The 57,671-nt window shown below is 37.5% G+C and carries 61 protein-coding genes, 1 pseudogene and 2 riboswitches (2 of these 64 cut by a window edge); of the genes and pseudogenes, 43 read left to right on the plus strand and 19 right to left on the minus strand.

What is annotated here, in order from left to right:
• The 7 genes from GD441_RS05180 to GD441_RS05205 all read left to right on the plus strand — a co-directional run.
• Positions 1-735 carry the end of a methyl-accepting chemotaxis protein gene (locus GD441_RS05180; RefSeq protein WP_153124426.1) on the plus strand. It extends 927 nt beyond the left edge of the window, so only the last 735 of its 1,662 coding nucleotides appear in the window; the start codon falls outside the window, past its left edge; the stop codon is at positions 733-735.
• 313 nt (positions 736-1,048) lie between these two features.
• Positions 1,049-1,855, plus strand: coding sequence for an alpha/beta fold hydrolase (locus tag GD441_RS05185; RefSeq protein ID WP_153124428.1), 807 nt, complete (start codon positions 1,049-1,051; stop codon positions 1,853-1,855).
• 28 nt (positions 1,856-1,883) lie between these two features.
• Positions 1,884-2,609 (plus strand): hypothetical protein, encoded by a 726-nt coding sequence (locus GD441_RS05190; RefSeq protein ID WP_153124430.1) that lies wholly within the window; start codon positions 1,884-1,886, stop codon positions 2,607-2,609.
• Positions 2,602-3,324, plus strand: a complete 723-nt coding sequence (locus GD441_RS05195; protein WP_153124432.1) for a hypothetical protein — start codon at positions 2,602-2,604, stop codon at positions 3,322-3,324. The genes GD441_RS05190 and GD441_RS05195 overlap by 8 nt, the downstream gene beginning before the upstream one ends.
• Before the next feature lie 116 nt (positions 3,325-3,440).
• Positions 3,441-3,713: a hypothetical protein gene (locus GD441_RS05200; protein ID WP_153124435.1), complete on the plus strand. Its 273-nt coding sequence runs from the start codon at positions 3,441-3,443 to the stop codon at positions 3,711-3,713.
• 79 nt (positions 3,714-3,792) lie between these two features.
• Complete coding sequence (locus GD441_RS17415; protein WP_263862425.1) at positions 3,793-3,918, plus strand: hypothetical protein; 126 nt, start codon at positions 3,793-3,795, stop codon at positions 3,916-3,918.
• 16 nt (positions 3,919-3,934) lie between these two features.
• A complete protein-coding gene (locus GD441_RS05205; RefSeq protein ID WP_153124437.1) occupies positions 3,935-4,873 on the plus strand; it encodes a magnesium transporter CorA family protein in 939 nt (312 codons plus the stop codon).
• A 341-nt stretch (positions 4,874-5,214) separates the two neighbouring features.
• Here the strand turns inward: GD441_RS05205 and corA are convergent, their stop codons facing one another.
• Complete coding sequence (gene corA / locus GD441_RS05210) at positions 5,215-6,165, minus strand: magnesium/cobalt transporter CorA (protein WP_153124439.1); 951 nt, start codon at positions 6,163-6,165, stop codon at positions 5,215-5,217.
• Between the two features lie 357 nt (positions 6,166-6,522).
• On the opposite strand from corA, the gene GD441_RS05215 reads away from it, so the two are divergent.
• On the plus strand, positions 6,523-6,909 hold the full coding sequence (locus GD441_RS05215; protein ID WP_153124441.1) for a sporulation protein: 387 nt from the start codon (positions 6,523-6,525) through the stop codon (positions 6,907-6,909).
• Positions 6,910-7,003: 94 nt separating this feature from the next.
• Here the strand turns inward: GD441_RS05215 and GD441_RS05220 are convergent, their stop codons facing one another.
• From GD441_RS05220 to GD441_RS05235, 4 genes are all read right to left on the minus strand, one after another.
• A complete protein-coding gene (locus tag GD441_RS05220; RefSeq protein ID WP_153124443.1) occupies positions 7,004-7,741 on the minus strand; it encodes an amino acid ABC transporter ATP-binding protein in 738 nt (245 codons plus the stop codon).
• Between the two features lie 16 nt (positions 7,742-7,757).
• Positions 7,758-8,441, minus strand: a complete 684-nt coding sequence (locus tag GD441_RS05225; RefSeq protein ID WP_153124445.1) for an amino acid ABC transporter permease — start codon at positions 8,439-8,441, stop codon at positions 7,758-7,760.
• Positions 8,442-8,568: 127 nt separating this feature from the next.
• Positions 8,569-9,417 (minus strand): transporter substrate-binding domain-containing protein, encoded by an 849-nt coding sequence (locus GD441_RS05230; RefSeq protein ID WP_225434135.1) that lies wholly within the window; start codon positions 9,415-9,417, stop codon positions 8,569-8,571.
• 129 nt (positions 9,418-9,546) lie between these two features.
• Positions 9,547-9,662, minus strand: a riboswitch (SAM riboswitch).
• A 115-nt stretch (positions 9,663-9,777) separates the two neighbouring features.
• Positions 9,778-10,650, minus strand: coding sequence for a YitT family protein (locus tag GD441_RS05235; RefSeq protein WP_420849652.1), 873 nt, complete (start codon positions 10,648-10,650; stop codon positions 9,778-9,780).
• 291 nt (positions 10,651-10,941) lie between these two features.
• Here GD441_RS05235 and GD441_RS05240 point away from each other — a divergent pair, with 291 nt between their 5' ends.
• From GD441_RS05240 to GD441_RS05250, 3 genes are read left to right on the plus strand one after another with little or no spacing between them, the layout of a single operon-like run.
• Positions 10,942-11,169, plus strand: a complete 228-nt coding sequence (locus GD441_RS05240; protein ID WP_191992101.1) for a FeoA family protein — start codon at positions 10,942-10,944, stop codon at positions 11,167-11,169.
• Positions 11,166-13,148 carry a ferrous iron transport protein B gene (feoB, locus tag GD441_RS05245; RefSeq protein ID WP_153124448.1) on the plus strand — a complete coding sequence of 661 codons (1,983 nt, stop codon included), beginning with the start codon at positions 11,166-11,168 and terminating at the stop codon, positions 13,146-13,148. Before GD441_RS05240 ends, feoB begins: the two co-directional genes overlap by 4 nt.
• A 15-nt stretch (positions 13,149-13,163) precedes the next feature.
• Positions 13,164-13,301 carry a FeoB-associated Cys-rich membrane protein gene (locus GD441_RS05250; RefSeq protein WP_153124450.1) on the plus strand — a complete coding sequence of 46 codons (138 nt, stop codon included), beginning with the start codon at positions 13,164-13,166 and terminating at the stop codon, positions 13,299-13,301.
• A gap of 171 nt (positions 13,302-13,472) precedes the next feature.
• Here the strand turns inward: GD441_RS05250 and GD441_RS05255 are convergent, their stop codons facing one another.
• From GD441_RS05255 to GD441_RS05280, 6 genes are all read right to left on the minus strand, one after another.
• Entirely contained in the window at positions 13,473-13,703 is a 231-nt protein-coding gene (locus tag GD441_RS05255) for a hypothetical protein (RefSeq protein WP_153124452.1), read from the minus strand.
• Between the two features lie 67 nt (positions 13,704-13,770).
• Positions 13,771-15,033 (minus strand): MFS transporter, encoded by a 1,263-nt coding sequence (locus GD441_RS05260; RefSeq protein WP_153124454.1) that lies wholly within the window; start codon positions 15,031-15,033, stop codon positions 13,771-13,773.
• Positions 15,034-15,360: 327 nt separating this feature from the next.
• The gene (locus GD441_RS05265; RefSeq protein ID WP_153124456.1) at positions 15,361-16,323 is read right to left on the minus strand and encodes a magnesium transporter CorA family protein; all 963 of its coding nucleotides are present in this window, start codon (positions 16,321-16,323) and stop codon (positions 15,361-15,363) included.
• 412 nt (positions 16,324-16,735) lie between these two features.
• Positions 16,736-18,067: a hemolysin family protein gene (locus GD441_RS05270; RefSeq protein WP_153124458.1), complete on the minus strand. Its 1,332-nt coding sequence runs from the start codon at positions 18,065-18,067 to the stop codon at positions 16,736-16,738.
• A 58-nt stretch (positions 18,068-18,125) separates the two neighbouring features.
• Positions 18,126-18,812, minus strand: coding sequence for a zinc metallopeptidase (locus GD441_RS05275; protein WP_153124460.1), 687 nt, complete (start codon positions 18,810-18,812; stop codon positions 18,126-18,128).
• Between the two features lie 17 nt (positions 18,813-18,829).
• Positions 18,830-19,207: a MerR family transcriptional regulator gene (locus GD441_RS05280; protein ID WP_153124462.1), complete on the minus strand. Its 378-nt coding sequence runs from the start codon at positions 19,205-19,207 to the stop codon at positions 18,830-18,832.
• A gap of 185 nt (positions 19,208-19,392) precedes the next feature.
• Between GD441_RS05280 and modA the strand changes: the two genes are divergently transcribed.
• The 8 genes and pseudogenes from modA (at position 19,393) to ytvI (ending at position 26,080) form a co-directional block, all read left to right on the plus strand.
• Positions 19,393-20,214, plus strand: coding sequence for a molybdate ABC transporter substrate-binding protein (modA, locus tag GD441_RS05285; protein WP_153124464.1), 822 nt, complete (start codon positions 19,393-19,395; stop codon positions 20,212-20,214).
• Positions 20,211-20,870 (plus strand): molybdate ABC transporter permease subunit, encoded by a 660-nt coding sequence (gene modB, locus GD441_RS05290; protein ID WP_153124467.1) that lies wholly within the window; start codon positions 20,211-20,213, stop codon positions 20,868-20,870. Before modA ends, modB begins: the two co-directional genes overlap by 4 nt.
• A 139-nt stretch (positions 20,871-21,009) precedes the next feature.
• On the plus strand, positions 21,010-21,591 hold the full coding sequence (locus GD441_RS05295) for an SCO family protein (RefSeq protein WP_153124469.1): 582 nt from the start codon (positions 21,010-21,012) through the stop codon (positions 21,589-21,591).
• A gap of 114 nt (positions 21,592-21,705) precedes the next feature.
• The gene (locus GD441_RS05300) at positions 21,706-22,101 is read left to right on the plus strand and encodes a response regulator (RefSeq protein ID WP_153124471.1); all 396 of its coding nucleotides are present in this window, start codon (positions 21,706-21,708) and stop codon (positions 22,099-22,101) included.
• Complete coding sequence (locus GD441_RS05305) at positions 22,094-23,023, plus strand: cyclic di-GMP-binding domain-containing protein, MshE-related (RefSeq protein ID WP_153124473.1); 930 nt, start codon at positions 22,094-22,096, stop codon at positions 23,021-23,023. Before GD441_RS05300 ends, GD441_RS05305 begins: the two co-directional genes overlap by 8 nt.
• Before the next feature lie 427 nt (positions 23,024-23,450).
• Positions 23,451-23,591, plus strand: a pseudogene (locus GD441_RS17100) (Trk family potassium uptake protein); the annotation flags it as partial.
• 102 nt (positions 23,592-23,693) lie between these two features.
• Positions 23,694-25,013, plus strand: coding sequence for a TrkH family potassium uptake protein (locus tag GD441_RS05310; protein WP_153124475.1), 1,320 nt, complete (start codon positions 23,694-23,696; stop codon positions 25,011-25,013).
• A 32-nt stretch (positions 25,014-25,045) separates the two neighbouring features.
• Positions 25,046-26,080: a sporulation integral membrane protein YtvI gene (gene ytvI / locus GD441_RS05315; protein ID WP_153124477.1), complete on the plus strand. Its 1,035-nt coding sequence runs from the start codon at positions 25,046-25,048 to the stop codon at positions 26,078-26,080.
• 397 nt (positions 26,081-26,477) lie between these two features.
• Here ytvI and GD441_RS05320 read toward each other — a convergent pair whose 3' ends face one another.
• Positions 26,478-27,830 (minus strand): hemolysin family protein, encoded by a 1,353-nt coding sequence (locus GD441_RS05320; RefSeq protein ID WP_153124479.1) that lies wholly within the window; start codon positions 27,828-27,830, stop codon positions 26,478-26,480.
• 561 nt (positions 27,831-28,391) lie between these two features.
• Between GD441_RS05320 and GD441_RS05325 the strand changes: the two genes are divergently transcribed.
• From GD441_RS05325 to uptA, 3 genes are all read left to right on the plus strand, one after another.
• Positions 28,392-29,156: a FixH family protein gene (locus GD441_RS05325; protein ID WP_153124480.1), complete on the plus strand. Its 765-nt coding sequence runs from the start codon at positions 28,392-28,394 to the stop codon at positions 29,154-29,156.
• 35 nt (positions 29,157-29,191) lie between these two features.
• Positions 29,192-29,380 carry an Lmo0850 family protein gene (locus GD441_RS05330; protein ID WP_153124482.1) on the plus strand — a complete coding sequence of 63 codons (189 nt, stop codon included), beginning with the start codon at positions 29,192-29,194 and terminating at the stop codon, positions 29,378-29,380.
• A 139-nt stretch (positions 29,381-29,519) separates the two neighbouring features.
• Positions 29,520-30,140, plus strand: coding sequence for an undecaprenyl phosphate transporter UptA (gene uptA, locus GD441_RS05335; protein ID WP_153124484.1), 621 nt, complete (start codon positions 29,520-29,522; stop codon positions 30,138-30,140).
• Between the two features lie 434 nt (positions 30,141-30,574).
• On the opposite strand, the gene GD441_RS05340 is transcribed toward uptA, so the two are convergent.
• The gene (locus tag GD441_RS05340) at positions 30,575-31,456 is read right to left on the minus strand and encodes a cation diffusion facilitator family transporter (protein WP_153124486.1); all 882 of its coding nucleotides are present in this window, start codon (positions 31,454-31,456) and stop codon (positions 30,575-30,577) included.
• 232 nt (positions 31,457-31,688) lie between these two features.
• Positions 31,689-31,789: riboswitch (TPP riboswitch) on the plus strand.
• Positions 31,790-31,927: 138 nt separating this feature from the next.
• On the opposite strand from GD441_RS05340, the gene thiT reads away from it, so the two are divergent.
• The 10 genes from thiT (at position 31,928) to fumC (ending at position 41,125) form a co-directional block, all read left to right on the plus strand.
• Positions 31,928-32,518: an energy-coupled thiamine transporter ThiT gene (gene thiT / locus GD441_RS05345; RefSeq protein WP_338091695.1), complete on the plus strand. Its 591-nt coding sequence runs from the start codon at positions 31,928-31,930 to the stop codon at positions 32,516-32,518.
• 399 nt (positions 32,519-32,917) lie between these two features.
• Positions 32,918-33,478 carry an RNA polymerase sigma factor SigY gene (gene sigY, locus GD441_RS05350; RefSeq protein ID WP_153124488.1) on the plus strand — a complete coding sequence of 187 codons (561 nt, stop codon included), beginning with the start codon at positions 32,918-32,920 and terminating at the stop codon, positions 33,476-33,478.
• Positions 33,435-33,776 (plus strand): YxlC family protein, encoded by a 342-nt coding sequence (locus GD441_RS05355; RefSeq protein ID WP_153124490.1) that lies wholly within the window; start codon positions 33,435-33,437, stop codon positions 33,774-33,776. Before sigY ends, GD441_RS05355 begins: the two co-directional genes overlap by 44 nt.
• Positions 33,773-33,961, plus strand: coding sequence for a sigma-Y antisigma factor component (locus GD441_RS05360; RefSeq protein WP_153124492.1), 189 nt, complete (start codon positions 33,773-33,775; stop codon positions 33,959-33,961). Before GD441_RS05355 ends, GD441_RS05360 begins: the two co-directional genes overlap by 4 nt.
• A 20-nt stretch (positions 33,962-33,981) precedes the next feature.
• Positions 33,982-34,185: a hypothetical protein gene (locus tag GD441_RS05365; RefSeq protein ID WP_153124494.1), complete on the plus strand. Its 204-nt coding sequence runs from the start codon at positions 33,982-33,984 to the stop codon at positions 34,183-34,185.
• Positions 34,166-34,480 carry a YbjQ family protein gene (locus tag GD441_RS05370; RefSeq protein WP_153124496.1) on the plus strand — a complete coding sequence of 105 codons (315 nt, stop codon included), beginning with the start codon at positions 34,166-34,168 and terminating at the stop codon, positions 34,478-34,480. The genes GD441_RS05365 and GD441_RS05370 overlap by 20 nt, the downstream gene beginning before the upstream one ends.
• A gap of 707 nt (positions 34,481-35,187) precedes the next feature.
• Positions 35,188-36,939, plus strand: coding sequence for an ABC transporter ATP-binding protein (locus tag GD441_RS05375; RefSeq protein ID WP_153124498.1), 1,752 nt, complete (start codon positions 35,188-35,190; stop codon positions 36,937-36,939).
• Positions 36,936-38,954 carry an ABC transporter ATP-binding protein gene (locus GD441_RS05380; RefSeq protein ID WP_153124500.1) on the plus strand — a complete coding sequence of 673 codons (2,019 nt, stop codon included), beginning with the start codon at positions 36,936-36,938 and terminating at the stop codon, positions 38,952-38,954. Before GD441_RS05375 ends, GD441_RS05380 begins: the two co-directional genes overlap by 4 nt.
• 525 nt (positions 38,955-39,479) lie before the next feature.
• Positions 39,480-39,683, plus strand: coding sequence for a hypothetical protein (locus GD441_RS05385; RefSeq protein ID WP_153124502.1), 204 nt, complete (start codon positions 39,480-39,482; stop codon positions 39,681-39,683).
• Between the two features lie 47 nt (positions 39,684-39,730).
• The gene (gene fumC / locus GD441_RS05390; RefSeq protein ID WP_153124504.1) at positions 39,731-41,125 is read left to right on the plus strand and encodes a class II fumarate hydratase; all 1,395 of its coding nucleotides are present in this window, start codon (positions 39,731-39,733) and stop codon (positions 41,123-41,125) included.
• A 91-nt stretch (positions 41,126-41,216) separates the two neighbouring features.
• Here fumC and GD441_RS05395 read toward each other — a convergent pair whose 3' ends face one another.
• The 3 genes from GD441_RS05395 to GD441_RS05410 all read right to left on the minus strand — a co-directional run bounded on the left by GD441_RS05395 (position 41,217) and on the right by GD441_RS05410 (position 44,278).
• A complete protein-coding gene (locus GD441_RS05395; RefSeq protein WP_153124506.1) occupies positions 41,217-41,429 on the minus strand; it encodes an alpha/beta-type small acid-soluble spore protein in 213 nt (70 codons plus the stop codon).
• A 722-nt stretch (positions 41,430-42,151) separates the two neighbouring features.
• Positions 42,152-43,264 carry an ABC transporter ATP-binding protein gene (locus tag GD441_RS05405; RefSeq protein ID WP_153124510.1) on the minus strand — a complete coding sequence of 371 codons (1,113 nt, stop codon included), beginning with the start codon at positions 43,262-43,264 and terminating at the stop codon, positions 42,152-42,154.
• A 129-nt stretch (positions 43,265-43,393) separates the two neighbouring features.
• Positions 43,394-44,278, minus strand: coding sequence for a PucR family transcriptional regulator (locus tag GD441_RS05410; RefSeq protein ID WP_153124512.1), 885 nt, complete (start codon positions 44,276-44,278; stop codon positions 43,394-43,396).
• Between the two features lie 138 nt (positions 44,279-44,416).
• On the opposite strand from GD441_RS05410, the gene GD441_RS05415 reads away from it, so the two are divergent.
• The gene (locus tag GD441_RS05415; protein WP_153124514.1) at positions 44,417-44,677 is read left to right on the plus strand and encodes a metal-sensitive transcriptional regulator; all 261 of its coding nucleotides are present in this window, start codon (positions 44,417-44,419) and stop codon (positions 44,675-44,677) included.
• Positions 44,678-44,742: 65 nt separating this feature from the next.
• On the opposite strand, the gene GD441_RS05420 is transcribed toward GD441_RS05415, so the two are convergent.
• Positions 44,743-44,952, minus strand: a complete 210-nt coding sequence (locus GD441_RS05420) for a YheE family protein (RefSeq protein ID WP_153124516.1) — start codon at positions 44,950-44,952, stop codon at positions 44,743-44,745.
• A gap of 237 nt (positions 44,953-45,189) precedes the next feature.
• Here GD441_RS05420 and GD441_RS05425 point away from each other — a divergent pair, with 237 nt between their 5' ends.
• The 5 genes from GD441_RS05425 (at position 45,190) to GD441_RS05445 (ending at position 50,088) form a co-directional block, all read left to right on the plus strand.
• Complete coding sequence (locus GD441_RS05425) at positions 45,190-45,585, plus strand: ferritin family protein (RefSeq protein WP_153124518.1); 396 nt, start codon at positions 45,190-45,192, stop codon at positions 45,583-45,585.
• A gap of 238 nt (positions 45,586-45,823) precedes the next feature.
• Positions 45,824-46,957 carry a DUF445 domain-containing protein gene (locus tag GD441_RS05430; RefSeq protein ID WP_191992102.1) on the plus strand — a complete coding sequence of 378 codons (1,134 nt, stop codon included), beginning with the start codon at positions 45,824-45,826 and terminating at the stop codon, positions 46,955-46,957.
• Between the two features lie 60 nt (positions 46,958-47,017).
• A complete protein-coding gene (locus tag GD441_RS05435; protein WP_153124522.1) occupies positions 47,018-47,371 on the plus strand; it encodes a YlbF/YmcA family competence regulator in 354 nt (117 codons plus the stop codon).
• Positions 47,372-47,518: 147 nt separating this feature from the next.
• Positions 47,519-48,388, plus strand: a complete 870-nt coding sequence (locus GD441_RS05440) for an HAD family hydrolase (RefSeq protein WP_153124524.1) — start codon at positions 47,519-47,521, stop codon at positions 48,386-48,388.
• Between the two features lie 188 nt (positions 48,389-48,576).
• Entirely contained in the window at positions 48,577-50,088 is a 1,512-nt protein-coding gene (locus tag GD441_RS05445) for a coproporphyrinogen III oxidase (protein ID WP_420849650.1), read from the plus strand.
• A 128-nt stretch (positions 50,089-50,216) separates the two neighbouring features.
• Here the strand turns inward: GD441_RS05445 and GD441_RS05450 are convergent, their stop codons facing one another.
• Positions 50,217-50,507 carry a sensor histidine kinase gene (locus GD441_RS05450; protein WP_225434136.1) on the minus strand — a complete coding sequence of 97 codons (291 nt, stop codon included), beginning with the start codon at positions 50,505-50,507 and terminating at the stop codon, positions 50,217-50,219.
• Between the two features lie 145 nt (positions 50,508-50,652).
• Here GD441_RS05450 and GD441_RS05455 point away from each other — a divergent pair, with 145 nt between their 5' ends.
• Positions 50,653-51,435, plus strand: coding sequence for an enoyl-CoA hydratase (locus GD441_RS05455; RefSeq protein ID WP_153124572.1), 783 nt, complete (start codon positions 50,653-50,655; stop codon positions 51,433-51,435).
• Between the two features lie 77 nt (positions 51,436-51,512).
• On the opposite strand, the gene GD441_RS05460 is transcribed toward GD441_RS05455, so the two are convergent.
• Positions 51,513-51,698, minus strand: coding sequence for a YhzD family protein (locus tag GD441_RS05460; protein ID WP_153124530.1), 186 nt, complete (start codon positions 51,696-51,698; stop codon positions 51,513-51,515).
• Positions 51,699-51,956: 258 nt separating this feature from the next.
• On the opposite strand from GD441_RS05460, the gene GD441_RS05465 reads away from it, so the two are divergent.
• The 4 genes from GD441_RS05465 to GD441_RS05480 all read left to right on the plus strand — a co-directional run.
• Positions 51,957-52,856 carry an ABC transporter ATP-binding protein gene (locus GD441_RS05465; protein WP_153124532.1) on the plus strand — a complete coding sequence of 300 codons (900 nt, stop codon included), beginning with the start codon at positions 51,957-51,959 and terminating at the stop codon, positions 52,854-52,856.
• Positions 52,849-54,096, plus strand: a complete 1,248-nt coding sequence (locus GD441_RS05470; RefSeq protein ID WP_153124534.1) for an ABC transporter permease — start codon at positions 52,849-52,851, stop codon at positions 54,094-54,096. Before GD441_RS05465 ends, GD441_RS05470 begins: the two co-directional genes overlap by 8 nt.
• A 196-nt stretch (positions 54,097-54,292) precedes the next feature.
• Positions 54,293-55,516, plus strand: a complete 1,224-nt coding sequence (locus GD441_RS05475) for a metallophosphoesterase family protein (protein WP_153124535.1) — start codon at positions 54,293-54,295, stop codon at positions 55,514-55,516.
• A protein-coding gene (locus tag GD441_RS05480; RefSeq protein WP_191992103.1) for an ATP-binding protein crosses the window boundary here: on the plus strand, positions 55,513-57,671 show its 5' portion. The gene runs 844 nt beyond the window's last position; the window shows 2,159 of its 3,003 coding nt (coding positions 1-2,159); its start codon is at positions 55,513-55,515; its stop codon lies off the right edge, out of view. The genes GD441_RS05475 and GD441_RS05480 overlap by 4 nt, the downstream gene beginning before the upstream one ends.

Consider the following 57,671-nt stretch of genomic DNA (forward strand, 5'->3'; position numbering starts at 1 on the left):
TTTAACATGGTGCAGGAGAAGAGTGAACAGTCTTCCAAAGCTAGTGTGGACGCTTTACAGTCAGTAAAAGAAGGGCGAATTTCATTAGAGAAACAAGTTGAATTTGCAAAGCAGCTATCAAGTTCATCAGAAAACATTAATCACTCTGTTGAAAAATTTGCCCAATATACAGGCCAAATTGAAGCGGCAGCCCAGTCCGTCCGTGAAATTGCAGAACAAACCAATCTCCTAGCCTTGAATGCTGCCATTGAAGCGGCGCGCGCGGGTGAAGCCGGAAAAGGTTTTGCAGTTGTAGCGGAAGAAGTAAGAAAGCTGGCAGATGATTCAACAAAAGCAACCCACTTGATCAGCTCCATGGTCACCAATATTAAAGACGGCATTGAGACCATTTTAAAAGCAACAGAGCTGGGACAAGAATTATCCAATCAGCAAATATTGTCCATGAATGAAACGGAGAATGCCTTTGAAAAAATTTCAGACAATGTTTCTGGCATCAGCAAGCAATTAGACTCACTTGTAGCCGGAATGAAAAATTCCAACGAAATGAGTAACCAAATCAGTTCGGCTATTGAAAACATATCAGCCGTAACAGAAGAGACAGCCGCTGGAACAGAGGAGATCTCAGCTACTACAGAAGCTCAGCTCCGTTCGGTCGAACAAGTGAATGAAAAAGTCCTTCAGCTTCAACAAATGACTCAGGAATTGAGTCGTGAGTTAGAGAAGTTTAGACTGTAATAAGAAGCCCGCAAGCACTCGCATTCTCTTTCGATACAATCTAAACTCCGATGCATTACCAATAATCATAACTCCGCACCTCGTGCGGGCTTGTGGCTAACTGGTTTTAATCAGTCTGAATCTAATGTCTAGAAACGGAACCCCTGCTTTGGTGAGCAGGGGTTTATTTTTGGTAAAAAAAATCTACATGACAGGAAACATTTTCTAAATTTATACTATAGGTAATACATATTTTGTAAAGAGGGAAAGTTCCTATCGTTTTGAGTTAGGAATACATTCTCTACATTACAAATTAATGCCAAGGAGAATGTATATGTACTGTTCATTAAAAAATGCTTCCATTCATTATGTGACTTATGGTGAAGGGAAACCCATTCTTATTTTACATCCGTTAGCCACGGATCACCGATCGATGAATGCCTGGCTTGAGCCGGTTTTTATGCAACGAAAAGGTTTTAAAAGGATTTATGTCGATATTCCTGCCCATGGTAAAAGCAAGAGAGAAGATTGGGTAAAAACGACAGATGATATGTTAGATCTGTTACTACAGTTTATCGATAAAATTTTACCAAATGAAGAGTTTTCTCTGTTAGGGATGTCTTTTGGAGGATATCTCGCTCAAGGGATCCTAAACAAAAGAGCCGCTCAAATAAAGGGAATTGTGTTATTATGTCCTCCTACTCGGACGCTGGAAAGGACTTTGCCAAAAAGAGTGATTCTGAAAAGGGATGATGATCTTTTCGATGGACTAGACGAGGGAATTGCACAGGCTTTTGATTTATTACTGGCAACGCAAACAAAGGAAACGCTAAATATGTTTTTGGAAGAGTTTCAGCCTGGCCGTTTATTAGCAGATCGAGAATTCCTGGCTTCTGACTGGCGGACAAAAAGATACCACTTCAGTTTTGAACCGTTTCCCGAAGGAAGTGTATATGAACAACCCGCTTTAATTTTAACTGGACGCCAAGATTATATATGCGGCTTTGAAGACCCGTTCCGGTTATTCAATCATTTTCCGAATGCCACATATTCTGTTATCAATGGAACAGGACATTTACTACATATTGAACAGCGAGAACAAGTCCAATTCTTCATTGGAGAATGGTTAAAAGAGTTGTAGAAATTACGAACATAGAAAGAGTGGTATCATGACTTACATGTTTAATGCCTCAAATGCCATCCTTACGGTTTTTAGTTATACCATTATTGGTCTATTCATCTATAAGATTTACAAAAAACAAGATGTAAAGCCAAAGATTTGGAAGGTGATCCTAGTAACGTTCATCGGTATTTTTTCCTTCACGTTTAATTTTTCGAGAGAGGAAACCATCTATAAAGTTCCGATCTTACCACTTGGAGTATGGATTTTATATTGGATTCTTCATAAAAGAGAAAATACGAACCGATGGGAAAAATATCGTTCCTATGCTTGGCTAGGCTTTGCAGCTAATTTTTTATTTTTAATCACTACTTTTTTGAACGCTCCTCTAGACAATCTGTTATATCCGAAAGATGACATTCGCACTTATATTGCGAATGATAAAAAAGCAAGAATGATTGTGACTCATTCTTCAGCTTTGCCAGTTAAAGACTTTTCGATAAAAAATATTCAGAGCATGGAAAGAGAACCGATGGATGCTATTTTATGGTATGAGGTATCAAATCCTTCTATTACATCAGAAGCAAAATTAGAAATGTTTCCGTATCAATTAATTGGTACAGAAGCAAAATGGGGAAGTGGAATCAAGCCTGTTATTTATATCGAAAGAAATGGTAAAGGATTGCTCATATCAACTGGTAGAGAACAGATTTATTTCCGTTCCACAGAGTCGTTGTTAGACTCTACTATGATGGGAAGTGAACAGAATGATTAAAAAATTTATTATTACTTTATTCATTATTCTAGTTGGAATATATACTTTTCTAATTTTCAGACCACCAACTCCACTTCCAAGTCATGAAAAGTTAATAGAAACGATGAACTCTGTTCCAATTCATTCAAAGGTTATAGAAATACTAGATATCATCCCTCTTGATGATCAGCATGTGTTCGTTCCCTTTAGGTCTGATAAAGGCAGCTATGGGAAAAGTTTTTGGAATTGGACAATGAAAGGATGGAAAATGGATTGCATTGATACTGAAGGCAACCCATATATATGGAAGTTGAAAGAAAAGGATGCTTCTAATCATTATTTTGTTTGGAACTTGAGCCCTCAAGACAAAATCGAAAAGCTAAAACTTGTTCTTAAGCGAGATCGTGGCTATCAGGTTTCTGAGAATGCACAAAACTACGATCCTGCTATTCTTATGGAGCATACCATTTCTTTAAAAAGTAAAGGCTACGGCATAAGTCCTATGCCAAAAGAATTTGCTGACGTTCTTAATGGAGACATCTACTTGCAAAACAAAACGGATTCCGATCCGCTTTTTGGGTTTATGCAACCATCCAATATAATCATTGGAATGATTCCATATGATAAAAGTGGAAATCAGAAGTTTCCTCAGAATTCAGTTAATGGGGAGAGGCATAGTAATGGTGATGAGCTTATAGACTATGTTCTATTCATTGATGAATCTGAAACCAAATAAAAAACGAAGTTGTTAGAATGTATGAAAACTAGAAAAAGTGATAAAACTGACGATATCCTTTTATAATAGGTATATAAAGTTATAATGACATTGAACACTCACAATGGAGGATCACAATGGAATTTGACCTGGAGTTACAAGAAAAAGATTTGTTAAAGGAATTGATTTGGGATGGAGAGGTTGAACAAATTGCGATTTGGATGGACGGTGAATGGTCCATTGTTTCTTCATCTCATTTTCAAATGAGAAATAGAGAGGAAAAACCTGTCTACATTCTGAATCTGCGTGAAGTGTTCTCTGAAATTGACTTTTCCCAGGACACGGTAGAGCGTCACATTATGGAAATAGAGCAAATATTAAATGGTCGAAAAATACAGGAGGATGAATAACAAGAAGGGATTGCACCTCCTGTATTCAAGTTATAAGATATGATAGTGGTTAATTTTTAAAAAAAAGGAGTTGATATTCTTGAGTAGCAAAGAACCCGATCCAAGTCAGTTCAATGAGGAAGTTGGTCATATCTTTTGGCTAAATGGGAATGATGTATTCAATAATATCAATCCTTTGAAAGGTATTATGACTTCCTCATCATAAAGAGGAGGTTGAGAAGATGATAGAGTTCTATGAAACAAACGCTGAAAATAAACTACAAAAGATTGAAGGAATAACAAAAGGCTGCTGGATCAATATGATTTCTCCTAATGAGGAAGAAATCCATTATATTTCAAAAGAATTGAATGTACCCATTGAGTTTTTTAAAGATGCTCTCGATGATGAAGAAAGATCGAGGATTGATCGAGAAGATAATAATGTGCTGATTATTGTGGACTTTCCTTATATAACGCATGACGATGCTGGTTTCCCTATTTATGAAACAATTCCAATCGGAATGATCATTACAGAGGACTGTTTTATTACCGTTTCTCTTAAGGAAACGCCTATTCTTCAGGACTTTCAAAATAATAAAATCAAAGGGTTTAATACGAAGAAAAAAACGAGATTTGCCTTGCAAATTCTTTTTGTGATCTCATCCTATTACTTAAGGTATCTAAAACAAATTAATAAGAAAACAGATGAGATCGAAAGAGAATTACACCAATCCATGAAAAACAAGGAATTATACGCATTTTTATCATTAGAGAAAAGTTTAGTTTATTTCACTACATCTTTAAAGTCTAATAAGATTGTATTAGAAAAACTATTACGTCTAAACCACTTGAAGATGTACGAAGAAGATAAAGACTTATTAGAAGATGTGATGGTTGAAAATACACAGGCCATTGAAATGGCGGAGACATATAGCTCCATTTTAAGTGGTATGATGGACGCCTTTGCATCGATCATTTCTAATAACTTAAATATTGTGATGAAGTTTCTAACATCCATAACCATCATTTTAGCTTTACCAACAATGGTGGCTAGCTTTTATGGAATGAATGTTGATTTACCATTCCAGCATAGCCCACACGCTTTTTTCATCACACTGGGAATTGCTGTTTTTTTATCAACCATTACAACGATCATTTTCTGGAAAAAAAGGTTTTTTTAGAAAAGACAAGGGCTGTCCCATAAGTCAGAATAACCGACTTATGGAACAGCCTTTTTTGAATTAGGCACTTTTCGCATAGATTGTTGTTTTTAGATTATAAAGTTTGTCCGTTGATTGCAGCGAGAGGCACTTGCTTTCCGCGGGGAGGGATGTCACTCCTCGGTGTTACCGCCTTTGGGGTCTCCACTTCCCTTTTTTTCCCGCAGGACATTGAATAAGCTTCCTCGAATAAACACCGCACGAAGGAAATGCGAATGCATTTTCAAGGAGCCAAGTGCCCTCCGCTACAATCAACTCAGATCGTTAAAGTTAAAGAGAGGCAAGCGCTTTCCGCTTTTCTACTAATCAAACCAGCCTTTCCATTTAAACCAAGCAAACATACCAAAACCAATCAACAGCATAATGAATAGTGTGAGAAAGTATCCAAAACTCCATGTTAATTCAGGCATGTACTCAAAGTTCATTCCATAGATTCCAGCAATAAGTGTTAATGGCATAAAAATGGTTGTGATCACGGTTAAAACTTTCGTTACTTTGTTTGTTTGATGAGAGTTGATCGATAAGTAGCTGTCTCTAATATCGGTTGTAATCTCTCGGTTTGCTTCAATCATTTCAGTAAGTTTTAATAAATGATCATGGATATCGGAAAAATATTCTTTCCGTTCTAGGAGACTATCTAGACGATGTGAGTTTAGAATACGGTATAACAAGTCCCTCATAGGGATTACTGTTTGTCTTAATTTCAAAAGAGAGTGTCTAATTTCAAAAAGTCGCTCTAATAATTTTTCCATCGATTGTTCATGTGTGATATTTTCAAGGTTGTTTAACGAATCTTCCAGTTCATAAAGAGTAGGGAAGTAATTATCAACTACTTTATCTAAAATGTGATAGAGGACAAGATTTTGATTCCAAACATGTGCTTCACTAGTTTGAATGAGTCGATTCCATACTTCTTGGGTTTCTTTTGATTCATTATGATGGAACGTAACGATATAGTTGAAGCCAACAAAAAAATTAATTTCTTCCTTTTCTTCATTCGCTGAATAGAGACTGTGTGCTACAAAAAAAGTGTGGTCATCATAATAATCTAATTTTGGACGTTGTAGCTTATGGATACAATCTTCAATTGCTAAAGGATGAAAATGAAATACATGCTCTAAAGCATCCATTTCCTCTGAGGTTGGTCGGTCAAAGTCTACCCAAAACCAACGAATTTCCTGTGAATGAAGTTGATGGACTGACAATTCTGTCATCATTTCATTATTTATTGAAACTGCGACTACCTTTATCATAAAACGTTCTCCTTGTGCATCGTAAATGCTACTTTACTTGATAGAAATGGTTCTTTTAAATAACCTCTAAAATATATATTTTAAACTTCCGCTATGATTAGTTATTACCATTCTTACCAAACAGTAGTTTAATTAAAAGGAGAAAATGACTGATCTTTATCATAATAAATAACAAAATTTTCCTTATATGTATCAGGAATGATAAAGTGAAATTCCTTAATAATTCCACTAATAGTGGAAAATGGTTCTTCTAGATTCCGATCCTTTGAAAAAATGAACCTAATTAAAAAAAGTTGAAACCTTCCCAGACTCTTGAGCGTATGAATATGTATCAAAGCTAAGGAGAGGTTATAGAAATTGTTACTTAGAAAAATCATGTCTAAAATGGGTGTCGGTTCTGCGAAGATCGATCTTGTTTTAAATGGTGATACATTCAAGCCGGGAGATACGATTCAAGGAGAATTCAGGATTGCCGGCGGAATTATTGAGCAAAAATTGAAGAGGATCGAAACGGATCTCATTCGAATGACAAACGAAGGGGAAACGATTGTTTCAGAGCATTCGATTTTAACATCTGGATTGGTAATGGCAGATGAAGAAAAAGTGGTAACTTTTATCTGTCAGCTCCCGAATGATTTGCCTCCAACAGGAAAGAACAATCACTATAAGTTTGTCACCAAGCTTGTTTTTACAGACGGTGTAGACAGCTTGGATCATGATGAAATAAAGATTCTGCCTGCCTAATGATAAGGTGGATAAAGAGGCTGACTCAGGAAGTTCGTTAACTAACGACACTGATGAGTCAGCTTTTCTTATTTATTACCAGGAGTATTGACAATTACAGTAACTTCGCCAAAAATTGTTTCGTTCTATTATGCTGTGGGTTTGTGAAGATGCTTTCTGAAGGACCCTCTTCAACAATATAGCCATCGTCCATAAAAACAACACGATCGGCAACATCTCGTGCAAAGCCCATTTCGTGTGTAACAATCAGCATCGTTTGACCTTCATTGGCTAACTCCTTCATGACGGTTAATACTTCATCGACAAGCTCAGGGTCCAAAGCGGAGGTAGGTTCATCGAATAATAAGATCTCTGGTTTTAACGCTAAAACTCTTGCGATGGCTGCACGCTGCTTTTGACCTCCAGATAGCTGTTCAGGATACTTATGTTTGTGATCAAGCAGCCCGACCTTTTCTAATAGAGCCTCAGCTTCCTTTATCACTTCTTGCTTGTTGCGCTTTTGGACAATGAGAGGAGCTTCTATTACATTTTCTAATAGAGTTTTATGAGGGAATAAATGAAAGTGCTGAAAAACCATGCCTGAATACTGTCTAATCGTTTGCTTCTGTTTTTTATCTGCCTCTTTACCGGAAAATTCAAAGCTTGAATTTCCAATCTTTAGCTTTCCCGAAGTAGGTGTTTCCAGTAAATTTAAACAGCGAAGGAGAGTGGTTTTTCCAGATCCTGAAGGACCAATTAAGCAAACGACCTCACCTTTTTTAACCTCAAAATGTATATCCTTTAAGACTTCTTGATTGCCAAAGCTTTTTGACACGCCCTCTATTTGAATCACTCTGGTTCACCACCTATCACACTAAGTATCGGTTATATCTTTTCTCTAAATAATCTTGGAAAACGGTGATTACCGTACAAATTCCCCAATAAATCAGAGCAATTAATATATACATCGTCAAGCTTTCATATGTTTGTCCAGCAACAACCTTTGCACGGTAAAACATTTCTGGAACTGTTATGACCATGGCAAGAGAGGATCCTTTAATAATATCCATAAAAATACTTGCTAAAGGTGGTAAAGCAATTCTTGTTGCTTGAGGAAGAATGATTCTTCGCATGGTTTGAGCGTAGGACATTCTTAGTGTTTCCGCTGCTTCCCATTGGCCTTTTGGTACGGAAGAGATTGCAGAACGAATAACCTCTGCTATGTATGCAGCAAAATGGATACTGATCCCGAGAATGGCTGCAGGAATCGCTTCTAATTCTATTCCTACAAGGGGCAATCCAAAAAATAGTATGAATAATAGGACAAGTAAAGGAGTTCCACGCATAAAAGATATATATATTCTTGCTGGTAGGGAAATCACCCAATGCTTATTCATCCTAAATAAAGCGATAAATAATCCCAAGATCAATCCAAACAGCATGCTGGCAGCCGTAATGAGAAGGGTATAAGAAGCTCCTTCTAATATGAACGGCAAAGAGTCGATGACTAATTCTACATTAAATACATATTCCCATTTAAAGTTTTCCACAATTAGACCTCCACCTAGAAGAATGGAAAAACTGAATCATTTTTAGTGCTAATTCCTATGAAATGAACCGTCAATAAGCTCTGAGTTCACAGAACCTATTGACGGTTAGATTCATTAGGAAAATGATGCCTTATTTCAGTCCCTCAATTTCCACTTCATGAGAAACGTCAGCTCCGTAGAACTTTTCTGAAAGCTTCTTGACAGTTCCATCATCAATTAATTCCTGAAGAGCTTGATCAATTTTTGCTTTAAGCTCAGGACTGTTTTTTTGCATAACGAAAGCACCAACATTCGGTTCAAACTTGAATTCCTCGACCAGCTTCAAACCAGGTTTATTATACTGCTTCAAAGTTTGAATGAGTACCAAGTAATCGTTTAGCATCGCATCTACACGGCCATTTATGATATCTGGAAGCACTGCGTCTGATCCAGTATATGCAATTACCTCTGCACCTTGAGATTCAGCATACTTTGTGTAATTACTTGTGAGCGATCCACCAACTTTTTTCCCTTTTAAATCTTCAGGTTTTTTAATAGAATGATCGTCTTCTCTTACAATCGCAGATCCGTATGAATATTTGTATGGAATAGAGAAATCAAATTTCTCTTTTCTTTCCTTAGTAATGGTAAAATCATTGGCTGCAAGATCAATTTTTCCAGAACGTAAGCTTGGTAATATTCCATCAAACTCCATCGTCTTAAATTCAACTTCTAAGTTCAGGCGTTTTGCCACTTCTCTAACTACTTCAACGTCAAAGCCTGTAAGCTCCTTTGTTTTTTCGTCAAAATATGTAACCGGATAATATAGACCTTCCGTACCTACAACAATTTTTCCTTTTTTCTCAATCTTTTCCCATGAATTTTGCTTGTCTTTTGCAGGTTCGGTATTTGAAGCTTTTTCCTCACCTTTACCACAAGCAGCTAAAAGTAAAATCAAACTAAGTAAAAGAACTGAAACCACTATATTTTTAGTTCTCACAAAATTTCCTCCTAATCTAATAAAAATACTTGGATTTAAAACCAAAAAAAATTCGGATCTAAACCTCCTTCCTAAAGAAAACCCTCACCTTCTAAGATAAGGTGAGGGAATAGTTACTGAACTGAACCCGTCTTATCTACCAAGCATGCTGCCTGTTGGATTTGGCACGGTGCTCTCCATTATTTAAAGAGAATCCGTTGCCGAGGCTTCACAGGGCCAAATCCCTCCACCTCTCTTGATAAGAATCATATATAAAATTAATCATAAAGAAATAGTAAATTGTTGAAATAACAATGTCAACTAATATTTCTTAAAATTTTGTCATTTGCTATCTAAAATCACAAGTAAATAATTGAAATTCTAATGAATATTCCTCTTTTTAAATCTGCCTCCACGCACCTCTGCAATGTTAGATACGGCTAGAAATGCCCCGGGATCGAGCTCTTCAATAATGGATTTTAATTTTGCTTCTTCCAATCTGGTAATCACACAGAAAATGACTTTTTTATTATCTCCAGTAAAGGCTCCTTCACCGTTCAAATACGTGACACCACGTCCAAGACGGGCTAAAATGGCATCCCCAATTTCTTTATGATACTCACTAATAATCCAGGCTGATTTTGATTCATCTAATCCGGTTATCACAATGTCGATGGTTTTAAATGCTATAAAATAGGCAAGTATAGAGTACATAGCACGATCCCAGCCAAACACAAAGCCTGCCGTTCCGAAAATAAAAACATTAATAAACATGATGATTTCTCCAACGGAAAACGGTAGCTTTTTATTAGCGAGGATGGCCATAATTTCCGTCCCGTCAAGAGATCCTCCGTAACGAATGACAATTCCGACTCCTGTACCAAGAACAATGCCGCCAAACACGGTCGCCAAAAGTAAATCTTCAGTAAAAACAGGAACATCATGCAGCAAAATAGTTGTAACGGATAACACAGCGATTCCGAGCAGAGTAGATAGAGCAAATGTTTTCCCGATTTGCTTATATCCGATATAAAAGAATGGGATATTTAACAGGAAGATAAAAACCCCCAGTTTCACCCCAGTCAAGTGAGAAAGAATGATCGAAATACCGACAATGCCTCCATCCAATATATTATTAGGTACAAGAAACTCTTCGATTCCAATTCCCATTAACATGGCTCCGATTATGATGAAAATTATTCTTTTAGCCAGTTTGGATTTTGTTAAAGCCTTGTGTTGGACATGGTTGATCATTTCTTTTTGAAATTCAGTCATGAATCCTCCTCCTTGTTTCTTTTTATGATCTTTATCTTATAAAAATATTGTACACATTCTATTAAGTATAAAACAATAAATAAGCATCTTTCACTTAGGTTCAATTCTAAAATGCTGTTGCTAATGGCAATATATTAGAAAAAATTCAATAAATTGTTCGAAACTTACGTGAAATAGTGGTTGAATCAGAAAAATGAGGGTGATACCATTTTACATGTAATGATAATCATTATCAATATCATTATAATGAATACAAAAAGGAAGATCATAATGAAGCTTCATACTGTAGATAAAGGTCAAAAAGTAAAGATTCTGGATTTAAGCTCGGTAGATCCTTTATTGAGAAAACGCTTATACTCCTTTGGAATAAAGGAAGGCTGTGAGCTTTGTATAAAACAAAAAGGATTGTTTTCCGGAGCGTGTGTCCTCGAGTGTGAAGGGCAGAATGTTGGAATTCGCCGAAAAGATTTAATGACAATTGAGGTAGAAAAGCTATGAGTCAATTTGCACTAATTGGGAATCCGAACACAGGAAAAACCTCGCTTTTTAATATATTAACAGATTCGTATGAATATGTTGGAAACTGGAGCGGAGTAACGGTTGAAAAGAAAGTAGGAAAAGTAAAGAAAGTAAATAAAGAAATTATTGACCTACCCGGAATATATGATTTTAATCCTATTTCCCGTGACGAAGCGGTCGTCACGAAATTTATGCTAGAGGAAGATGTAGAAGGAATCATCAATATTCTAGACGCTTCACAGTTTGATCGAAATATGCATTTGACACTTCAAATATTGGAATACGGTAAGCCAACTTTTATATGTCTAAACATGATGGATGTTGCTGAAAAAAAAGGAATTCAAATTGATGCTGTGAAGCTTAGTGAAGTTTTAGGTGTTAAAGTGATTCCAGTAATAGCTCGAACTGGAAAAGGGTGCGACACTATTTTTTCAGTTCTCAAAGAACCAAGTTCAGTAATGAATAAGCCGTTGAACATCTATTACGGACCAAAGATAGAAAAATGTATCAGCGCTTTGGAACAGTATCTGACAATTGAGAGTACAGCACAAAAAAGATGGATTGCAATCCAGTTTCTAAGGAGAAACGAAGCAGTTGAGGAGTATTTATCTAGAGAGTCCTATTTCGAGAAAATGGATGAGCTTAGAAAGCAGCTTGAAACTGAACTAGGAATGACTGGTGAAAGGGCGATTTATGAAGGAAGAAAACATTACATTTCCAAAGTAAAATCGCAAGTTTTTCATCAGGCTGAAAAGAAAACCGTTCTATCTGAAAAATTTGATAAGGTCCTTACTCATCCTGTGTTAGGACTGCCCATTTTCCTTGGACTGATGTTTCTTATGTTTCAGGCTACGTTTGCCTGGATTGGCACACCTTTGTCAGATCTATTAGATGGTTTCATTGCAGGGACCGTCACAGACGGAGTTAGAAATCTGTTGACAACCTTAGGAGCATCCGGTTTTATTATTGATTTAATTTGCGACGGAGTGATTGCAGGGGTAGGTGGAGTACTTGTCTTTATCCCGCAGATTTTCGTATTATTTTTCTTTATATCGTTGCTAGAAGACTCAGGATATATGGCCCGCATCGCAGTCGTGATGGATCGGTTAATGGAGTTTTTCGGATTAAACGGAAAAGCATTCATTCCTATGATTATCAGTTTTGGATGCAATGTTCCAGGAGTAATGGCTGCGAGAACGATCGAGCATCATAAAGAAAGAATGCTTACGATTTTAATAGCACCCTTTATGAGCTGTTCAGCGAGATTACCTGTATATGCCTTGTTTGCAGGAGCATTCTTTGCGAAGAATCAATCATTGGTTGTATTTTCTCTTTATATACTAGGTATTGTACTGGCATTAGTTGTGACCAAAATATTATCTATGACTATATTAAAAAACGAAAAATCCGTATTCTTTGTGGAACTTCCTGCTTATCATGTCCCACAGCTAAAAACGTTATGGCGTTCTACTTGGGAAAAAGGAAAAGGCTTTTTGCGAAAAGCAGGAACGATTATTTTTGCCGGTTCGGTTGGTATTTGGCTGCTGTCTTATTTAGGTCCGAACGGCATAGGTGCTGAGATGAATGAAAGCTTCCTGGCTAAGATTGGTGGAGTCATTGGGACACTGTTTGTGCCAATCGGATTTGGTACTTGGGAAGCTGGGGCTTCCTTAATATCCGGATTTTTGGCTAAAGAAGTAGTTGTTTCTGCGATGGCTATCATTTACGGGGTTCAGGAGTCAGCTCTTGGAGGAACGATGGTTACTGCATTTACACCATTGAGTGCCTATTCTTTCATGGCTTTCGTCCTTCTCTATATGCCTTGCCTAGCAACTGTTGGAGCAATTCAACGTGAAACACGCTCTACAAAATGGACCCTTTTTGCCACTCTTTATCCGTTTTTTGTTGCTTATTTAGTTTGTTTGACCATCTATCAAATTGGAAGCTTGTTTGTATAAGAAAGGAGCTTCGATATGCTGATTAATATTTTAATTGGAAGTGCTGTGTTCGGCTATGCAGGGTATGCTTTGTGGAAATCAGTAGCAAAACAGAAGAAAGGCAAATGTGCAGCGTGCGCGATCCAAAAAAACTGCACATCGAATAAATGTTAAAAGGTTAGGTGCCTTTCTGAATTGGTGAAGCGGTCAAGAGAGTCACCCCAGACTGATAAGCGTTTCATGCAGTCTAAATGTCTGAAATAAATATTTTGCTAAAATCTATTGGGCTGTCCCATAAGTCGGTATAACTGGCTTATGGGACAGTCTTTTTTGAATACAAAAAAATCACCTTTGGTCCCTACGACCGATATCCTGTTCCCGACGACCGATATCTGGTTCTGACGACCGATATCCTGGTCCTGACGACCGATATCTAGGTTCTGACGACCGATATCTAGGTTCTGACGACCGATATCCTGTTCCCGACGACCGATATCTTGGTCCTAACGACCAATATCCTGTACATGTAGTAAGAAAATACCAAAAAATATCAAGAGAAAAATTTATTTTCTTCATAAGGGCTATTTAGACAGCAACATTATTCTTTTTTGGAGATTGCGGGTTCAAGAAGGTTAAGTCCTTATTAACTAATCATTTTTTCATAATTTTCGGCAGGCGTTGTATTGATTTTTAAAACTAGCCCGGATCCTACAACACAAAGGGCTCCGGCAATCATGAACGCAATGGAATAGCTATCGAAAGAGGAGCGGATCAATCCACTTCCGAAAGCTGCAAGTGCGGCTCCCATTTGGTGAAAGCCCATGATCCAGCCAAACAATATACCAGCACGTTCCTTTCCGAAAAGATCAGTTGTGAGTTTCACTGTCGGCGGAACTGTAGCAACCCAATCCAACCCGTAAAAAATGATAAAGCCCCAAAGTCCAATATAGCCTGATAAAAAGGCCCACGGCAGGAATAGAAGAGATAGTCCTCTTAATGAATAGTACCAAAATAACAGCCAACGGTTATTAAAACGATCTGACAGCCAACCAGAGAGAACCGTTCCGATGATATCAAAGATTCCGATCGTTGCGAGCATCCCGGCTGCAAGCGTTGGCGTAAAGCCGAAATCAATACAAGCGGGAATGAAATGGGAACCGATTAGCCCATTGGTGGATAAACCGCAAATGAAAAAACTTATGCCTAGCAGCCAGAAATCTTTAGAACGGCTTGCATCTTTTAAGGCGATGAAAACTTGTGAAAAAGAAGAATTCGGTAGCCCCGTTGTTGGAACATCCTTTTCAAGCTCTCCACCGTAAGGCGACAATCCTTTTTCGGAAGGTGAATTTCGTAACAATATCGCTGACAAAAGAAATACGAAGAAGGCAGCAGCTGAAATAATCGAGATACTGTTTTTCCAGCCAATGCGATCAATGGTATGTGATAAAAAAGGAAGGAAGATGAGTTGACCAGTTGCCCCGCTAGCTGTCAAAATGCCTACGACTAATCCTCTGCGCTTTACGAACCATTTATTTGCAACAATTGTACTCAAAACTACTGTACATCCGCTTCCGACTCCAACAAAAACTCCCCAGAAAATATGCATTTGCCAAGGAGACGTTATAAAGGTTGTAAGGAAAATACCAATTGCCAAAAGTAAAAAAGCAGAGGATATGATTTTTCGAACCCCGTATTTGTTCATTAATGCTGCAGCGAAAGGTCCGATTAGACCGTATAATACTAAATTAATTCCAAGTGTCAGACTCATAACTGAGCGGCTCCAGCCAAATTCACCTTCAAGAGGAACCATTAGAACAGAAGGGGTGGATCTAATTCCGGCTCCAGTCAAAAGCGCGATAAAGGCAACAATCACAATAATCCAACCGTAATGTAAGCGATTTTTCATGGGTATTCTCCCTAAAGTTTGTTTCTTATTAAGATACTACTATTAAAGAAGATTGTAAATTTAGAATAGTAAAAAACTATTTTCGACTTAAATCGTACGGTTTTTGCTTATACTGCGGGTTGGGCTTCCGTATTGATCACGGCAATATTTGCAGCCATTCAGCTTGGTTTTTCAGACGTAGTTTCATATGAATTAGCGCTAAAGTCGCTTTGAAGACCATTTGGAAAAAAGAATGGGGAGATATTCCGTATAAAATAAACGATTGCCAAAAATGGCTGCAAGCTATATTTCAGAAAAGAGATTGTCCATGAGCGGTTCTGATTCCGGCTAGGAACGATCCTTTTTTGTTCCCCACCACCCCTTTATCCTGAAATACAAAGTGATGCCTCCTCCAATTCCGAACATCAAAATAAGGGCATAAAAATATCCCCACCTCCATTTTAACTCCGGCATCCACTCAAAATTCATCCCATACACTCCAGCAATAAACGTCATTGGGATAAAAATCACACTGACTAAAGTCAATGTTTTCATAATAGCATTCGTATGGTCAGATTTTAAGGATATTTGGAGATTGAAAATATTAGACAAGCTATCCTTAAAGGTATCATAGGCTGCTACAATCCTTGCATAGTTGCTTTGTAAATCCTGAAAGTAAAAGCCTGCATCCTCGTTGATATAGGGAAAATCTGCTTTTCCAATTTGTTTCAATAAGCCCTCCTGGGGTTCCACAATTTGACGAAGCTCATGCAGCATTACTTTCCACCGATATACGGATTTCCCGATTTTGTTTTCAAAAGGATCAATGAAGACGCTTTTTTCTAAAGCTTGAATCTCATCCGCGATTTTGTCGATGCTTTCTAAAAAACTGATTGAAATATTTTCAATAATACGGAACAAAATATGTCCGGGTGAAGACATAAAATGAGGATTTTCCATAAATTTTTTCGGAAGCACCTTGAGTAAATCCAAGTCAAGCTGCTCTTCATATGTGATGACCATATTCCTTGTGGCTAACATATTTAATCGAATTGGGGTGTAATCTTCCTCATCAATACTGAAAAGAGAAATGACAGCTTCGTTTTCATAAAGATTCATTTTTGGTATATCATTAAAGAGGTTAAAATTCTCTTTAGCAGCAGGATGAATAGCAATCTCTTCAAAAATTTTCTTGAGCTGATCCTTGGAATTATGGACGTCAAGATGAAACCACATGACTTCATCGTTGCTTGGAATATAAAATGAATCTAATTTTTTTATATCTTTTGACTTAATATTGTACACTAACACATCAATTCCTGCTTTCTTTAAAAGTATAACCTTTTGAATAGATGCGATGGTCGCAAAGATTATTAGGTTTTTTATTAGTATGGAGAAAAAAGAAGATAATAAACATTTGCTCGAACGATCGAAAAGTCCGAGTGAGTCATCCAAACGATTGAACAAATTCTCGTGCGAGTAGATGAAAAAGCTGTAATACAACAAAACCACACGACTAGGATGTCGTGTGGTTTTGTTGTAGAAAAATATATTTCTCACACATTCAGACTGATTGAAAACGCTTGTCAGTCGAGGAACGAACCCGTGCGAGGAGCGGAGTTACCCTAGACGGTAATGAGCACCGGAGCAGGGTTCGTGACGACGAATGCGAGCGTTTGTCAACAGTCTGACCACACGACTATGATGTCGTGTGGTATGTGTTTTACAGAACTTCTTCTGTTTCTTCTTCGATCGTAGCATTCTCTAATTTTTTCACTTCTATATATAAGATATGCTGGCCGTCGATTTCCTTAATTTTGAATACATAACCGTCTTCTTCGATTTCATCCCCTAGCTGGACATCATATTTATGAGTGAGGAACCAGCCGCCGATGGTATCGACGTCCTCTTCCATTAAGTCAATACCTAGTAAATCATTGACATCCTCAATCAGCACTTTTGCATTGAAAATGTAATGATTGTCCCCAATTTTTCTAATATCAGGCAGTTCATCAATATCAAATTCGTCGCGGATGTCGCCCACGATTTCCTCAATGATGTCCTCAACCGTCACAAGACCAGCCGTACCACCATATTCATCAAAAAGAAGTGCAAGGTGAGAATGTTCCTTTTGCAGTTTTACAAGTAAATCATGAATCGGGATTGTTTCAATTACCTGGACAACAGGATGAACGAAGTTAGAGACAGGAACATCCATATTAAAATCATTCTGAATAACGGCAGTCAACACTTCCTTGATGTTAATCATACCTACTACATTGTCCTTGTCTCCGTCCACTACAGGATAGCGTGTATATCTTTCTTTGAGTACAATATCCATGACTTCCTTAATCGTTGCACTCACAGGGACAGTGACAATTTCAGTGCGGGGCACCATGATTTCTTTTGCGATTCTTTCATCAAACTCAAAAATCTTATTGACATATTTATATTCGGATTGGTTGATTTCACCGCTTTTCAAGCTTTCCGAAAGGATGATTCGTAATTCTTCCTCTGAATGAGCTAATTCATGTTCGGATGCAGGTTTTAGACCCAATACTCCTGTCACAAGTCTGGCAGATCCGTTCAGTGCCCAAATAAAGGGATACATAATTCGATAAAATAAAATAAGTGGTTTAGAAAAAAGCAAGGTGATGGTTTCCGCTTTTTGAATCGCTAGTGTTTTCGGAGCCAACTCACCAATGACGACATGTAAAAACGTAATCGAAGAAAAAGCAATGGCGAAAGACAGGATCTCACCAAGGGATTCGTTAATCTCCCAGCTTTCAAAAATAGGATGAAGCAAGCTTTCAACTGTAGGCTCACCCAACCAACCAAGCCCTAAAGCAGTGATTGTGATACCAAGTTGACAGGCAGAAAGATATTCATCTAGCGAGGAGATCACTTTTTTTGCAGCTACAGCGTTTTTGTTGCCCTCTGAAATTAATTGGTCAATCCTCGAAGTCCGTATTTTAACGATGGCAAACTCTGCAGCGACAAAGAATGCAGTCATTGCAATCAATAATGCGACTAAAATCAGATTTATTATTTCCAATGAAGTACCTTACAAAAGTAAGGTGTACACCTCCTGTATATCAAGGTAATAGAAGATTTTATTCCTCTTCATTACCCTGTACAAAGATCATGACAAACTTAATGAGTTCAAATAATGAAATTAAAGCTGCTGCAACATAAGTGAGAGCCGCTGCATTCAATACTTTTTTTACCCCATGCTCTTCATCGTTATATAGAATACCTTGTGAGATCATCAATTCTCTCGCGCGGCTGCTGGCGTTGAATTCAACCGGCAATGTTACCAATTGAAAAAGTACGGCTGCAGAGAAAAAGATAATTCCAAGGCCAATTAAGGACAGCTGGGAGAGCAGGAGTCCTCCGATAAATAAAAATGGAGCGATACCGGATGCGATGTTAGCCACAGGTACAAGCTTGTGGCGAAGTACTAAAGCTCCATATGATTGCTGATGCTGAATGGCGTGGCCAACTTCGTGAGCTGCTACCGATATGGATGCGATCGAGCGACCGTAATAGACCGGTTCAGATAATCGGACCACTTTATTTGTTGGGTCATAGTGATCGGAAAGCATACCTGGAACGACCTCTACCGGTACATGGTGCAGTCCGTTTTCATCAAGAATTTTGCGGGCAGTTTCAGCTCCTGTCAAACCAGTTCTTGTAGGGACTTCCGCCCATTTATGAAATGTTCCTTTTACTCTAAATTGTGCCCAAATTGATATACCCAATGCAATAAAGATGAGAAAATCCATTGGATGAAAAAGCATGTAAAGTTCCCCCTTATTTATAAAAGCATCATAATTAATGATTGAATTAAAGAAAGGCTATCTGCAGAGAGCTTGGATTTAATGAGAAGTTTTTGCCGATCATCAAGATTTTCCCAATTATTTAAAATCGTTTGGATGTCCACATTAATATCTCTTAGTTTTTTTTCCAGCTCTTCTGAAATCCATTCATTCTCTTGTTCTTTGATCAATCTTTTTATTTCATCGAGTGACATGTGCTTTCTTTTACATTGTTCAATGAATTGTAATCTCTCCAAATCGGACAGATCATAATAACGATAATTAGAAGTAGAACGTTTCGGTTTTAATAAACCGAGTTGCGTATAATAGTCGATCGTTCTCTTTGTGACATTAGCTCTTTCAGCTAATTCACTGATTTTGAAAACATCAGCCCCATTTAAGTTACCTCCTAACTGTTACGTGATGGTTTTACTAACATTATATTGTTAAATTGCCAGTGTCGTCTAATATTACGCTCTTATGATTAAAAGGTTTCAAATTATGCTTAGATTTTTTGATAAAATAACATTGGCATAATTCGTTTTTGAAAGGGAAAAAGAAGATGCAATTTCAAAGGATACTTCACGGTTTTTTGATTTCGATCGATCTATGTAAAAATGGATTAAAAAACATTATCGCTATTTCGTTTCTACTCGCTTCTTCTCTTCTTTTGTTCGGCTGTCAAAAAGAAGAAAAAGTTCATCTTACGGTTTCTGCTGCTGCAAGTATGACAGATGCCATGAAAGAAATCAGCAAGGAATACCAGAAGCTGCATCCAGAAGTTTCACTATCCTTTAACTTTGGCTCGAGCGGGGTACTCAAGCAGCAAATCAAGCAGGGAGCTCCAGTTGATGTTTTTATGGCTGCAGATGAAAAGCATGTGGAGGTTCTTATTGAAGAGGGTTCTATAAAGAAAGAGGACTTTAAAAAGCTGGTGTCAAATGAGTTAATACTTGTAGCTTCACCATCTCATAAGGTTAAGAACTTACGTGAAATTCAAAGGCTCCAAAGGATCTCAATCGGAACCCCTGAAACGGTGCCAGCAGGAAGATATGCAAAAGAAGTACTTGAAAACGAACATATGTGGGAAGAACTGAAATCGAAGTTGATTTTCGCAAAGGACGTCAAGCATGTATTGTCCTTAGTAGAATCCGGCAATGTGGACGCAGGCTTTGTGTATAAGTCCGACTTGGTTTCAATTAAAAAAGAACTAGAAACAGTACCTATCGATCATCATTTATACTCTAAAATCCTTTATACAGGAGGAGTGTTTAAACATTCATTTCAATATGAAGAGGCCAAAAGATTCCTGGAATTTTTAACAACGGATGCAGCGAGACATATTTTTAGAAAACACGGTTTCACGGATGTAGGAAGAGAATGATGAATGAATTTTGGTCACCTGTTATTCTGTCTGTAAAGATAGCATGTATTTCCTCCGTCTTGGTGCTCGTTCTCGGTATTTTAGCTGCAAAGTGGATGAGGAACGATAAAGGGAAAAAAATCTTTTTGGAAATCCTTTTTTTGCTTCCGCTTGTGTTGCCACCTTCTGTCGTAGGTTTTCTTTTAATTATAATTTTTGGTCATAACAGCCCTGTGGGCAAATTATTCACATGGATCTTTAATCAGCCAATCATGTTCACAATGGGAGCTGCTGTTATAGCTTCTACAGTCGTTGCATTTCCGCTAATGTATCAATCGGCTAAAGCAGGCTTCCAATCCATAGATAAAGATATTGAAGATGCTGGTAGGGTCGATGGGGGAAATGAAGGAAAAGTATTTTTCTATATTACCTTACCATTGTCTTTGCGGTTCATCATGACCGGATTTATATTAAGCTTTGCGCGGGCGATGGGGGAATTTGGGGCAACTTTGATGTTTGCCGGTAATATTCCCGGGAAGACCCAAACGATTCCGACAGCTGTGTATATTGCTTTTGAGTCGGGACATACCCGAACTGCATGGCTATGGGTTGCGATGATGATTGCCATTTCATTTATTATGCTGTTGATTATACAAGTATTAAAGGATAAAGAGTAGAGCTTTCTACAATGATGACAATTGTGTGAAAGCTCTTTTTTATTATTAAAAATTTCCATTTTATCCATTGCAACCTAGATATGTTTTTTTTACGTTATGAATGTACACATGAGGAGAACAGAAAAAAAGGGGATTGGAAATGAAAAGAAGAATCATCATTTCGTTGTTTTGTATGGTTTTCATTTTATTTGCATCGGCGGGATGCTCTAAGGAAATCCCAAATAGACTGAATTGGGAAGTAGAGGATTTTACCTATACGGATCAAGATGGTGAGAAATTCTCTTTAGCTCATTTGAGAGGAAAGGTATGGGTAGCAGATTTTATTTTTACGAATTGCTCGACTGTTTGTCCGCCAATGACAGCAAATATGGCGAAGCTAAAAGAGCTGGTTGAAAAGGAAAAATTAGATGTTCATTTTGTTTCTTTTTCTGTAGATCCTGAAGTAGATACGCCTGACAGGTTAAAAGAATACGGAAAAAAATTCACTGATGATTTATCCAACTGGACGTTCTTAACAGGTTATTCCCAAGAAGAAATCATTCGTATGGTACGAAACAGTTTTAAAGCCATTGTAGAAAAAGAAGAGGGAAATAATCAGGTTGGTCATGCCACTTATTTTTATTTGGTGGATCAGGAAGGAAAGATCGTTCGGTACTACAAAGGAGAAAAAGATGTGCCATATGAGGAAATTGTGGAGCATATAAAAATCATTCAAGAGTAAATTGTTACAAAATTATAAAAAATAGGTCTAACGGCACATTTTTTGAAGGTGAATGAATAGGGCATATAGAATAGATTATTTTGGTACTTTATTTTAGATAGGGGCTGAATACTCTTGGAAAACAACTTGAAGGTGTTAATTTGCGATGATTCTGTCTTAATCCGCAAAAAGTTAAGAGGCACATTGGAAAAATGCAAGTGCAAAGAAATTTTTGATGCGGAAAATGGAACAGTAGCTGTCGAAATGGCTAAAGAGCATAAGCCGGATCTGGTTTTTATGGATATTGTAATGCCGGACAAGGACGGAATAGAGGCTTTAAAGGAAATTAAAGAATTTGATGAAAATATTAAGATAGTCATGGCTAGCTCTGCGGGTACCCAGGCTCATTTAAAGAAAGCTCTTGAACACGGTGCTTTTGATTTCATCCAAAAGCCTGTCACTTTAGAAGCGGTTGCTGCGATCATTGAAAAGCTTTTGCTTGAGAAGAAAGAGGGGAGCATGAATGTTTAGTCAGTTTTTCGGTCACTACCTATTAAACCGAGGTTTAATTAATGCGGATCAACTCAAGGATGCATTAGAACTTCAACAGTCCACTCACGTTAAGCTGGGTGTTTTAGCTGTGAATGAAGGATTTATGACAAGCAGTCAAGTGGAAGCTGTTCATGAGAAACAAAAGCAGGTCGATAAAAGATTCGGTGAATTAGCGGTAGAACTAGGTTACTTAACAGAAGAACAAGTGGAAAAAATGCTTTCGACGCAAAAGCACCATCATCTTCAGCTTGCCCAGGCGCTTGTTGACCGTAAATATATGACAATTGATGCTTTTTCCCAGGCCTTGGCCACATATAAAAAAGAATACGGATTATCAGATGAAAAATTTGAAGCCATCAAGAGCGGGGACATTGAAGCGTTGGTTGATAGCTTACTCACAGTTTCTTCCGAAGAGCAAAAGACATACTTTACCGATTATTTGTCTTTATTTGCGAAAAATATGATTCGTTTTATTGATGGTCAACTACACTTTGAAATCTCTCCATTAAAAGGTGTATTAGAAGCTGAGTACTATGTTTCTCAAGAAATTACCGGTGAAAAACCACTTTACACTGCGATTGCTGCAGGTGAAAAAACATTTTTAGCCATGGCTTCAGCCTACGCTGAAGAAGAACTAACAGAGATGGATGAACTGGCTGCAGCTTCTGTGAGCGAATTTTTAAATTTGCATAATGGAATCTTCCTTGTGAATATGTCCAATATCGGGATCGAATTAGAAATGAAGCCACAACAATTTAAGGAAAAAGTTGAGATTACTGGATCTGATACAAGCTATGTCGTTACGGTCTACACTTCAAAAGGCAGCTTTAAGCTGATGCTTTGTGATACCCCTGAGAAATTCCCAAGCTTACGTGAGTTAACAAGGTCTACAGAAATGTAAGCAAAAAGCTAATCGAAGCGAGTTTTCGATTAGCTTTTTTTGATGGAACAAATTTTCTTAATGTCACCATAATTACTGTAATCTGCAGATTTCCAAATCGTGTCCGCAATTCAAAATCATTCCACCACATTCCTATTTTTTAAAAAGTCTAGAAGCTTGCAAACAAAAATAGGTCTACACTCCAATCGGTATATTCCTATTACCTTCCCGCTTCCTTTTAGAATAGAACTTTCTTTATAAGAAATACTATCAGCATGAAGCTGAACGATTTATATGACAATATTTTCTTACGGGTTTCAGTAATGATTTGTTCGATAAAAAAACATGCTGTCATCCTAAAAAGAAAATACTCAGTATAGGCTATCTGATGGTTTAAAAAAATGAAGGGGGAAAGTTTGTATGAATAGAAAAAAACGATTATTGGATCCTGAAAGAGCGGCTCCTTCTTCAAGAGTCCTTAAATTACATTTCAATACAAGGAGTTGCCCGACTGACCAAGAGAATCATAATATTCTCGGCAGTAATTGAACTATTAGGAGCCATTCTACTCTCTATAAGATTTTCCTTCTGATTGAAGAAGCTTTAATTTTTTATTTTTAGTAAAAATAGATTGCATTCTTTTGTAACAGGATTATAATTTTTACATCACATATTTAAATGAGGAGATAGTATGAGATTCAAGCAGGTGAATTTAAGCCCTCCACAAATATTGGTTTTACTATATTTATTTTTCTTGGTAATTGGGACCTTATTGCTGAAACTCCCTATTGCTACTACTAAGCCGATTGGGGTGCTTGATGCTCTTTTTACGATTACGTCTGCCATGACCGTCACCGGACTGGTTGTATTTGACACAGGGACAGTTTATACGACATTTGGTGAAGTTGTCATCATGATTTGGATTCAATTAGGTGGATTAGGTATTATGTCCTTTGCTGTTTTGGTTTTTATCATGTTAGGGAAAAAAATCGGTTTTAAAGAGAGGATTCTAATCCAGCAATCTCTGAATCAAACATCTCTTGGCGGGGTCATTCGTCTAGTTAAACAGCTTTTCATTTTTGCCTTTTTAATTGAAGGAATTGCTATGATCTGCCTGGCTACAGTATGGGTTCCTGAATTCGGATGGGGAAAGGGTTTGTATTTCAGTTTATTCCATTCCATTTCAGCCTTCAATAATGCAGGATTCGGATTACTTCCCGATAATCTTATGAGATACGTAGGTAATCCTGTAATCAATATTGTCATAACCCTTTTATTTATTATAGGTGGAATAGGCTTTACTGTATTGGTTGATTTATGGACGAAGCCAAGTTTTCGAAAGCTTTCTCTTCACTCTAAATTAATGATTATTGGAACATTTATTCTGAATGTAGTTGCCATGATCGTCATATTTCTATTAGAAAAAGATAATCCTGCCACAATTGGAGGACTTTCAGGACTGGATCAATTCTGGGCTTCTTATTTTCAGGCAGTTAGCCCGAGAACGGCAGGATTTAATACGATCGATATCACACAAATTGAAGATGCAACTGCATTTTTCATGTGTCTGTTGATGTTTATTGGGGCAGGAAGTGCTTCTACAGGCGGAGGTATTAAGCTTACAACTTTTTTAGTCATTGTCTTTTCAGTGATTACCTATTTAAAGGGTAATGAGAAGCTTGTGGTGAGAAAACGAATGATTTCCACTGAAATTGTTCATAAATCTCTTTCCATTTCAACAATGAGTTTCTTGTTTGTGTTTTTGGCAGTATTTATAATGACAATTAGCGAGAAAGCAAATTTTGTCGTCATATTGTTTGAAGTTTTATCAGCATTTGGAACGGTCGGTCTTTCTATGGGTCTGACTTATGAGTTAACATGGGTAGGAAAGGTCATTTTGATTTTTATGATGTTTCTTGGTAAGATTGGTCCGTTGACATTGGTGTTTACATTAGCTAAACCTCACAAGGAGCGAATCGGCTATCCGTCAGAGGATGTGCTAGCGGGCTAATTGAATGCATAAAGTAGAAGGGAATTAAAGATATGCTTCTGCGTTGGTTGTTAAGACTTGTTATCGTATTGTTCATATTTTGGCTGCTGCCTTATTCATGGACTTTAATTCTAGCATTTCTATCGGCTTTATTATTGGAAGGTCTCGTTGTATTTTTACAAAAGAAATTTACGATTAAAAGATCTCTGTCGGTGTTAATTAGCTTTCTTTTGTATATAGGGGGACTCTGTACCGTCCTATATTTGTTTGTTTCTGTCATAATCCAGCAAATCATCACGTTGTCTGAGACTTTACCGGGCTTTATCAAGAATATTTACTATACAGTCATTCTTCCGACGATTCGGAAATGGGAAACCTATTCCCAAAATCTTCCGAAAGATGTTATACAGTCAATCGAGGATATGATGGAGAAAGGAATTTCTTCATTAGAAATATTCTTCCGAGACTTGATTGAGCGTCTGTTGCAGCTTGTCACAGTATTACCGGGGTTTATGATTGAACTCTTGATTTACTTAATTGCGCTTTTCTTAATTAGCTTAGAGCTACCAAATATTAAGAAAAAAGTAAAAGGTTTGTTTCAAGAGAAAACCTACGAAAAACTATCTATTGTCTATAGTGATTTAATAAAGGCAGGGTTGGGTTTCATTAAAGCTCAAGTGGTTTTAAGTATCATTACTTTTATGATGGCGTATTGCGGATTATTACTATTACGTGTTCCATACACACTATTACTGTCCTTATTAATTGTTGTGGTAGATATTTTACCTATTTTGGGGACCGGCTCCGTGCTTGTTCCGTGGGCAGTAGTTGCCATTTTTCAAGGGAATCAAAATCTTGGGATTGGTTTGATTGCACTCTTCTTCGTTATTACGGTTGTCAGAAGGATTGTAGAGCCAAAGGTTTTATCAGCAAACATGGGCCTAAGCCCTCTGGCAGCTTTGGTAAGCTTGTACCTTGGATTTAAAATCCTTGGCTTTGCTGGATTATTTATAGGCCCAGCCCTTGTGATCGTTTATGAAGCGCTTAAAAAATCAGGGGTCATCAAGGTTAATCGAGTGATCATGTAAAAGCAATGAACAAACTCATCTCACTTTTGTTAAGTAAACAAAACGAAAAAAACAATCTAGTCTCACTGACAAGATTGTTTTTTTACGTTTTAAAATTTATGAGTTTGAACGTTCGAAACCTTTCTTCCTTTGCCGCTGCATTGTGGGCAAGCACGAGAAAAAAACTGTAGAAAAGAGACTTTTCCTTTCCCTTTGCATTCTTGACATATTTCTATGTATTTCAAAATCCTCACTCCTTCTGGTTGCTGCAAATAATTCAGTCTACTAATTTTTACAATTCATTATATTTCTTAGTATAAACCCGGCAATGTTTTATCATTCAGCTAAATGAAAAAATCCTAGTGGAGTTTAAATAAGGTCTAAAAAGCCCTGCTCCAAATCGAGCAGGGCTTAGTGTTTAAGAAACAATTTCTGTTTTTTCTGTTATTGGAAGTGCTTTCGTTTCTGAAAATTCTTCAGCTAATTTGGTTACTTCCACATAGCGGATATGGTGTTCTTCCATATCTTTAATTTTGAAGCAATAAGGCCCGTGGGTAATGACATCGCCTTGTTTTGCTTCATAGTTTTCTGTCAAGATCCAACCACCAATTGTATCGATATCCTCATCGTCAATTTCCGTTCCAAGAAGGTCATTGACCTGGCTAATGAGAACCTTAGCATCAATAATATAATGATTGTCTTTAATTTTCCGGATCTCTGCCACTTCATCGAGGTCAAACTCATCGCGGATTTCACCGACAATTTCCTCTAATATATCTTCAACTGTAACTAAACCTGAAGTACCACCGTACTCATCCATCAGAATGGCCATATGGATTCGTTCTTTTTGCATTTTTAAGAGCAAGTCATGGATTGGAACTGTATCAATTATTCGAATAATCGGTCGTATATAAGGCTCAATCGGCAAAGCGGCAAAGTTTTTAACCGTGAGCATATCCGTGAATAGCTCTTTAACGTTAATCATCCCGATCACATGGTCTTTATCACCGTCTATGATCGGATAGCGAGTAAATTTTTCCTCTTTAACAATTGAAAGGAACGTTTCCATCGTATCATTTTTTGATAAGGTTACAATTTCTGTACGAGGAACCATGATTTCTTTAGCAATTCGGTCATCAAATTCAAAAATCTTATTTACATATTTAAATTCGGACTGGTTTATTTCTCCACTTTTATAGCTTTCAGAGAGTATTATGCGAAGTTCTTCCTCCGAATGGGCAAGCTCATGTTCAGATGCTGGTTTTAAACCGAACATTCTAATTACCATTCTTGCTGAGTTATTAAGGACCCATATGAACGGATACAATATTTTATAAAATAAAATTAAAGGCTTAGCAGTAAGAAGAGTAACTTTTTCAGCTTTTTGTATGGCTAACGTCTTAGGTGCCAGTTCACCCACCACTACATGAATAAAAGTAATGATAGCAAAAGCAATGCCAAAACTTAGAATCTGGGAAACAGAAGAGGGAATGTTGAATTCCTCGAAAAGAGGATGAAGCAATCCTTCAACTGTCGATTCACCAAGCCAACCAAGACCTAAAGCAGTAATGGTAATACCAAGCTGACAGGCTGATAAATATTCATCGAGGTTAGTCGTTACAATTCTTGCTGATACTGCCCCACTTTTACCTTCTTCAATCAACTGATCGATTCTAGAGCTCCTTACCTTCACAATCGCAAACTCTGCGGCTACGAAAAAAGCCGTTAAAGCAATTAAAATGGCTACAATAACCAAGTTTAATATGTCCAAATAGTCTTCCTTATCCCGCCATTTCGCGAGAAAGGAGTCACCTCCCAAGGATTAAAAATCAAATTTTCATTTTCTTGCATTTTGTTATGTTCTCATTTGTTTAAATATAAACCAGAGGCAAAAGGGTCAACAGTCCATTTGAGATGGGTTATATTATGAAACTATAAAGTTAGGATTCTCGAATGGACACAGTTCATATTACCTTATTTTTACAGCCCCAATTACATCACCTCTGTACGTTGTTAAGATAAAAATAATTATAGAAAAACTTGAACTCTCAGTCAAACTCACTATGCGAGATGGATCCAAAGTTTATTACATTTATATGGGAAAATCATTCTCAATAGTCACGGTTTTTAAAGGAATTATATAACATTTTTGATTTTAAAAAAAATATTGGAAAAATACGTTCTGTTTCTTTTCGAAAAAAATGTTCTAGTTCACGATTTTTTCACAATTATAGGGTAACATGAGAAAGTGAAACTTCCATTAGTGGGGGACTTACTGCCCGTTAATGAGGGATAAATAGCATATACATATAAAGGAAGGATCGAAAAGATTATGAAAAAAATGTTTATACTGCTTACCATTATTCTGCTTTTACTTTCAGGTTGTGGGAAATCACAAGAAGAAGGGAAAAAAAGTGACGGAAATAAAGAAGAACAACCAGCTATGTTAACAGCAGAGCTGCAATTACCTAATGAAGCCAAAGTAAATGAACCTGTAAAAATAGGCGTTATGGTAAAAAAAGGGGATCAATTTGTAGACGATGCTTCAGAAGTACTTTTTGAAATGAGGGACAAAGAAGGTACATATAAGGAGAGACAGGAAGGTGTCCTAGAAAAGGACGGTTTCTATAAGGTAGAGCATACGTTTCCAAAAGGGGGTACATATGAAGTGAGTGCACACGTTACTGCTTCAAACATGCATGCAATGCCGGAAAAAAATTTAGTGGTCCATGAAGGAAAAGAAGAATCATTGGAGAATGTTGAAGAAGAACAATCAGAACAACATACTCATTCTCATCATCATTCACATATTGAAATTGAATTACTATCATCTAATAACGTGAAGGCTGGAGAAAATGAAGTGTCAGTTTTAGTGAAAAACGAAGGAAAGGCTTTAATGAATGGATCTGTTCAGTTTGAAGTTTGGACAAAAGGTGCAAAGAGGCACGAATACATCCAAGCTAAAGAAACAGATGCTGGCACGTACGTCGGTACGATTCCTTTCAAAGAAGCCAATACTTATTTTGTTCAAGTGCATGTAGTGAAGGGCGATTTGCACGACCATAAGCATCTTGAATTTTATGTTACAAATCAATAATTTCTGAATCTGAAATAAATGATGGGGTGAGAGAAATGATTACAGATCTGATTCAAAAGTTTCAAAAAAAAGGCATTAAAATCGAAAAAACAAAATCAAGACATGAAGTTTTCTTCAATGTCTTAATGGCTGATCCGTCTTTAGCTTCTTGGAGCGGTCGTAATAATCCTCTAACTCCGAAGCAAATCTATCATAATAAACCAAATGAAGTGGAATTTGATTAGATTTAAATCACCCCATTATAAATTTACCTATAATAAAAGACATACTTGTATGGTGTGTCTTTTTGTTATTTTATGATCAATTCATGTATAATAGTAAAGGATTTGTACGGTTATTAAATGATAGACAAAGGAGTTTACTATGAAGGATTTCTTTATTGAGATTTTGACTTTCTTATCCGATTTAGGTTATTTAGGAATTGCAATCGGATTGATGATTGAGGTTATACCGAGCGAAATCGTCCTCGGTTATGGAGGATTCATGATTTCATCTGGAAAAATCAGCTTTATTGGAGCTGTTATTGCAGGTGTAATCGGTGGGACCTTAGCGCAATTATTCCTTTATTGGGCAGGTTATTACGGGGGAAGACCTTTCTTAGAGCGATATGGAAAATATGTTCTGATCAAGAAGAGCCACATTGACATAGCAGAGCAATGGTTTGAAAAATATGGGGCCGGCGTCATTTTTAGTGCAAGATTCATCCCGGTAGTAAGACACGCGATTTCCATCCCGGCTGGAATTGCCAAAATGTCCGCTTGGAAATTTACATTTTATACTGTAGCTGCTGTCATACCTTGGACAATCTTCTTTCTATATCTTGGGATGGTTCTGGGTGAAAATTGGACAGGCATTAAAGATGTTGCTGCTCCATATATCATGCCGTTAATTCTTGTAGTAGTTAGTGGTGTCGTCTTATATTTTGTTTGGAAAAAGAGAAAGAACCCTCCGATTACAACGGTGAAAAAATATAACGGCAAATAAAATTCAGAAGGTGGTTGTCATTTTATCCACTTTTTTCGTTCTGAAATCGTACGAGTTTTTTTTCCGGTTCCGTGACAGACTCTACATTTTCTCTTTAAAAAGACCAAGAAAGGATGATAGCCCCTCCCTTTGCAAGCAGAGCAAATTTTGATAACCTTCACTTTGCAAATCACCTCGCTTGATGATCTCTATGTGATATATATATGAAAAACAGCTTGGCAGACATTATGAAAAATCCTTTTTTCAACACAAATAATGGAAAATAATAGAAGAGCAGGAGTAACTGAAAACTATGGTGGATGGGGCTGCAAAATTTACATGAATTGCTCAGTCATCTTATTTGGTGCTAAATACCAATAGATGACTGAGCTTTTTACATGCTTCATTTGGAGATTCCTTCATGAGAGCATTTTGAGAGATTGGTTGGAAACGATTTACTTTTGTTCTACGTTTTCAAAAGGTTCCACGTGGACAATGGCATAGTGGATATGATGCTTATTTTTTAAATTATTCTCTACTGTATCGGAAATTTCATGACTTTCTACTACATTCAAATCTTTATTAACAAGAATGGTTGTTTCAAGCAGGATTTGATTTCCGTGCATCCTTGCTTTAATGTCTGTTGTTTTAATGACCCCTTTAGTTGAATCAATCGTTTTCTTTATTTCATTTAGCTGTTCCTCATCAAATCCGTCTGTCAGGGTATGTGAAGCTTCAGAAAAGATTTCCCATGCCGTCTTACAAATGATAAATCCGACAACAAATGCAGCAGCTACGTCAAGCCACGCAAGTCCTATATAAGTTCCTATGATCCCAATAAAAGCACCGATACTGACCAATGCATCCGAGCGGTTATCCTGCGCAACAGCGAAAAGGGAAGAGTTTTTCGTTTTTTTGCTTAGTGTTAGATTGTATCGGTAAACAAGAAACATAAAGACTGCGGATAGTAACGCGACAATTGCAGTCAGTTTATTTGGTATGATCGTTTCTTTTTCAAGAAAGAAAGCTACAGAATTATAGATGACTTGAATTCCAACAGTCATCATGATAAAAGCGGCAATTAGTGAAGCAACTGTTTGGGCTCTGGAGTGCCCGTACGGATGATCGTCGTCCGGAGGTTTATTAGATATTTTTAATCCGATTAAAACCGCTACAGAAGCGATGATATCTGTCGTATTATTTAAACCGTCAGCCCAAAGACCTTCCGAGTTTCCGATGAAGCCTACTACAAGTTTGACAACGGATAATACTATATAGGCAGCGATGCTAATCCAGGCTCCTCTTTGGGCAAGAGTGGTTGAATTGTATTCTGTCATATTGGATTTTCTCCTTACAAAAATTCTTGCTTTATTAAAATAGCAGATACAATTTAAGTGGGTCTATAGAAAAATTGTGCCCTTTATCCATCTAACTTGGGTTTTTACATAGTTATTGTTAGCAGTTAAAGATTTTGTATCAAGGAAAGATTTTTATCATTGCATGAAGGAAAAAATTCTTCTACATTGAATAATATGAATGTTGTAGTATAATAGATTGTGTAAATGAATGAATTTCCACAAGGGGAGCCGTTTGGCTGAGAGTGAGCTATAAGTTCTGACCCTTTGAACCTGTTAGTTAATGCTAGCGTAGGGATGTGGTTGATGGATTAAGCAATGACGGGCTCCATTACCATGCCTGCCATTGCTTTTTTGCTTTTCATGGCAGTGCTGGTGTGGAAGGTCTTGCGACAATTTCTATGTTTGCATGATGTTCAAATCAGAACAACTTTCTCTTGTGGAGAAAGGGAGATGAAGATGAAGATGAAAAACAATACGTTATTTTTGGTTGAAGTGGCTGTATTTTCAGCATTGGCATTGCTATTGGATTTAGTATCGGGATTTATTTTTTCACGTATTTGGCCTCAGGGAGGTTCTGTTTCCATTGCGATGGTTCCAGTTTTCTTAATGGCATTTAGGTGGGGGATAAAAGGCGGAGTGGCGACTGGTTTTTTACTCGGCCTTCTACAGGTCGTTTCAGGTCAAGCGTGGATTGGACACCCTGTACAAGGGTTTATTGATTATTTCTTAGCCTTTTCTGTTGTTGGTCTGTCTGGGTTATTTGTTCACAGTATTCAGCAAAACGTAAAAGCAGGAGAAAAGAAAAAAGCGATTTGGATTGGTACAGGCGCGATGTTTATAGGCAGTTTATTAAGATTTCTTTGTCATTTTGTCTCAGGTATTGTGTTCTTTGGATCTGGAGCACCAGAGGGCCAGCCGGTTGCTGTTTTTTCTTTGATTTATAATGGAACCTACATGCTTCCTAGCTTTATCCTATCCGCAATTGTTGTTAGCCTGCTTTATACGTCTGCTGCCAATGTATTGGTAAGAAAAACGGCCTAAGATTTCTAAACAACAAAATGAAACAGCCCTGCTCGATTGGGAAGACCAGGGCTGTTTGTTATTTTTTAGGGCAAGTTTAGTCATATCCAAAGCAGGCAGATAAAGAATAACCATCCTTAATTGCTTTTCTTTTTTTATAAATAGCCCTTCAAAAAATTCTGTTTCTATAATTCCGTAATAATTGTAAGATATTAGAAAAGAGAAACGGTACAATGCCCCACCATTTGATGATTCCTCCTAAAGATCATATTCGTTTCGTTTCATACATAAGCTAAATCTGTCAAGTTCATGTAGTAGCATCTAAGCGGGATATAAAAAAATGAAAAAATAAATGAACGATTTTTATAGATCTACGTCAAATAAATGAAGCTTTCAGGGTGAGAAAGAGAGGACTTTTGGATGGAAGAAAAGGAGCTGGTTAGCAGGGCAGCAAAAGGAGATCATGTGGCATTTGCCATGTTGTTTCAGCAAAATTATCCCATGCTGGTAAAATATTTGATTAAGATAACATTTAGCCCTGAACTTGCTGAAGAATTGTCACAGGAAACGATGGCCAAATGTGTTGAAAAGATCGGATTGTATAATGGAAAAGCAAAGTTTTCTACATGGCTCATCCAAATCGCCACCAATCTGTACATTGATCAAACAAGGAAAAAGAAAAGGGAACAAAACTGGCAGATCAATGAGCAGCATATGAGAAAAATGAAATGGACTCTAGAGTCGAGGAATGAAGATTGGAATGATTGTCTAGAAGCACTAGGAAAGTTAACGAATGATGTAAGGATTCCTATTATTTTAAAACACTATTATGGTTATTCCTATGAGGAAATCGGTAAAATTCTAGGGATTCATTCCGGTACGGTCAAATCAAGAATACACAATGGCATTCAGGTGATCAGAAAGGAGTTGAAGCTAGATGAAAGAAGAGAAAACCGCCAATCGCAATATCAGTCATTATGAAGAAACGGTAACAGAAATAAACGGTAGTCTTGAGAAGATTGAACAGGCTTATGATGTTTTCACTCCTCATTTGAAATGGTTTGAAGAACAAGTACTTTTACAGCAGCGAATGGTAAAGAAAAAATATAAACGAGATTTTTACCTGTTTTCGTTTATCTCTTTATTCATTCTCTCTATTTTGATGATTACCTTGTATCAAGTTCCTGTCTTTTTCGGATTGATTCAAATGATTTTTGGAATAGGCATTTCCCTTTGCTATCTTGCACATTATTTGAAGCAGCGGGTGACTAAAACATGAGTGAAGAAGAAATTGTCTTGCTCCCCATAGTAGCTATCATTTTATTGGCACAAAGCTTCTTCTTGTTTTTTAATGCAAGGAAACATGGTCATAACCATTGGCTTTGGGGAATTCTTGGCTTGATTCAAGCACCAATGCCTCTCCTTATTTACTTATTATTTGTAAGGGATCCCAAAAAAGAATAATTTGCGTAAGGAGTTGCTGTATGCAACAGCTGAAATTAATGATTTTGATCTTGGCGATTGTCGGACAATTTGCCGGGCTCATTTTATTATTCATTGATGTAAAATGGGCGATTACGGTATACCTAGTTTATGCTGCTTTATTATTGGTACTACTGTTTTTATTTATAAAAGAAAGACGGAAAGAAAAAAAGGAGGAAGCAGAGAATGATTATAGTGACTACTGAATTTGTGCCTGGCAAGGAAATCAAAGAATTAAAAGGATTTGTTAGAGGAAACACTGTCCATTCCAAACATATTGGTAAGGACTTGCTGGCTGGTTTGAAAACAATCGTTGGCGGAGAAATAAAGGAATATACGGAAATGATGGATGAAGCACGTCAAACAGCCATCGGTCGAATGGTCGAGGATGCACGAGCAAAGGGTGCCAATGCGATTATTGGCTTGCGCCTTCAAAGCGCTGCTATCATGCAAAATACTTCTGAAATTATTGCATACGGTACTGCCGTTTATGTAGAGTAGTAATTTGTAAGAAAAGCTCCTTGTTAGGGGCTTTTTTTAGTTTTTTTAAATTATGGCAGTTTATTATTATATCTGAATAATTTGTTAAACTTTAATAAAAAGGGTATTTTGGATAATTTGACTATACAAAAGATAACGTGAGAAATAAATCTTGCCAAGGAAACAACGGTTTTCATTAAAGAGGTAATTAGTTAAATTATTTTAAAATTTTAAATTGACATAAATTTGTTGATAATAGTAAAATTATCAATAAACCATTAAAGAACAGGAGGGCTTGTTATGATTCGAAGAAAACGTGAAAAAACATCTTTAAAACTTCATATGATGCAGCCCACCTTGCCGTTTAAAAATTAAGATTTTACATGAATGATTAAACCATTAGGTGCATGCTGCTAAACAATTGTAGTATGCGCTTTTGTATTTTAACGGGATCAGTGGCTCATCCTTGTTGAAGGCACTTGCAAATTCTGCAGGTGTCTTTTTTTGGTGGAAAGGTGAGAAGGAATAACAGATCTCCGCTATCGTTAGATGGATTAGAAGACTGAATCACCGCTTTTAGGAAATCGGATTTCATATCCTTTTCTATAAAAATGACAGAAGGAGGAAGTTAGATGTATAAGAAAACGAAGTGCATGTTATTAAGCATTGCGGAGCTAGAAAGTGGCTAGTTTACATGTGGACTTCTATAAAAAGAAGGAGGAGTTAGTTTGTTTTCAATTTTTAAGAAATTAGGATGGTTTTTTAAAGAAAATTGGGTTCGTTATACTGTGGCCATAAGCTTATTAGCCGTTGTGAATGTTTTGGATATGATTCCACCTAAATTAGTAGGGATGACCATTGATGAAATTCATCATGGAAGTCTGAACAAAAAGAAAATTTTCATGTATTTACTTTATTTAGGGTTAACAGGAGTATCACTTTATATTCTATGCTACCACTGGATGTATAAGCTGTTTGGTGGAGCGTTTTTGCTAGAAAGAAAAATGCGTTCGAAATTCATGGGACATTTACTGAAAATGACGCCAACTTTTTTTGAAAAGAACCGCACAGGAGATTTGATGGCGAGAGCTACTAACGATTTAAAAGCGATTTCCACAACTGCTGGATTCGGGATTTTAACATTAGCAGATTCCATTCTATATACTTTTGCGATTTTATTTACAATGGGATTTTTTATCAGCTGGGAGTTGACAATTGTTTCGATTTTGCCGCTGCCAGTCATGGCGTTATTAATAAATATATATGGAAAGAAAATCCATAAGCAATTTACTGATGCTCAAAATGCATTCGGGGAAATGAACGACAGCGTGCTCCAATCTGTATCAGGGATAAGGGTTATCCGGGCATACGTTCAGGAAAGGCTAGATGAGAAGCGATTTGCTGATATGACCGAGGATGTGTACAAAAAAAATCTTCAAGTAGCCAAGATTGATTCTTTATTTGATCCTACTATCAAGGTGTTAGTAGGAATGAGTTATTTGATCGGTTTGGGATACGGAGCTAAGCTGGTTTTTGCACAATCCATTACGCTTGGTGAGCTTGTATCTTTTAATGTGTATTTAGGAATGCTGATTTGGCCGATGTTTGCAATAGGCGAGCTGATTAATATTATGCAGCGAGGAAACGCTTCTCTAGATCGAGTCCAAGAGACCCTGTCATATAAACCAGATGTGCAGGACGGGCGGGATGCTGCGGTCGATGTTACGCCTAGTTATATAGATTACGATAATGTCACATTTTCTTATCCTCCCTCCAAAGGTAAAAACCTACAGAATATTAAGGTTAGGATCAACAGAGGAGAGACATTAGGGATTGTTGGGAAGACTGGTAGCGGTAAGACGACCTTCATCAAGCAGTTGCTTAGGGAATATCCACTTGGTGAAGGAAAACTAATAATCGGTGACGTCCATCTTGAGAATCTTCCCCTTGAAGAGATTCGAGGTTGGATTGGTTATGTCCCTCAAGACCCATTCCTTTTCTCAAGAACGGTGAGAGAGAATATTTTATTCGGAAAGCCAGATGCGACTGAGCAAGAGCTAGAAAAAGCCATTGCTCTCGCTGATTTCAAGAAGGACTTGGAGATGCTTCCGGATCGGCTAGAAACTCTCGTTGGGGAAAAAGGCGTCGCGCTATCTGGCGGACAAAAGCAGAGAATTTCCATTGCAAGAGCATTAATAAGAGATCCTGAGATTTTAATTTTAGATGATTCATTATCAGCGGTCGATGCAAAAACGGAGAAAAACATTATTAAAAACATACAGAATGTAAGATTCGGAAAAACCACCTTGATTACGACTCATCGATTGTCAGCTGTTCAGCATGCAGACTGGATTATTGTTTTAGATGAAGGTCGTATCGTTGAGGAAGGAAAGCATGAACAGTTGCTTGAGAATAACGGCTGGTATAAAGAGCAGTTTGAAAGACAGCAAATTGAGGAAGGAAGCGGGGTGATCGCGTGAAAGCAGGAAAAAGATTATTTCACTATGCCATTCACTACAAAACGATTATTTTTGCCGCCCTTTTGATGCTCACCATTGGAGTGGCCGCTGATTTGGCTGGTCCTTTTGTTGCAAAGCGGATTATCGACTTTCATATTTTAGGAATTGAGTCAAAATGGTACCAAACGAAAAAAGGACCAGATTCCGTTTATTATGGGGGCACCTGGTACAAACGGGAGGAATATTTTGAGGAGAATGAAGAAAAAGGGGAGCAGGCAATCATCCTGCAGGTCGGTTTAGATTTTATTTTTACAACAGAAAATGTGCCCTTTGAAGGCAAAAGAAAATTGAACGGAGATCTTTTGACGGTTGAGGAAAACGGTGAAATCAGTACCTTTGATGTGATTGTCCTTGAAAATGAAGAAGTATTACGTTTTTATAAGCCGGAGATGATGAAAATTGTTCAGTTAATCATGTTATATTTCGGGCTCTTAGTGATTTCTGCACTATTCCAATATGGACAGAAATACTATTTACAGAAAGCTGCAAACCGAATTATCCAAAAAATGCGTAATGATGTATTCGGGCAGATTTCTCGCTTGCCAATTCGTTTTTTTGATAATTTACCTGCTGGGAAAGTGGTTGCGCGCATTACAAATGATACAGAAGCCATTAAGGAGCTGTATGTTACGGTACTGGCTAACTTCTTTTCAAGCATCATTTATATGGTGGGGATTTATATTGCGCTTATGATTTTGAATGTGAAGCTTGCCCTGCTGTGCTTAACACTTATCCCTATTCTGGTCATTTGGACAATTGTTTACAGGAAATATGCTTCTACCTACAATCATGTCATTCGGTCCCGAGTCAGTGACATCAATGGAATGATGAATGAGAGTATTCAAGGTATGAATATGATCCAAGCATTCGGCAGGGAAAAGGAAATGAAGGATTCTTTCGAAAAGCTGAATCAGGAGCATTTTGATTATCAAAATAAAATGCTTCGCCTGAATTCTTTAACGTCCCATAATTTGGTCGGATTCATTAGGAACATTGCCTTTGTGGCATTTATCTGGTATTTTGGAAATTTATCTTTGAACTTAGAATCTGCAGTCACGCTCGGTATGCTTTATGCAATTGTTGATTATCTAAACAGGCTCTTTCATCCGGTCCAAAATATTGTGAATCAGTTTGCCAATTTGGAACAGGCTTTGGTGGCAGGTGAAAGGGTGTTTGAACTGTTGGATAAGGAAGGATTGGATGTGAGCCGAGTGCACATCCCGCGTTATGAAGGAAATGTTGAATTCCAAAATGTGTCTTTTGGTTATAAGGAAAACGAATTCATATTGAAAGATTTGACGTTTTCGGCTAAGCACGGGGAAACAGTGGCGCTTGTAGGTCATACCGGTTCTGGAAAAAGCTCAATCATGAATCTTCTGTTTAGATTTTATGATGCAAATGAAGGAAGAATTTTGGTAGACGGAATGGATATAAAAACCATCCCCCATCAAACTCTGCGGGAACATATGGGGATTGTATTGCAGGACCCTTACTTGTTCACCGGTACGATTGCATCAAATGTGAGCTTACATGATGAAAGAATTACAAGAGAAGCTGTAGAAAAGGCTTTGAAGGATGTTGGAGCAGACCGGGTTCTAGGGCATCTTGAAAAAGGCTATGACACGGAAGTAGTTGAAAAAGGAAGCACTCTTTCCTCAGGTCAAAGGCAGCTGATTTCTTTTGCAAGGGCTTTGGCTTTCAATCCTGCTATATTAATTCTAGATGAAGCTACTTCAAGTATTGATACAGAAACAGAGGCTGTTATTCAAGAGGCAATGGATGTTCTAAAAAAAGGAAGAACAACCTTTATTATTGCTCATCGACTCTCTACTATTAAAAATGCAGACCAGATTTTAGTTTTAGAGAATGGGCGAATTGTGGAGCGTGGAAATCATGAAGAGCTCATGGCGAAGAAAGGCAAATACTATAATATGTATGAACTACAGCTTGGGATTGAGAAAAACGAGGCTGTTTAACCCCATACTTTAGTTATAAGTTAAGTGATGATTCAGTATGACACGGCGGTATTTCTGACCGCCGTGTTTTGCTGAGGACGGTATAAATATTGGTACTAAGAGTTTAAAAAAGTTCATAAAATGTTCACTGTCTTGTCATAAAAAGTTTTGTTTTTCCTTCTTTGAAGGACGTCTAATCGTGGTAATTTAAAGTGAGATACAAATCATTGGAAAATACATAGGGGGATTATGGAATGGAAGAGTATTCTGTAACATTAGCGATTGCCAGTGTTATGACACTATTATTTTATGTTGGATATACTTTGTTTAATGCCCAAGAATAGGCTGTTTCAGACATTAGTCTGAATTCACGTGAAATATATTTTATCCCAAAAAAGCTGTCTACTTTCGTAGGCAGCTTTTTTGTGAAATCATGGCTTGCGGGAGTCAAGTGCATCTAGAAACAGATTCTATTTCTTTTAAATAGAGTGGGATTATTCCTAAAAACTGAGGGATTCTTACGTAGACTGAATATATCGGTCGTCAGTGGGAATATATCGGTCGTCAGCGAGAATATATCGGTCGTTAGTGGGAATATATCGGTCGTTAGTGGGAATATATCGGTCGTTAGTGGGAATATATCGGTCGTTAAGCCGAATATATCGGTCGTCAGCGAGAATATATCGGTCGTTAGTGGGAATATATCGGTCATTAAGCCGAATATATCGGTCGTCAGAGGAAATCAGTTAATAATTCTTTTACATGGGAATAACAGTAATAGAAGGAGGATGAAATGTATGAAGACAAGAATTGAAAAAGATTCCATTGGTGAAATCGAGGTTCCTGCTGATAAGTATTGGGGAGCCCAAACGGAAAGAAGCAAAAGAAATTTTAAAATCGGTCAAGAAAAAATGCCATTGGAGCTTATTTATGCATATGCTCTTTTAAAAAAATGTGCAGCAAAAGCGAATCAGGAGTTGGGACTTTTATCAGAGGAAAAAACCGAGGCAATCGTGGAAGTTTGTGACTTAATTCTAAAAGGGGAACTGAATGACCAATTCCCTCTTTCCGTATGGCAAACGGGCAGCGGCACCCAAACGAATATGAATGTAAATGAAGTCATTGCCAATAAAGGAAACGAGCTTTTGAGAAAAAAGGGATCATCTGAAAAACTTCATCCAAATGATGACGTAAACAAAGGACAAAGCTCAAATGACACTTTCCCTACGAGCATGCACATAGCTGCATACAAGGGTGTTCATGAGAAATTAGTTCCTGCAATTAGTAGTTTCATTGAAATCCTAAAAGAAAAAGAAGCAAAATTCATGGATGTAGTGAAAATAGGAAGGACCCATTTACAGGATGCGACCCCTTTGACAGTTGGGCAAGAAATCAGCGGATGGAGAGCGATGTTAGAAAAGGATCAAAAAATGATTTTTGAAAGCTCTGACTATTTATTAGATCTTGCCATCGGTGGAACAGCAGTCGGCACAGGCATTAACGCTCATAAAGATTTTGGTGAGAAGGTTTCGTCCTTTATTGCAGAAGAAACGAAATACCCTTTCAGAAGTAGCCCTAATAAATTTCAAGCGTTGACCAGTCATGATGAAATCGTGCATAGCCATGGTACATTAAAAGCATTGGCAGCAGACTTAATGAAAATTGCAAACGATATACGCTGGCTTTCAAGCGGTCCAAGATGCGGAATTGGTGAACTGAGTATACCTGCCAATGAACCTGGGAGCTCGATCATGCCGGGGAAAGTAAATCCTACACAAAGCGAAGCGTTGACAATGGTTGTAGCTCAGATTTTCGGAAACGACATGACGATCTCATTTGCAGCTAGTCAAGGGAATTTTCAATTGAACGTGTTCAAGCCAGTTATTATTTATAATTACCTTCAGTCAGTCGAGCTCTTGTCAGATGGTATGAATTCATTTGCAGAAAAATGTTTAAGGGGTTTAGAAATTGTTAAAGGGAAAATTGAAGAAAACGTTCAACGTTCATTAATGCTTGTAACTGCATTAAATTCTTATATCGGCTATGAAAGGGCAGCTGAAATTGCAAAGCTTGCCTTTAAGAAAAATATAACATTGAAAGAGGCAGCATTGGAGTTGAACTATGTTAGTGAAGAAGAGTATGATGCCTGGATTGTACCTAAGAATATGGTGAATTTAGATAGATCTTTGTAAACCATACATAAAAATTGAAGCCCCCTCCACCTAAATGGAGGGGGCTAAGCCATGTTATTCAATTATTTGCTTAGATTAAAGGGGTTTTGCATTACTTAGAATAGCCGCCAAGCTGTTGTTCAGCCATTTGAACTAATCTCTTTGTGATTTCTCCACCAACAGATCCATTAGCGCGAGAAGTCGCATCTGGTCCCAGTGTTACGCCAAATTCAGTAGCGATTTCGTACTTCATTTGGTTGATAGCAGCCTGTGCACCAGCAGTCAATAATTGATTTGAGGAATTTCTGGATGTTTGATTGGTCATGTTTTTCATCTCCTCAGATTTTTTTATGGTTGGGTTAGCTGGAGTTACACCAGCAGAGAGGTAGACAACTTTCTCTTACTTGTCTCATCGTCTTTGTAAAGGGAATTTTGTCAAGTGATTCAGTTAGTCTACTCGCCCTAACAATTGGCTTAACCCATTTATAAGAGTGGTGGTGTAATTCTAGTATGTTTCTTAAACAAAAATATATTCTATTATTGCTTAGTAATTTTTGGATGAGCTAATGCATGATTTTATTTGTAAAACCCATCCTATAAAAGCGGAGGTGAAATAGATGTCCATGTGCCCGCTTTGCAATGGTTTTCGGGAAGTAAAAATTTTTTGTGAGAAGTGTGGAAAGAAAATGGAGGATAATGGGAAGTCTACTGATTATCTGGATGATTATAGTCCATATTTAGACATAGACATTTGTAAAATGGTGGATGGCGATCCTAACTCCTTGGAGAAGCATTATTGTATCCACTTATTTCATTGTAACGACTGTCAAACAGATAAAAACGTGGTTATACAAGAATAAATAGGCTGAATAAAATGTCAGCCCCAGACTATACATTCTTTGTCCCGAACCCCGTCTATCAACAGCGCCTAGCCAGTTTTCATCCTCGTAATAGCTTCCCTAAGCATCTTGCGCCACGCATGACGTGCAACGTGATGCGTGGCGCAGATCGAGGTCAAAAGTCAAATCCCCTCTCAAGGGAAATGTATTATTTTTCATTTGCAGGGCGAATACGTTTTTCTGTTGTCTTATCAAAGAAGTGTGCTTTGTTCATATCAAGCGCTAGATCAAGGTGATCGCCAGGCTTTACGATTGTACGTGCATCTACTCTTGCAACAAAATCTTGGTCTGCGATTGTTGAATAAAGCATAAATTCAGAACCCATTAATTCAGCAACATCAATATGAGCGGTGATCTTTGTTCCAGGTGAAGATTCAATGAACACAGGCTCATCATGGAAATCTTCAGGACGGATACCTAGGATGATTTCTTTTCCGACATACCCTTGATCACGTAGGACTTTCATTTTTCCTTCAGGAACAGCAATTTTTACATCACCAATTTTGAACACTCCATCCTCAAGTGTTCCGTGCAGAAAGTTCATAGCAGGGGAACCGATGAAACCACCAACGAAAACATTCTCAGGCTTTTCATACACTTCTTTCGGAGCTCCAACTTGCTGAATCACGCCATCTTTCATAACAACAAGACGTGTGGCCATCGTCATAGCTTCCGTTTGGTCATGCGTAACGTAAATAGTTGTAGTACCAAGACGCTTATGAAGCTTTGCAATCTCTGCGCGCATTTGCACACGCAGCTTTGCATCTAGGTTAGATAACGGTTCATCCATAAGGAATACTTTTGCATCACGAACTATTGCACGACCAAGAGCAACACGCTGACGTTGACCGCCGGAAAGAGCTTTTGGCTTTCGATCCAAATACGGTTCAAGGCCAAGAATTTTAGCAGCATCCTTTACACGACGATCAATTTCGTCTTTAGGCATTTTTCTTAGTTTAAGCCCAAATGCCATATTGTCATATACTGTCATATGTGGATAAAGAGCATAGTTCTGAAAAACCATTGCGATGTCGCGGTCTTTTGGAGGCGTATCATTCACTCTTTTTCCGTCGATATAAAAATCACCCTTTGAGATTTCTTCAAGACCTGCAATCATACGAAGCGTTGTCGATTTACCGCATCCTGATGGACCGACAAGTACGATAAATTCTTTGTCGGCAATATGTAGGTTGAAATCTTCTACAGCCGTTACTTTATTATCATAAATCTTATAAATGTGTTCTAATTTTAGTTCTGCCATTTTCCTTACCTCCACATTATTTGGAAACGTTTTCATGGTTCATAATGCAAGTTTATAAAATGATGAAGAAATTTGGTATGTTCATGGTGCACAAAAATGAAAGCGTTTTTTTTATGCACTTTGTACATGTTACATTTTTTCGTTCATTTGAATGGCAAGATAAGCAACCATGGCATCATGAAAGTTTTTAATATCGAGTGAAGTGGCTTCAATAAATTTGTCGATCCTGTATTGTAGACTGTTTCGATGTATAAAGAGCTTTTTGGCAGTTAACGTGGCATTTGAATTACATTCTATATACGTTTTAACCGTTCTAATGAGCTCCTTATCGTCACTTGTTGTTTGTAGCAGCTGTTCTGTTAACCAATTTTTATCTACGTTTGCCTTTTGAAGAAGAAGATAAGGAAAAATAGTCTTGAGCTGGAGAATATGTCGATCGTTAAGGTATTCAAGCCCAATCTGAAAGCAAGTCTTTTCATTCATAAAATGGTCAGGTAATGTGGGATCAATCGTACGCCTTTTCCCTATATACAGTCGAACTTTCGCATAAAAATCACTTTCTAATGTAGTTTTGAGCTCCTGTAAAGTAATCGGTTCAACTTCATCTTCTGATCCATCCAAAACAAATCCAGATTTTTGAGATTCCCAAATAACAATGGTATTTTCATTAAAAAAAGAGGAAATGGCTACCTCGAATTCCACCTGGGAAAATTGTACAGTTGAAACAGTAAAATAAAAAAACCTTACCCTTTTCCATGATGTTATAGGAGAGGAAGCTGTTCGTTTTGTTAAAAAATCCAACCATTTTTTTTGTTGCTCTTTTTGAATAAAGTCATTTATGTTATTAGGAAAAAGCGTTAGGAGCAGTTCTATTTCTTGAACGGTCAATTGACTTTTTGGAATGCCAAGCGTGTTTTTGTTTTCATCATGAATCCATAAATAATGTTCAGGATGATCCGTTTCTGTTTTACTTGTTAAACAGCCATGGTATTTTTTTTGGATTTTTTTTAACACTCTAAACCCCTCACAATGGTTTTTACTTTTATTATAGTGTCTGGTAAAAATGAAGGTAGGTCAAGCTTCTTAAATTTCCTTTGAAAAATACGTATAGTTTGAATACAATAGGGGGTAACGTATGTGTGAGGTGATAGTATGGATTACTCTCAAGAGATGAGGAATCGATTGCGTCGTATGGAGGGACAGATACGGGGGATCCTGAAAATGATGGACGAGGGAAAACATTGTAAAGAAGTTGTGACTCAGCTTTCCGCTGTTCGTTCTGCAGTTGATCGCGCAATAGGTTACATCGTAGCCAAAAATTTAGAAGCCTGCATCCGAGAAGCAGAAGCAAATGGCCAAAATGCAGAAGAAGCCATTCAAGAAGCAGTAAATATGATTGTAAAAAGCCGCTAAAAAATCCTCATCCCTTTAATGGGATTGAGGATTTTTGGCATTTAGAGCAGGCACTTTCCGCATTTCTAGTCATATACATGGAAAAGCATGAGCTCATGAATCTGGCTCGATAGATCTTTTTTATCCTGTTCAGACGGCATGATCCCGGTCCATTCAATTTTACCGTCTGGATGATAGATTGCTGTATAACGGGCTTTTTTGTAAAAAAAGGATAGTTTCCACCCGGGCAGGCTACGATCTACATATAGATTTTGATATTGAAAATGAGTAATCATTTGGTTTCCTCCCCTAAATAAGCTGTTTGTAGTGTAACAAATAAATTTTTTGAATAAAAGAATAAGTTCCACTTTTTTCTCATAGAGATGGAATGATCAAAAAAGTTGTCGATTGGCTTGTCTCATTGATGGGAAAGTGGAAGTTGTGGCCTTATTCTCAGACAAAGAAATGCTGACTATGTCTAAATCATGACTTGATTGCCAATTGATCCATTCATAAAAAAAGGGGAGCGAACAATGACATTTATTGAAAAGCTGCAAAAGGCGATGGATGATGAGTCAACAGCCTACCAGTTTTATGGGAAGCTTGCAACACAGACATCAAATCCACTTTATAAAGAATTTATTGAACATGCTCGAGATGATGAGAAAAAGCATTATGAATCATTTCAATATGTATACCGTCTAATAACAGGTAAATACTATGAGCCAAAAGTTCGGGAAGTTCAATATAACTCATTTGAGGAAGCTATTGTATTCGCGTTGAAAGACGAGTTAGAGGCTGCAGAATTTTACAGGGATATGCTTTTTGAAATTCCGATTCAACAAGCTTATTATCCATTGTTTGTCGCTATGACAGATGAAATGGAGCATGCAACAAGATTTTCGACCATTTTAGGATCATTACGCTAAATAAATGTTCAATGACCAAAGTACTCTTGCTTAATTGGGCAAGTTGCTTTTAGGTCTTTTTTATTTTGGGGGAAAGGAGTAGTATTTGAAAAAAATTTGGGCTTTTGTGTTATATGTGATTATCTTCTAGAACCTCCCCTCTCAAGAACCTTCATGTTGTTTGCTTAGTAGGATCACAGCTAATATAATAGGGAAATGGAATCTAATGGAGTTACAGGTGAAAAAGAGGGAGAAAAGTATGGAAATTTTACTTAAAATAGCATTCATGGTGATCATTGGAGCAATCATTGGAGGATTTACGAATTTTCTCGCCATTAAAATGCTTTTTAGACCGTATCAACCCGTTTATATTTTTGGTAAAAGGATGCCGTTTACACCAGGTTTAATTCCGAAACGTAGAAGTGAGCTAGCGGAACAGCTTGGGAATATGGTTGTAGAGCATCTTTTGACCCCTGAGAGCATTCAGCAGAAATTTTTACATGAAGCTTTTAGGAATGACATAAAGAACTGGATTCAAGCTCAGACAAGGAGTTTGTTACATTCTCATCAAACGATAGGGTCGTTATTGAAAAAAATGGGATTTACCGATGTTGATGAGAAAGCAGAAAGAAAAGTTCAAGACCTCATTGTTTTTGAGATAACGGAATGGATGAACAAGAATAAAACAAGAAAAGTGGAAGAGTTGCTTACCCCAACGACCCTCGAAAAGGCAGAACAAGCAATCACAAAAATATCCGCTTATATTTTGGAAGAAGCAAAGACTTATTTTAGTAGCAGCGAAGGGACAAGCAAGTTAGATACGATGCTCAATGACTTTTTTCGGGATAAAGGGATGCTTTGGAATATGATTCAGATGTTTGTCGGCAACATGCGTCTAGTTGATAAGATTCAGCCTGAAATCATAAAGTTTCTGAGTCAGCCGGGCACAAATCTGTTGTTATCTGAATTAATCGGCAAGGAATGGAATAAAGTGAAAGAGTGGGAGCTCGAGAAAATTCTAGAGCTGGTTGGCGAAGAAAACGTAAAAGCCTTCATTGAAACAAAAGTGAAGGAAAATGTTCATATTACACCTTATTTTCAAAAATCCGTCGTTGAATTGTTTGGTAGTTTTGAGGAAGCAATTGTGGAAAAAGGAGTACCTGCTATTCTTTCTTATCTATCCGAATATATGATCAACCACATTCATACGATTATGGAGAAGCTACATCTTCAGGAAATCGTTAGAAACCAAGTCGAATCTTTCTCGGTGAATCGTTTGGAAGAGATGGTATTATCCATTACAAGTAGCGAACTAAAAATGATTACTTATTTAGGTGCGCTACTTGGCGGAATAATAGGATTCTTTCAAGGAATCGTTGTTTTATTCGTATAAGGATGTAATTTATTCCTATGTTTGTTATAGTGGATAGGTAAATGAAAAGGAGGCAGTAAAATGAGTGTAAATGTATATGATGTTTCTTATGAAATGGAAAAGGCTATTCGCCAAAGCAACGAATATAATCAATTAAAAAAGCTTTATGATCAAGTCAATGCGGACGAATCAGCAAATCAGATGTTTCAACATTTCCGTGATTTGCAATTACAGCTACAACAAAAGCAAATGATGGGTCAGGAAATTACACAAGAAGAAGTAGAACAAGCCCAAAAAACAGTTGCACTTGTTCAGCAGCACCCAACGATTTCTAAATTAATGGAAGCCGAGCAGCGCATGAGCATGCTAATCGCGGAATTAAACAGAATCATCATGAAGCCGCTTGAGGAGCTTTACGGGCCAATGCAGCTGTAATATGAAAGCCAAGGATGTAGAAAATGCATACCTTGGCTTTAGTATGTAGACAAAGTGTATTTCACGCACATTCAGTGATCCCCTGTTCTAGGTCAGTCTTTCACCACATAAAAATAAAATAGGACACAACAGATAGGGGAGATCAGCATGGTTTATAAACTGCTAGCTGTCAATGTTGACGGTACTTTGCTGCAATCAAATGGCCGATTAAATAAAGTGACAAAGGAAGCGATCCAATACGTTCATGAAAAAGGTGTACATGTCGCACTTGTTACGTCACGCAACTATCTTTCTACCAAAAAAGTGGCAAAAGCACTGAAAATCAATCCAATGATGGTAGCCATGCAAGGCGCTTTTGTAGGGACAACCATTCAAAAGCCGCTTTTTTTCGCAAGCTTTCAGGAGGCACTAACACTAGAGCTTGTTACATTGCTGGAAAAAATGAATTGCCACATTCGTCTTATTCATGAAGATTATTTGCTTGGAAATCGGGTAGACCTTCCGGAAAATCTAATTAGTAAGTCTGTCATGAACGAGAACGAACAAAACATATATACCCATAAATTTGTGGACTCGTTATGCGAGTATATAGAAGAAAATCCAAGCACTCCTTCTAAAATAGATCTGATCTTTCAATCTGAAAAAGAGAAAAACGATGCCTTGCTCGTTTTACAAAACATGTTTCCGGAAGTACGCATTACCGAACTGAATGAGTGTAAGCTTACTATTGTACCTAACGGTGTCTCTAAATGGAAAGGGGTTCTTTATTTAGCAGATCATTATAACGTGAAGAAATCTGAGATCGTCTCGATTGGAGATGGTCTAGATGATCTCGAGATGATCGCAGGGTCTGGTCTAGGTGTCGCAATGGGAAATGCTGCTCCAGAAGTGAAAAATGCAGCAGACTGGATTACCCGCTGTAATAATGACAACGGTGTAGCTTATATGCTCAAGGAATTTTTCCGCAAACAACAGCCAATTGAGTTTTTAATAAAGATGAATGTTTTAAAGGACTAAATAAGGTACTAAAAGCTTCCTGATGGAAAGGGAAGCTTTTTTTTTTTAATTGTTTATTCAATTCAAGAGCTAAACAGGCGCTAACCGCTTTTCCAATTTCCTCTATGTTGACCTTGTAGAAGCGATTTTGTACACTAGTAGAAGCATTTTTGTTACAATGACACGGTACACTATGAATAAAATGACAGGTGATTACATTGCGCATTGACATACAAGGTTTAACTGACGAGCGTTTTCAGCGACCTCTTCAGCTAATAACCAATCTATTTTACGAAGAGTCTGAAGTGAGTCTTTCTCCTTCTGACTCAAAGGATATATCTGTACATTTTGATTTAAACATAGAAGAAAGCCTCATTCATATTTCCGCCCGTTTGATAGAAAGGGAAAGTAAAAAAGAGGTTTCTTTCTCCTATAGGAAGGAAGTAGAACCTTATCAAACGGAAAAAGAGTATTTCAAACAAATCAAAACAGCTATTTCTTTTGCGTACCTAAACGTATTGCAGGAATACACAGGGATCGTGCAAAAATGGGGCATTTTAACTGGAGTAAGACCGACAAAGCTCATGCATAAAGCCATACAGGAAGGAATGTCAAGAGAAGAAGCGCACCGCATGCTAGAAAAATCTTATATGATATCCCGTGAGAAAATCGAGCTGATGCAAAAAATCGTGGAGCGCCAGCTTGCTGTTATACCGGATTTATATGACCTTCGAAATGAAGTTAGCATTTATATAGGCATTCCTTTCTGTCCGACCAAATGTGCTTATTGTACATTTCCTGCATACGCTATTAATGGTCGCCAAGGTTCTGTAAATTCTTTCCTTGGAGGACTTCATTTTGAAATGCGCGAAATAGGCAAATGGCTGAAAGAACGTGGTATCAAAATTACATCTGTTTATTACGGTGGAGGCACGCCAACGAGCATCACTGCAGAAGAAATGGATATGCTTTATGAAGAAATGTACGAATCATTCCCGAATGTTGAAAATATTCGGGAAATAACAGTTGAGGCTGGGAGACCTGATACAATCACTCCAGAAAAATTAGAGGTTTTGAAAAAGTGGAACATTGACAGAATTAGCGTCAACCCGCAATCTTACATTCAAGAAACGTTGAAAGCGATTGGACGCCACCACACAGTGGAAGAAACCATTGAGAAATATCATTTGGCCAGGGAAATGGGTATGACCAATATCAATATGGATCTTATTATTGGACTTCCAGGTGAAGGAACGAAAGAATTCAAGCATACTTTAGATGAAACAGAAAAGCTAATGCCTGAGTCTCTAACGGTCCATACTCTTTCTTTTAAACGAGCTTCAGAAATGACAAAGAATAAAAATAAATACAAAGTAGCTTCTCGTGAAGAAGTTGAAAAAATGATGCATATGGCAGAAGAATGGACAGAGAGCCATGGATATGTTCCTTATTATTTGTACCGCCAGAAAAACATTTTAGGAAATCTTGAAAATGTCGGTTACTCCATACCGGGTCAGGAAAGCATCTATAATATTATCATTATGGAAGAAATGCAGTCCATCATTGGTTTAGGCTGCGGTGCGTCAAGCAAGTTCATCCATCCGAAAACAGGACAAATTACGCATTTTGCCAATCCAAAGGATCCTAAATCATATAATGACAGCTATCAGGAATACACAGAAAAGAAAATCAACATTTTGAATGATCTTTTTCTTCATTAAAGGCTTAAAGGTAATTTACACTAAAAAAGCAACAAACTTTATGAAAACAGCTAATAAAAAAGGGCTCGTCCAAAAGTTTATTTTACTTTTGGACGAGCCCTTTTTGTTTAAGGGACGATACATATACCTTAAATGTCCTCCGATGAACAAACGGATAGGGAAGGAAATGTAATCGTGAAAGTGGTGCCTTTTCCAACCTGGCTCTCTACCTTTACTTTTCCCTTCATGGATTCAACAATCTGAAAGGAAATGGTTAAGCCAACTCCTGTTCCTTTTTCTTTAGTTGAATAAAAAAGAGCGCTTAACTTTGAAATCTGGTTTTTAGATATTCCCTTTCCGTTATCTTTGATGATAATGATGACTTCATTATGTTGATTATAGGCTTGAATTTCAATGATTCCGCCTTTTTCTTTTTTCAACAGAAGAAAAATTTTTCCTTCTATTGACGGAGAAGTATTGTTACAAAATTCTTACTTTTTTAAAAACTTTATGACAATCATTCTCGTTACCCTTTATAATATAGATATATGAACTTGGGGAGGTAATTTTGTGGGAATTGATTCGATGTCCTTGGCTACTTCTGTTCTTGTTGAAAAGAAAGATCGAGTAGCCATTGTAGAGTTAAACAGACCGGAAAGCTTGAATGCGTTAAATACGGAAGCATTGCAGTTGTTAGCATGTAAACTAAAAGAATTGACGATTGACGATGACGTCCAAATTATTATTTTAAAAGGAAAAGGGAAAGCGTTTTCTTCTGGCGGCGATATCAAGATGATGCTTAGCATGAATGTAGAAAAAGATTTTTTTACCATCATGGATTACATTAATGAAATTGCCCTTACTTTATATTCCATTCCGAAGCTAACGATATGCGCTATTCAGGGAGCTGCAGCAGGTCTGGGACTAAGCCTTGCGCTTGCATCGGATTTTATTGTTGCGGATCATCATGCAAAGATTGCGATGAATTTTATCGGTATCGGGTTAATTCCAGATGGCGGCGGTCACTTTTTTGTAGAAAGACGTCTTGGTGAAGTGAAGGCGAAGGAATTGATTTGGGAAGGAAAAGTGATGACTGCACAGGAAGCACTGGAAAAACAACTAATCGATCAGATTGCTGATGGAAATCTTGAAGAGGTTGTCCAGAATAAAATAGATGCATGGTTAAATAGTCCAATCCAAGCTATGATTAAGTCCAAAAAAATATTAGCGGATATTAACAGACCTAATTTACAAAAAATTCTCGAATTAGAAAAATATAGTCAACTTAAAATGCGTCAAACAAAAGATCATCTTGAAGGCGTTCAAGCGTTCGTTGAAAAAAGAAAGCCTAAATTCAAAGGAATGTAAATTCGGTAAATAAAAAGGGCGACTACAATGTTGCTAGGATCATGAAATCCTACACATTTTAGTCGCTCTCACTATGTTCATGGATGAAATAAAATGAGTTTCCCGCTTGAAGATGTACACCGGTGAGTTCTTTCAATTAGATCCTTTTCTCGTAACAGCTTTTCTCCTTTTTCTTTTGCCATCTGGTCATTCTCTGCTTGAAATGCTTCATCTAATAATTTTTCTCCAGAAGCATCAAAGGCTGTAAGTTTATACGTTTTCAATTTTTTCACCTGCTTTTTAGATATTTGTTTGTATGAATAGTGGTTTCTAAAACAGTTTAGTGCAAGAGTATTTTTTAAAATATTCACATACTTTCTACTATTTTTGCATAATAATTGACAGATTGTAAAGATTTTTGAAGAGAAGTAATGGATTGATCATTGTATTTACATTAATTAAAATATAATATTGGAAAATAATTCTATTAAACTGAAACTTTTTATGTGTTCACTCGTACTAGAGAAAAAGGGGGAAGAGGAATGGCATTAGTCATTGATCATGTTACGAAAAGATTCGGCAGCTTTACTGCTGTTGATTCTATTAAATTTTCAATACCAGAAAATGAAATGTTCGGTTTCTTAGGTGCAAACGGTGCTGGTAAGACAACAACCTTTCGAATGATTTTAGGCTTATTGGATCCTTCTGAAGGAACCATTACTTGGAACGGGAAGCCGATTGATTATTCAACGAGCCATCTTATTGGGTATCTTCCTGAAGAAAGGGGCTTGTACCCGAAGCTAAAGGTTAGCGAGCAGATTGTGTATCTGGCTAGATTAAGAGGAATGAAAAAAGCTAGTGCGCTTAAAGAATTGGATTACTGGCTTGAAAGATTCAAAATTCCTGAATATAAAAATAAAAGGGTAGAGGAGCTTTCGAAAGGGAATCAGCAAAAAATCCAATTTATTGCCTCTGTCATTCATAAACCGAAGCTGCTCATTTTGGATGAACCTTTCAGTGGATTAGATCCGGTCAATGTTGAGATGCTGAAAGAAGCCGTCCTTGACTTAAAGAATGACGGATCCACGATCGTGTTTTCCAGTCACCGGATGGAGCATGTGGAAGAGCTTTGTGAGCATTTGTGTATCATGCACAAGGGCAGACCCGTCGTCCATGGGAAATTAAAAGATATCAAGAGATCTTTCGGTAAGAAAAATTTGATCGTTCATGCCGATTTTGACCTTGATTTTTTGGGAGATTATGAGGGAGTTACTCGATATAAAAAAACGACAGAAGGCATGCATCTTCAAATTACAGGAGAACACATTGCGGAGAAAATTCAAAAGGAACTGGTTATGAAAGGATTTGTTAGAAAGTTTGAGCTTGAAGAGCCTTCCTTGAATGATATTTTTATAGAAAAAGTGGGTGCTTCCTATGAGTAAATTTTGGATTGTTCTTTTTCATACATACTTTTCCAAGGTGAAAACGAAATCATTTATCATTTCCACGGTTGTCATGCTGATCATCGTACTCGGGATTACCAATTTGAACAAAATTGTTGACGTTTTTGAAAAAGAGGAACAAAAAACGATCGGGGTCCTAGATCAGTCCGGCGAATTCTATGACATGTTTTCAGCCCAATTTCAATCTCAAGAAAGTGATTTTACGTTAAAGAAAATCACAAATGAGGATGAAGGGAAGGAAATGATAGCGGACGAACAGCTTAAAGGCTATCTCGTTATTGAGAAAGACGAGAAAGGGATGCCAGCTGGAATCTATAAATCGAATTCCATATCAGACAGTATGACCAGCAGCATGCTTTCTTCCACTTTGACTCAGATGAAAAGTATGTTAGTTACGCAAAAATTAAATCTTACCAAAGAGCAGATTGCTTCTTTATATGAACCAGCCTCTTTTGAGAATAAGGCACTTGAGGCTAGTGCCAAAACAGAAGAAGAGCTGAATCAAGCAAGAGGATTGGTGTATATTCTTCTATTTGTTATTTATTTTGGGGTTATTATGTATGCCAACATGATTGCTATGGAGGTTGCGACGGAGAAAACTTCCCGTGTAATGGAAATTTTAATTTCAAGCATACCACCCATTCAACAGATGTTTGCGAAAATCCTCGGCATAGCCCTTTTAAGCCTGACACAAATGGCTTTGTTTCTGGGGGTAGGGTACACTTCAATCAAAAACAATCTGGCCGACATGGAAGGTGGGTTTTTCTCGTTCTTTGGCTTTGGTGAAACATCATTGTCCACCATCCTTTATGCCATCTTATTTTCGCTTTTAGGTTATTTCCTATTTGCTACACTGGCAGCTTTTCTTGGATCCATGGTGAGCAGAATTGAAGATCTACAGCCTACGATCACACCGATGACGATGCTTGTTGTGGTAGGTTTCATGCTGGCAATGTTTGGACTTAGTAATCCAGAAGCAGCTTTTGTAAAGGTGACATCCTTTATACCGTTTTTCACTCCAATGTTAATGTTTCTACGTATTGGAATGCTCGAAGTACCATTTTGGGAAGTTGCCATCAGTATCGTGTTACTCCTAGTCACAATTGGAGTGCTTGCCGTATTTGGAGCTCGCGTGTATCGAGGAGGCGTGCTCATGTATGATAACGCCAATTCCATTAAGAGCATTAAACGGGCCTTACAGTTGTCGAAGAAAGGATAAACCCAGTTTCGGTGATTGATCGATTTCCCTGCATCTATCGACCGATTTATCTGGCTGACAGGCTTTTTGAATACGTCTGAACGTGATGAATTATATTTTGTCTAAACCCAGTCTCATTGAGATTGGGTTTTTTATTAGAATAAGAAAGTATGTTCTGTTTTATGGTACAATGAAGGACAAGAGAGGTGACAAGTAGATGAGTGGTCTTACTTTTATTCATACGGCTGATTTGCATTTAGACAGCCCTTTTAAAGGGATGAGGCAACTGCCGAAAGAAATTTTAACGAGGCTTCATAACAGCACATTTTTATCCTTCCAAAAGATCGTAAAGCTTGCTATTAAAGAGCGCGTCGATTTTGTCCTAATATCAGGCGATTTATTTGACGAGGAAAATCGAAATCTCCTGACTCAGGTAAAACTAAGACAAGAGTTTCAACGGCTAAATCAGCATAATATTCAAGTTTATATCATACATGGAAATCATGATCATCTAGGAGGAAAATGGATTTCAGTTGAATTTCCTGAAAATGTACATATTTTTTCAGAAAAACCGGAAATGATGGTTTATAAAAAGCAAAACGGTGTTACCGTCCATCTATATGGTTTTAGCTATGGGCAGCGTCATCTAATAGAACGTTCGGCTAGACATTACAAGAAAGTGGATGGGGCTGATTTTCATATTGGCTTATTGCATGGCAGCATTGAAGGCAACACAGAGCATAGCCCCTATTCTCCTTTTACACTCAAAGAACTGCTTGATATTGGCTTTGATTATTGGGCATTAGGACATATCCATAAGCGAACCGAACTTTCGTTGTTCCCTCCAATTATATATCCTGGAAACATTCAGGGCCGGCATAAAAAAGAAATCGGAGAAAAGGGTTGTTATCTCGTACGTTTACAGCAAAAGGAAGCATCCCTCCAGTTTGTCTCCACCCATGACATCCTTTGGGAGAAAAAAGAGCTGAAGTTTGAAAAAATTCACAGCTTCGATGAACTTTTAGCTTTTTGTCAAAATGAAAGAGAAAATGTACGTCAGAACAACACGGGAGTATTTCTTGAATTAGTTATTCGTGTTGAACAGGTTAATGAAGAGCTCCTTTTTACGGAGGAGGACTTGCTTGAACTTTTGCAGGAGGATGAAGAAGGAAGAGAAGATTTTGTATGGGTTCATTCTGTGAAGCTGAGCGTTTTGTCTGCGGAGATTCTACTAGAGGGAAACCAATCTTTTTATTCCTTAATCTCTTCACATGCAGAAAATAAGGAGACCGTACTAGAAGCATTATTACCGCTTTATGCTCATTCGGCTGCCAGAAGACTTTTAGAAAACCTATCAGATGAAGAGCTGCAACAAATTACAGAAGAAGCCAAATCCTTATTATTTGCTTTATTGTCAGGGAAAGGAGGGATCACTTCTTGAAAATAAGGGAATTGCACATTTACGGTTACGGGAAGCTAGAAAATGTTGCTATACGAAACGTTAAAGACTTGACGGTGTTTTTCGGTGAAAATGAAGCGGGAAAATCCACAATCATGTCTTTTATCCATAGTATTCTTTTTGGCTTTCCGACCAAGCAGCAAAGTGAAAATCGCTATGAGCCGAAGAACAACGCCAAATATGGAGGCAAAATCATTCTCGACACCCTTAAACATGGAAGGGTTTCAATTGAAAGAGTAAAAGGAAAAGCGATCGGGGATGTCACCGTCACTTTCTCGAATGGTAGCATCGGTTCAGAGGCAGAGCTTAAGAACATTTTACAAGGGATAGAAAAAACGACTTTTCAATCTATATTTTCCTTTGACTTGGATGGTTTACAGGGGCTTAGGAAGCTAGAAGAAGGAGAAATAGGTAAGTATCTCTTATCTGCAGGTCTAATTGGTACCGACAAGCTGATGGCTGTTGAAAACTTCCTTCAAAAAGAAGTGGATCGACGATTTAAACCATCTGGTAAAAATCCTCCACTTAACCGTTCGATAGCCGAATTAAAAGATCTAAGTAAGGAAATGAAGAAAGCTGAACAACATCAAAATGTATACTCTGATCTCCAAGACCAGCTGAAAAATAACATGAACAAAAAAGAACAGCTGGAAATCAAAATGAAGAATGTCGAAAAAGAGCTATTTCTATTAAATGAATATAAACGGATGCTCCCCATCTTACGAGAATTAAAAGGAACAGAGGAAGCATTATCTCAACTTAAGATGATTCATTTTCCAGAAGCGGGAATCAAAAGGCTGGAGCAAATCCTGCAACATAAACTCCCACTTGAAGCTCAGATAACCTCTTTAGAGCAAAGGAAAGCTGAGCTAGAGATTTTACAAACCGAAACTACACCAGATGACCTTTTTCTTGTCCATAAAGAAACGATCATTTCTTTATTGGATCGAGCTTCTGTTTATGAGATTCAAGAACAGGAGAGAAACAAGCTTAAGATCTTGATTCAGGAAAAGGATTCACTCATTGAACAGAAGCTACAGGATCTGCATATCCAGCTCGACCAGGATGAACTGATCAAGCTGGATACGAGCCAGTTTGTATTGTCGAGAGCAGAAGAATTGGATCAGATGCATGAGCAGTTGAAAAGTGAAAAAGCGAAGCTAGACGAAAAATTAACAGAGGCGAAAACTAGACTTGAACAAACGGAAGACAAAATAGCAGAGTGGGAACAAAGACTACTTTCTGAAGAAAAGCGGCAGCAATTAGAACAATATGAGCGGAAAGAGAATCAAATAAATCACAATGATTTCAGACTAGAAATGCTTCAAGGGCAAATAGAGAAGCTGGCTGAAAAAATAAAAAAACAAAAGACTAGCGAGGAAAAAGGTCAGCGAAAGGTCCACAGGATTTTTCTAAGTCTTATTGTGATTGGGCTAGTATTAAGTATTGGAGCGTACTTCAAAAATGATGTTTCTTTAGGAATAGCTGCTATCCTGTTTTTTGCCTGCAGTTTCATCCTAAAGTCTTTTTTTAAACTGCCTTCACAAATTGAAGAATGGAAAGAAGAGCTTAATAAACTTTCGGAAGAAAAAGCCTTACTTGAGAATCAAAAGATGGTAAGAAATAACGTAAACGATCCACTTTCAGCAGATTTATTGGCTCAAGACAGGGAGCTTCGGAATCGGATCCATGAACTTCAAATCCGTCATGAAGAATATGAGGAACAGTTTAACAGGATTATTGATGAATTTGAAAAATGGGAAAGAAATGCAGTCACTTTTGAGGACCAAAGGCAAGAAATGCTAAGGTTATGGAGACTACCATCTCATGTGAAGAAATTGTCTCTAGTATCGGTTTGTAATGCCATTCGAACACTTAAACAAGACATCATTGAAAGAGAGAAGCTCAAGAAGGATTGGGACCGTTTAAACCAAGCTATTACAAAATTTGAAGATGATCGTAAGAATTTGACTCAAGTGCTTAATATTTCAGGAATAGACACACGCGAATGCTTGTTTATGTTAAAAAAGAAACTGAATGAAGAAAATGAAAAGCTTTCAAAATGGAAGCATGTCCAAAATGAGCTTGAACGTCTTCAAAATGAGCATAAGCAGCTAGAGGCTAAACGCAGTTATTT

Origin of the sequence: Peribacillus tepidiphilus (assembly GCF_009466385.1) — a bacterium.
GTDB classification, from domain to species: domain Bacteria; phylum Bacillota; class Bacilli; order Bacillales; family DSM-1321; genus Bacillus_BN; species Bacillus_BN tepidiphilus.

Coding starts and splice junctions, on each gene's coding strand:
- corA (WP_153124439.1), bottom strand. CDS start 6,165: ATGATAAAGGTAGTCGCAGTTTCAATAAATAATGAAATGATGACAGAA.
- GD441_RS05440 (WP_153124524.1), top strand. CDS start 47,519: ATGGTTTATAAACTGCTAGCTGTCAATGTTGACGGTACTTTGCTGCAA.
- uptA (WP_153124484.1), top strand. CDS start 29,520: ATGAAGGATTTCTTTATTGAGATTTTGACTTTCTTATCCGATTTAGGT.
- GD441_RS05295 (WP_153124469.1), top strand. CDS start 21,010: ATGAAAAGAAGAATCATCATTTCGTTGTTTTGTATGGTTTTCATTTTA.
- GD441_RS05250 (WP_153124450.1), top strand. CDS start 13,164: ATGCTGATTAATATTTTAATTGGAAGTGCTGTGTTCGGCTATGCAGGG.
- GD441_RS05200 (WP_153124435.1), top strand. CDS start 3,441: ATGGAATTTGACCTGGAGTTACAAGAAAAAGATTTGTTAAAGGAATTG.
- GD441_RS05455 (WP_153124572.1), top strand. CDS start 50,653: ATGTCCTTGGCTACTTCTGTTCTTGTTGAAAAGAAAGATCGAGTAGCC.
- GD441_RS05470 (WP_153124534.1), top strand. CDS start 52,849: ATGAGTAAATTTTGGATTGTTCTTTTTCATACATACTTTTCCAAGGTG.
- GD441_RS05475 (WP_153124535.1), top strand. CDS start 54,293: ATGAGTGGTCTTACTTTTATTCATACGGCTGATTTGCATTTAGACAGC.
- sigY (WP_153124488.1), top strand. CDS start 32,918: ATGGAAGAAAAGGAGCTGGTTAGCAGGGCAGCAAAAGGAGATCATGTG.
- GD441_RS05405 (WP_153124510.1), bottom strand. CDS start 43,264: ATGGCAGAACTAAAATTAGAACACATTTATAAGATTTATGATAATAAA.
- GD441_RS05395 (WP_153124506.1), bottom strand. CDS start 41,429: ATGACCAATCAAACATCCAGAAATTCCTCAAATCAATTATTGACTGCT.
- modA (WP_153124464.1), top strand. CDS start 19,393: ATGCAATTTCAAAGGATACTTCACGGTTTTTTGATTTCGATCGATCTA.
- GD441_RS05435 (WP_153124522.1), top strand. CDS start 47,018: ATGAGTGTAAATGTATATGATGTTTCTTATGAAATGGAAAAGGCTATT.
- GD441_RS05185 (WP_153124428.1), top strand. CDS start 1,049: ATGTACTGTTCATTAAAAAATGCTTCCATTCATTATGTGACTTATGGT.
- GD441_RS05310 (WP_153124475.1), top strand. CDS start 23,694: ATGAGATTCAAGCAGGTGAATTTAAGCCCTCCACAAATATTGGTTTTA.
- GD441_RS05190 (WP_153124430.1), top strand. CDS start 1,884: ATGACTTACATGTTTAATGCCTCAAATGCCATCCTTACGGTTTTTAGT.
- modB (WP_153124467.1), top strand. CDS start 20,211: ATGATGAATGAATTTTGGTCACCTGTTATTCTGTCTGTAAAGATAGCA.
- GD441_RS05305 (WP_153124473.1), top strand. CDS start 22,094: ATGTTTAGTCAGTTTTTCGGTCACTACCTATTAAACCGAGGTTTAATT.
- GD441_RS05330 (WP_153124482.1), top strand. CDS start 29,192: ATGATTACAGATCTGATTCAAAAGTTTCAAAAAAAAGGCATTAAAATC.
- GD441_RS05340 (WP_153124486.1), bottom strand. CDS start 31,456: ATGACAGAATACAATTCAACCACTCTTGCCCAAAGAGGAGCCTGGATT.
- ytvI (WP_153124477.1), top strand. CDS start 25,046: ATGCTTCTGCGTTGGTTGTTAAGACTTGTTATCGTATTGTTCATATTT.
- GD441_RS05325 (WP_153124480.1), top strand. CDS start 28,392: ATGAAAAAAATGTTTATACTGCTTACCATTATTCTGCTTTTACTTTCA.
- GD441_RS05425 (WP_153124518.1), top strand. CDS start 45,190: ATGACATTTATTGAAAAGCTGCAAAAGGCGATGGATGATGAGTCAACA.
- feoB (WP_153124448.1), top strand. CDS start 11,166: ATGAGTCAATTTGCACTAATTGGGAATCCGAACACAGGAAAAACCTCG.
- GD441_RS05275 (WP_153124460.1), bottom strand. CDS start 18,812: ATGCTTTTTCATCCAATGGATTTTCTCATCTTTATTGCATTGGGTATA.
- GD441_RS05365 (WP_153124494.1), top strand. CDS start 33,982: ATGCAACAGCTGAAATTAATGATTTTGATCTTGGCGATTGTCGGACAA.
- GD441_RS05420 (WP_153124516.1), bottom strand. CDS start 44,952: ATGATTACTCATTTTCAATATCAAAATCTATATGTAGATCGTAGCCTG.
- GD441_RS05465 (WP_153124532.1), top strand. CDS start 51,957: ATGGCATTAGTCATTGATCATGTTACGAAAAGATTCGGCAGCTTTACT.
- GD441_RS05430 (WP_191992102.1), top strand. CDS start 45,824: ATGGAAATTTTACTTAAAATAGCATTCATGGTGATCATTGGAGCAATC.
- GD441_RS05240 (WP_191992101.1), top strand. CDS start 10,942: ATGAAGCTTCATACTGTAGATAAAGGTCAAAAAGTAAAGATTCTGGAT.
- GD441_RS05195 (WP_153124432.1), top strand. CDS start 2,602: ATGATTAAAAAATTTATTATTACTTTATTCATTATTCTAGTTGGAATA.
- GD441_RS05370 (WP_153124496.1), top strand. CDS start 34,166: ATGATTATAGTGACTACTGAATTTGTGCCTGGCAAGGAAATCAAAGAA.
- GD441_RS05235 (WP_420849652.1), bottom strand. CDS start 10,650: ATGATCAACCATGTCCAACACAAGGCTTTAACAAAATCCAAACTGGCT.
- fumC (WP_153124504.1), top strand. CDS start 39,731: ATGAAGACAAGAATTGAAAAAGATTCCATTGGTGAAATCGAGGTTCCT.
- GD441_RS05255 (WP_153124452.1), bottom strand. CDS start 13,703: ATGAAGAAAATAAATTTTTCTCTTGATATTTTTTGGTATTTTCTTACT.
- GD441_RS05355 (WP_153124490.1), top strand. CDS start 33,435: ATGAAAGAAGAGAAAACCGCCAATCGCAATATCAGTCATTATGAAGAA.
- GD441_RS05260 (WP_153124454.1), bottom strand. CDS start 15,033: ATGAAAAATCGCTTACATTACGGTTGGATTATTGTGATTGTTGCCTTT.
- GD441_RS05360 (WP_153124492.1), top strand. CDS start 33,773: ATGAGTGAAGAAGAAATTGTCTTGCTCCCCATAGTAGCTATCATTTTA.
- GD441_RS05205 (WP_153124437.1), top strand. CDS start 3,935: ATGATAGAGTTCTATGAAACAAACGCTGAAAATAAACTACAAAAGATT.
- thiT (WP_338091695.1), top strand. CDS start 31,928: ATGAAGATGAAGATGAAAAACAATACGTTATTTTTGGTTGAAGTGGCT.
- GD441_RS05415 (WP_153124514.1), top strand. CDS start 44,417: ATGGATTACTCTCAAGAGATGAGGAATCGATTGCGTCGTATGGAGGGA.